This is a genomic window from Paenarthrobacter sp. GQ52 (assembly GCF_059759005.1).
In genome coordinates this window covers 1-56,415 of the sequence record NZ_JCAXEJ010000015.1, presented here as the reverse complement: position 1 = coordinate 56,415, position 56,415 = coordinate 1, and the positions used below count along the sequence as shown (strand labels likewise).

The 56,415-nt window shown below is 62.3% G+C and carries 52 protein-coding genes; 24 read left to right on the top strand and 28 right to left on the bottom strand.

The features are described from left to right. Positions 1–24: 24 nt before the first annotated feature. Positions 25–507, top strand: coding sequence for a glutathione peroxidase (locus AC6CH8_RS17140; RefSeq protein WP_091465210.1), 483 nt, complete (start codon positions 25–27; stop codon positions 505–507). A gap of 142 nt (positions 508–649) precedes the next feature. Further along, positions 650–1,633: a phosphodiesterase gene (locus AC6CH8_RS17135; RefSeq protein WP_091465212.1), complete on the top strand. Its 984-nt coding sequence runs from the start codon at positions 650–652 to the stop codon at positions 1,631–1,633. Here the strand turns inward: AC6CH8_RS17135 and AC6CH8_RS17130 are convergent. Both AC6CH8_RS17130 and AC6CH8_RS17125 read right to left on the bottom strand, forming a co-directional pair. Further along, positions 1,611–3,200: a stealth family protein gene (locus AC6CH8_RS17130; protein WP_476113857.1), complete on the bottom strand. Its 1,590-nt coding sequence runs from the start codon at positions 3,198–3,200 to the stop codon at positions 1,611–1,613. The two genes, AC6CH8_RS17135 and AC6CH8_RS17130, sit on opposite strands and share 23 nt — an antisense overlap. Before the next feature lie 67 nt (positions 3,201–3,267). Beyond that, a complete protein-coding gene (locus AC6CH8_RS17125) occupies positions 3,268–4,188 on the bottom strand; it encodes a Cof-type HAD-IIB family hydrolase (protein ID WP_420180074.1) in 921 nt (306 codons plus the stop codon). A 136-nt stretch (positions 4,189–4,324) separates the two neighbouring features. Between AC6CH8_RS17125 and AC6CH8_RS17120 the strand changes: the two genes are divergently transcribed. After that, on the top strand, positions 4,325–4,624 hold the full coding sequence (locus AC6CH8_RS17120; RefSeq protein ID WP_011773432.1) for a type II toxin-antitoxin system VapB family antitoxin: 300 nt from the start codon (positions 4,325–4,327) through the stop codon (positions 4,622–4,624). Between the two features lie 22 nt (positions 4,625–4,646). Further along, a complete protein-coding gene (locus tag AC6CH8_RS17115) occupies positions 4,647–5,294 on the top strand; it encodes a LytR C-terminal domain-containing protein (RefSeq protein ID WP_498191607.1) in 648 nt (215 codons plus the stop codon). On the opposite strand, the gene AC6CH8_RS17110 is transcribed toward AC6CH8_RS17115, so the two are convergent. Together AC6CH8_RS17110 and AC6CH8_RS17105 are read right to left on the bottom strand one after the other, a co-directional pair. Next, the gene (locus AC6CH8_RS17110; protein WP_420180077.1) at positions 5,295–5,981 is read right to left on the bottom strand and encodes a TetR/AcrR family transcriptional regulator; all 687 of its coding nucleotides are present in this window, start codon (positions 5,979–5,981) and stop codon (positions 5,295–5,297) included. Between the two features lie 48 nt (positions 5,982–6,029). Continuing rightward, entirely contained in the window at positions 6,030–7,028 is a 999-nt protein-coding gene (locus tag AC6CH8_RS17105; RefSeq protein ID WP_498191606.1) for a LacI family DNA-binding transcriptional regulator, read from the bottom strand. A 107-nt stretch (positions 7,029–7,135) separates the two neighbouring features. Between AC6CH8_RS17105 and AC6CH8_RS17100 the strand changes: the two genes are divergently transcribed. The 7 genes from AC6CH8_RS17100 to arfA all read left to right on the top strand — a co-directional run bounded on the left by AC6CH8_RS17100 (position 7,136) and on the right by arfA (position 15,156). Beyond that, a complete protein-coding gene (locus tag AC6CH8_RS17100; protein ID WP_498191605.1) occupies positions 7,136–8,257 on the top strand; it encodes a Gfo/Idh/MocA family oxidoreductase in 1,122 nt (373 codons plus the stop codon). Further along, positions 8,254–9,045: a TIM barrel protein gene (locus AC6CH8_RS17095; protein WP_498191604.1), complete on the top strand. Its 792-nt coding sequence runs from the start codon at positions 8,254–8,256 to the stop codon at positions 9,043–9,045. Before AC6CH8_RS17100 ends, AC6CH8_RS17095 begins: the two co-directional genes overlap by 4 nt. Before the next feature lie 121 nt (positions 9,046–9,166). After that, complete coding sequence (locus tag AC6CH8_RS17090) at positions 9,167–10,168, top strand: LacI family DNA-binding transcriptional regulator (RefSeq protein WP_498191603.1); 1,002 nt, start codon at positions 9,167–9,169, stop codon at positions 10,166–10,168. 202 nt (positions 10,169–10,370) lie between these two features. Continuing rightward, on the top strand, positions 10,371–11,705 hold the full coding sequence (locus tag AC6CH8_RS17085) for an extracellular solute-binding protein (protein ID WP_498191602.1): 1,335 nt from the start codon (positions 10,371–10,373) through the stop codon (positions 11,703–11,705). A gap of 36 nt (positions 11,706–11,741) precedes the next feature. Beyond that, complete coding sequence (locus AC6CH8_RS17080) at positions 11,742–12,662, top strand: carbohydrate ABC transporter permease (protein ID WP_091465228.1); 921 nt, start codon at positions 11,742–11,744, stop codon at positions 12,660–12,662. 2 nt (positions 12,663–12,664) lie between these two features. Continuing rightward, complete coding sequence (locus AC6CH8_RS17075; protein ID WP_179018836.1) at positions 12,665–13,567, top strand: carbohydrate ABC transporter permease; 903 nt, start codon at positions 12,665–12,667, stop codon at positions 13,565–13,567. 50 nt (positions 13,568–13,617) lie between these two features. Beyond that, positions 13,618–15,156, top strand: a complete 1,539-nt coding sequence (arfA, locus tag AC6CH8_RS17070) for an arabinosylfuranosidase ArfA (RefSeq protein ID WP_498191601.1) — start codon at positions 13,618–13,620, stop codon at positions 15,154–15,156. Positions 15,157–15,253: 97 nt separating this feature from the next. On the opposite strand, the gene AC6CH8_RS17065 is transcribed toward arfA, so the two are convergent. Continuing rightward, the gene (locus AC6CH8_RS17065) at positions 15,254–15,952 is read right to left on the bottom strand and encodes a DsbA family oxidoreductase (RefSeq protein ID WP_091465233.1); all 699 of its coding nucleotides are present in this window, start codon (positions 15,950–15,952) and stop codon (positions 15,254–15,256) included. Between the two features lie 159 nt (positions 15,953–16,111). On the opposite strand from AC6CH8_RS17065, the gene AC6CH8_RS17060 reads away from it, so the two are divergent. Continuing rightward, on the top strand, positions 16,112–17,164 hold the full coding sequence (locus AC6CH8_RS17060) for a glycosyltransferase family 4 protein (protein WP_498191600.1): 1,053 nt from the start codon (positions 16,112–16,114) through the stop codon (positions 17,162–17,164). Further along, on the top strand, positions 17,161–19,296 hold the full coding sequence (locus tag AC6CH8_RS17055; protein ID WP_498191599.1) for an amylo-alpha-1,6-glucosidase: 2,136 nt from the start codon (positions 17,161–17,163) through the stop codon (positions 19,294–19,296). Before AC6CH8_RS17060 ends, AC6CH8_RS17055 begins: the two co-directional genes overlap by 4 nt. Before the next feature lie 5 nt (positions 19,297–19,301). On the opposite strand, the gene AC6CH8_RS17050 is transcribed toward AC6CH8_RS17055, so the two are convergent. The 8 genes from AC6CH8_RS17050 to AC6CH8_RS17015 all read right to left on the bottom strand — a co-directional run bounded on the left by AC6CH8_RS17050 (position 19,302) and on the right by AC6CH8_RS17015 (position 28,136). Next, positions 19,302–19,832 (bottom strand): GNAT family N-acetyltransferase, encoded by a 531-nt coding sequence (locus tag AC6CH8_RS17050; protein ID WP_498191598.1) that lies wholly within the window; start codon positions 19,830–19,832, stop codon positions 19,302–19,304. Positions 19,833–19,837: 5 nt separating this feature from the next. After that, positions 19,838–21,364 carry a glycoside hydrolase family 32 protein gene (locus AC6CH8_RS17045; RefSeq protein ID WP_498191597.1) on the bottom strand — a complete coding sequence of 509 codons (1,527 nt, stop codon included), beginning with the start codon at positions 21,362–21,364 and terminating at the stop codon, positions 19,838–19,840. Then, on the bottom strand, positions 21,357–22,304 hold the full coding sequence (locus tag AC6CH8_RS17040) for a carbohydrate kinase family protein (protein WP_498191596.1): 948 nt from the start codon (positions 22,302–22,304) through the stop codon (positions 21,357–21,359). Before AC6CH8_RS17040 ends, AC6CH8_RS17045 begins: the two co-directional genes overlap by 8 nt. A 69-nt stretch (positions 22,305–22,373) precedes the next feature. Further along, positions 22,374–23,441, bottom strand: coding sequence for a LacI family DNA-binding transcriptional regulator (locus AC6CH8_RS17035; protein ID WP_178993298.1), 1,068 nt, complete (start codon positions 23,439–23,441; stop codon positions 22,374–22,376). 69 nt (positions 23,442–23,510) lie between these two features. After that, positions 23,511–24,905, bottom strand: coding sequence for a NosD domain-containing protein (locus tag AC6CH8_RS17030; protein ID WP_498191595.1), 1,395 nt, complete (start codon positions 24,903–24,905; stop codon positions 23,511–23,513). A 28-nt stretch (positions 24,906–24,933) separates the two neighbouring features. Then, positions 24,934–25,899: a carbohydrate ABC transporter permease gene (locus AC6CH8_RS17025; RefSeq protein ID WP_498191594.1), complete on the bottom strand. Its 966-nt coding sequence runs from the start codon at positions 25,897–25,899 to the stop codon at positions 24,934–24,936. Beyond that, positions 25,899–26,786 carry a carbohydrate ABC transporter permease gene (locus AC6CH8_RS17020; RefSeq protein WP_091465247.1) on the bottom strand — a complete coding sequence of 296 codons (888 nt, stop codon included), beginning with the start codon at positions 26,784–26,786 and terminating at the stop codon, positions 25,899–25,901. The genes AC6CH8_RS17025 and AC6CH8_RS17020 overlap by 1 nt, the downstream gene beginning before the upstream one ends. A 72-nt stretch (positions 26,787–26,858) precedes the next feature. Continuing rightward, positions 26,859–28,136, bottom strand: coding sequence for an ABC transporter substrate-binding protein (locus tag AC6CH8_RS17015; protein WP_498191593.1), 1,278 nt, complete (start codon positions 28,134–28,136; stop codon positions 26,859–26,861). 408 nt (positions 28,137–28,544) lie between these two features. On the opposite strand from AC6CH8_RS17015, the gene AC6CH8_RS17010 reads away from it, so the two are divergent. From AC6CH8_RS17010 to AC6CH8_RS17000, 3 genes are read left to right on the top strand one after another with little or no spacing between them, the layout of a single operon-like run. Continuing rightward, positions 28,545–28,727, top strand: coding sequence for a hypothetical protein (locus tag AC6CH8_RS17010; protein WP_498191592.1), 183 nt, complete (start codon positions 28,545–28,547; stop codon positions 28,725–28,727). A 59-nt stretch (positions 28,728–28,786) separates the two neighbouring features. Beyond that, positions 28,787–29,992, top strand: coding sequence for a NosD domain-containing protein (locus tag AC6CH8_RS17005; protein WP_498191591.1), 1,206 nt, complete (start codon positions 28,787–28,789; stop codon positions 29,990–29,992). A 38-nt stretch (positions 29,993–30,030) separates the two neighbouring features. Next, positions 30,031–32,622, top strand: coding sequence for a glycoside hydrolase family 32 protein (locus AC6CH8_RS17000; protein WP_498191590.1), 2,592 nt, complete (start codon positions 30,031–30,033; stop codon positions 32,620–32,622). A gap of 64 nt (positions 32,623–32,686) precedes the next feature. Here the strand turns inward: AC6CH8_RS17000 and AC6CH8_RS16995 are convergent, their stop codons facing one another. Genes AC6CH8_RS16995 through AC6CH8_RS16980 form a run of 4 tightly spaced genes read right to left on the bottom strand, consistent with a single transcriptional unit; the run spans position 32,687 to position 36,166 of the window. Next, positions 32,687–33,079 carry a universal stress protein gene (locus AC6CH8_RS16995; protein WP_091465250.1) on the bottom strand — a complete coding sequence of 131 codons (393 nt, stop codon included), beginning with the start codon at positions 33,077–33,079 and terminating at the stop codon, positions 32,687–32,689. Then, positions 33,076–34,662, bottom strand: a complete 1,587-nt coding sequence (locus AC6CH8_RS16990; RefSeq protein WP_498191589.1) for a tripartite tricarboxylate transporter permease — start codon at positions 34,660–34,662, stop codon at positions 33,076–33,078. Before AC6CH8_RS16990 ends, AC6CH8_RS16995 begins: the two co-directional genes overlap by 4 nt. Beyond that, on the bottom strand, positions 34,662–35,165 hold the full coding sequence (locus AC6CH8_RS16985; RefSeq protein ID WP_091465253.1) for a tripartite tricarboxylate transporter TctB family protein: 504 nt from the start codon (positions 35,163–35,165) through the stop codon (positions 34,662–34,664). The genes AC6CH8_RS16990 and AC6CH8_RS16985 overlap by 1 nt, the downstream gene beginning before the upstream one ends. Next, positions 35,162–36,166, bottom strand: a complete 1,005-nt coding sequence (locus tag AC6CH8_RS16980; RefSeq protein ID WP_498191588.1) for a Bug family tripartite tricarboxylate transporter substrate binding protein — start codon at positions 36,164–36,166, stop codon at positions 35,162–35,164. The genes AC6CH8_RS16985 and AC6CH8_RS16980 overlap by 4 nt, the downstream gene beginning before the upstream one ends. Before the next feature lie 300 nt (positions 36,167–36,466). On the opposite strand from AC6CH8_RS16980, the gene AC6CH8_RS16975 reads away from it, so the two are divergent. The 5 genes from AC6CH8_RS16975 (at position 36,467) to AC6CH8_RS16955 (ending at position 40,438) form a co-directional block, all read left to right on the top strand. Then, positions 36,467–38,101 (top strand): sensor histidine kinase, encoded by a 1,635-nt coding sequence (locus AC6CH8_RS16975; protein WP_498191645.1) that lies wholly within the window; start codon positions 36,467–36,469, stop codon positions 38,099–38,101. Then, entirely contained in the window at positions 38,098–38,766 is a 669-nt protein-coding gene (locus tag AC6CH8_RS16970) for a response regulator (RefSeq protein ID WP_498191587.1), read from the top strand. Before AC6CH8_RS16975 ends, AC6CH8_RS16970 begins: the two co-directional genes overlap by 4 nt. Positions 38,767–38,869: 103 nt before the next feature. Then, positions 38,870–39,154 (top strand): helix-turn-helix transcriptional regulator, encoded by a 285-nt coding sequence (locus tag AC6CH8_RS16965; protein ID WP_498191586.1) that lies wholly within the window; start codon positions 38,870–38,872, stop codon positions 39,152–39,154. Continuing rightward, on the top strand, positions 39,154–39,672 hold the full coding sequence (locus AC6CH8_RS16960; RefSeq protein WP_498191585.1) for a HipA N-terminal domain-containing protein: 519 nt from the start codon (positions 39,154–39,156) through the stop codon (positions 39,670–39,672). Before AC6CH8_RS16965 ends, AC6CH8_RS16960 begins: the two co-directional genes overlap by 1 nt. 16 nt (positions 39,673–39,688) lie before the next feature. Then, positions 39,689–40,438: a type II toxin-antitoxin system HipA family toxin gene (locus AC6CH8_RS16955; RefSeq protein ID WP_498191584.1), complete on the top strand. Its 750-nt coding sequence runs from the start codon at positions 39,689–39,691 to the stop codon at positions 40,436–40,438. Positions 40,439–40,448: 10 nt separating this feature from the next. Here the strand turns inward: AC6CH8_RS16955 and AC6CH8_RS16950 are convergent, their stop codons facing one another. The 9 genes from AC6CH8_RS16950 to AC6CH8_RS16910 all read right to left on the bottom strand — a co-directional run bounded on the left by AC6CH8_RS16950 (position 40,449) and on the right by AC6CH8_RS16910 (position 48,610). Further along, positions 40,449–41,480 carry an LLM class flavin-dependent oxidoreductase gene (locus AC6CH8_RS16950; RefSeq protein ID WP_498191583.1) on the bottom strand — a complete coding sequence of 344 codons (1,032 nt, stop codon included), beginning with the start codon at positions 41,478–41,480 and terminating at the stop codon, positions 40,449–40,451. A gap of 133 nt (positions 41,481–41,613) precedes the next feature. Further along, positions 41,614–42,318 (bottom strand): RES domain-containing protein, encoded by a 705-nt coding sequence (locus tag AC6CH8_RS16945; protein WP_498191582.1) that lies wholly within the window; start codon positions 42,316–42,318, stop codon positions 41,614–41,616. Positions 42,319–42,321: 3 nt separating this feature from the next. Continuing rightward, a complete protein-coding gene (locus tag AC6CH8_RS16940; protein ID WP_091465264.1) occupies positions 42,322–42,714 on the bottom strand; it encodes a hypothetical protein in 393 nt (130 codons plus the stop codon). Between the two features lie 86 nt (positions 42,715–42,800). Then, positions 42,801–43,271 carry a heme-degrading domain-containing protein gene (locus AC6CH8_RS16935; RefSeq protein ID WP_498191581.1) on the bottom strand — a complete coding sequence of 157 codons (471 nt, stop codon included), beginning with the start codon at positions 43,269–43,271 and terminating at the stop codon, positions 42,801–42,803. Beyond that, the gene (locus tag AC6CH8_RS16930) at positions 43,268–44,296 is read right to left on the bottom strand and encodes a Gfo/Idh/MocA family protein (protein ID WP_498191580.1); all 1,029 of its coding nucleotides are present in this window, start codon (positions 44,294–44,296) and stop codon (positions 43,268–43,270) included. The genes AC6CH8_RS16935 and AC6CH8_RS16930 overlap by 4 nt, the downstream gene beginning before the upstream one ends. Positions 44,297–44,527: 231 nt before the next feature. After that, on the bottom strand, positions 44,528–45,529 hold the full coding sequence (locus AC6CH8_RS16925; RefSeq protein ID WP_498191579.1) for a sugar phosphate isomerase/epimerase family protein: 1,002 nt from the start codon (positions 45,527–45,529) through the stop codon (positions 44,528–44,530). 1 nt (position 45,530) lies between these two features. Next, complete coding sequence (locus tag AC6CH8_RS16920) at positions 45,531–46,706, bottom strand: Gfo/Idh/MocA family protein (protein ID WP_498191578.1); 1,176 nt, start codon at positions 46,704–46,706, stop codon at positions 45,531–45,533. Between the two features lie 18 nt (positions 46,707–46,724). Beyond that, positions 46,725–47,846, bottom strand: a complete 1,122-nt coding sequence (locus tag AC6CH8_RS16915) for a Gfo/Idh/MocA family protein (protein WP_498191577.1) — start codon at positions 47,844–47,846, stop codon at positions 46,725–46,727. Continuing rightward, positions 47,843–48,610: a sugar phosphate isomerase/epimerase family protein gene (locus AC6CH8_RS16910; protein ID WP_498191576.1), complete on the bottom strand. Its 768-nt coding sequence runs from the start codon at positions 48,608–48,610 to the stop codon at positions 47,843–47,845. Before AC6CH8_RS16910 ends, AC6CH8_RS16915 begins: the two co-directional genes overlap by 4 nt. A gap of 139 nt (positions 48,611–48,749) precedes the next feature. Between AC6CH8_RS16910 and AC6CH8_RS16905 the strand changes: the two genes are divergently transcribed. Together AC6CH8_RS16905 and AC6CH8_RS16900 are read left to right on the top strand one after the other, a co-directional pair. Continuing rightward, the gene (locus AC6CH8_RS16905) at positions 48,750–49,967 is read left to right on the top strand and encodes an ROK family transcriptional regulator (protein WP_498191575.1); all 1,218 of its coding nucleotides are present in this window, start codon (positions 48,750–48,752) and stop codon (positions 49,965–49,967) included. A gap of 82 nt (positions 49,968–50,049) precedes the next feature. Beyond that, positions 50,050–51,243, top strand: coding sequence for an MFS transporter (locus AC6CH8_RS16900; RefSeq protein WP_498191574.1), 1,194 nt, complete (start codon positions 50,050–50,052; stop codon positions 51,241–51,243). Positions 51,244–51,513: 270 nt separating this feature from the next. On the opposite strand, the gene aceB is transcribed toward AC6CH8_RS16900, so the two are convergent. Further along, complete coding sequence (gene aceB, locus AC6CH8_RS16895) at positions 51,514–53,166, bottom strand: malate synthase A (protein ID WP_498191573.1); 1,653 nt, start codon at positions 53,164–53,166, stop codon at positions 51,514–51,516. 205 nt (positions 53,167–53,371) lie between these two features. Next, complete coding sequence (gene aceA, locus AC6CH8_RS16890; protein ID WP_091465279.1) at positions 53,372–54,700, bottom strand: isocitrate lyase; 1,329 nt, start codon at positions 54,698–54,700, stop codon at positions 53,372–53,374. 145 nt (positions 54,701–54,845) lie between these two features. Here aceA and AC6CH8_RS16885 point away from each other — a divergent pair, with 145 nt between their 5' ends. Continuing rightward, positions 54,846–56,360, top strand: coding sequence for an XRE family transcriptional regulator (locus tag AC6CH8_RS16885; protein ID WP_091465280.1), 1,515 nt, complete (start codon positions 54,846–54,848; stop codon positions 56,358–56,360). Positions 56,361–56,415 lie beyond the last annotated feature (55 nt).

Sequence of the window (56,415 nt, the reverse complement as noted above, 5' to 3'; positions counted from 1 at the left end):
CGACGTCGTCAGGAAGCGAATCCCATGTCCAGCCTTTACAGCATTCCCCTCACCTTCAACGATGGCACCGAAGCGGACTTCGGCCGGTTCGAGGGCAAAGCGGTGGTGGTGGTGAACGTCGCTTCTGAGTGTGGCTACACACGCCAGTACGCGGGCCTGGAAGAGCTGTACGGCAAGTACCGGAGCCAGGGCCTGGAGATCCTCGGAGTGCCCTGCAACCAGTTCGGCGGGCAGGAGCCTGGCGCAGACCACGAAATCGCAGAATTCTGCGAGCGCAACTTCGGAGTGTCCTTCCCGCTGACCAGCAAAGCCAACGTCCTTGGCAAGCAGCAGCATCCCCTGTTCGCGGAGCTGGCCCGGGACGAGGACGGGCAGCCGGCCAAGGTGAAATGGAACTTCGAGAAGTTCGTCATAAACCGCGGTGGCGAACTCGTGGCAAGGTTCCCATCCGCAGTGGAGCCTGACTCCGAAGACCTTGTGAAAGCAGTGGAAGAAGCGCTGGCGTAGAGCCACCAGTCCTGAAAGGAGGAAAGTAATTTTCCAACATTCCGCCGGAAATTAGCCAGTTGTTGGCTTGTTGTCTGGTTGGATTGGCCCTACTGGATTGATACGGGAGAAGCCGTCTCCCACCAAACGCTAAGGCGAAGCTATGGAGCTCATCGAGGCCGAATACCCCAAACCAGGTCATGTGCTTTTGCACCTGAGCGATCTTCACCTGGTGGGGGGTCCGGGCACGCTCCACGGCTCGGTGGACAGCGCAGCCAGGCTCCAGGAGATCTGCGAGCAAATCATCGCCTCCAGGATCAGGCCCGAGGCCATCATTTTCACGGGAGACCTCGCCGACAAAGGTGAGCTGGAAGCCTACAAGCAACTCCGCGAGATGATTGAACCTCTGTGCGCGTCACTGGGAGCCAAAGCCATCTGGGCCATGGGCAACCATGACAACCGGGCAAACTTCCGTTCCGCGTTCGCCGATGCCTCTGCGGCCAGCAAGCCGCAGGATCCCGTGGACCGCAGCTACTTTGTCAACGGACTCCGCATCATCACCCTGGACACCACGGTTCCCGGCCACCACTACGGCGAACTGTCAGAATCCCAGCTGGAGTGGCTGGCCTCTGAGCTGGCCACGCCAGCCCCGGACGGCACCATTCTTGCCCTGCATCACCCGCCCGTCCCATGCGTGCAGGACCTCGCCGTGATGGTGGAGCTGCGCGGCCAAGCCGCACTGGCCGCCGTCGTCCGTAACACAGACGTCCGCACCATCCTGGGCGGCCACCTGCACTACTCCACGACGGCGAGCTTCGCAGGCATCCCGGTATCGGTCGCCTCAGCTACCTGTTACACGCAGGACCTGGCGGTTCGCGCCGGCGGACAGCGCGGACGTGACGGGGCGCAGTCCTACAACATGATCCATGTCTACGAGCACACGATCGTGCACTCCGTGGTTCCGATGTCCGGTGGCGTCACCGTTGGCGAGCCCTTGGATGCAGCCGAGGTTCAGCGGCGCCTGGCGGCAGCCGGCATTCGGATTCCGCACGAGTCCCGGGTGGGAGCCCACACTTCGCCGGGCACGCACACCTCGTCGCTCCCGCTTGTTTCTCCCGGTGGCTTTACTTCTCCCAAGGCGCCTTGACGGGGAAGTACTTCTCCAGGAAGTCGGTCACCAGGTCGGCCCGTTCATTTGCCTCGACCTCGGGGAAGCTGCCGTCGTTCAGGCAGAAGAAGTCCATGTGGCGCTTGGCCAGGAGCTTAGGCAGGTAGTGCAGTCCGGCCCACATGGTGGAGTCCACATACCTGACTTTGGCACTGGTCTGCGTGACCGCGCGACCGGTAAGCAGGGCGTAGTAGTGGTAGAACGAGTTGGTCACCGAGATGTTGTCCGCGGCACGGAACCGACTTCCGGCGGTCTTTGCGAACTCGGCCGGGAATTCCTTCTCCATTTGGGCCACCACGCTGCGGCGTAGCGGCGCGGCCGTGTGCTCAAGGTGCCGGGTGGTGATCCGGCCGAAGCGCTCCCACAGCAGCTTGCGGTTCACGCGGGCTGCGTTCTCAAAGCCGCTGCGTTCGGCGTCATTCTCGCCCAGCCCAATGCGGGTGTCAGCTTCGATGAACTTGGTGATGCCACCGGGCGTGAAGAACATGTCAGGGCCCACGGGGCGGCCAAAGAACATGTCGTCATTGGAGTACAGGAAGTGCTCTGAGAGGCCCTTGATGTGGTGGAGCTGGCACTCCACGGCCTGCGAATTGTGGGTGGGCAGCACGGAGGGGTCTGCGAAGAACTCCTCGCTGCGCACAATGGTCACCGACGGGTGGTCGGCCAGCCATTCCGGTGCGGGGGAGTCGGTGGCGATGAAGATCCGCCGGATCCAGGGCGCGAACATGTGCACGGAGCGCAGTGCGTACTTCAGCTCGTTGATCTGCCGGAAGCGTGCCTCATGATCGTCGCCCTCGCCGAGGACAGCCTCGGACTGCTGGGCACGCCTCCTGGCGATGTATTCCGGGTCGCTGCCATCCACCCACGAGAAGACGATGTCGACATCAAAGTCGATGTCGCTGGCATGGTCAGCGAACATGTTCTCGATGGTGGGCCAGGACAGGCCGTGCCGTTGTACTGTGCCGCGCACCGCGTCCTGGCGAAGCATGGTGCGGCGGGTGAGGGAATTCTCCACGGGGAGTTCCAAGTGATCGCCCTCAAACCGCCACAGCTCAAGTTGCACGCCCAAGGCCGGGCCGTACCAGAGCCCGCCGCCGATCTCGACGCGCGGCCGGTACAAGCGGAAGATGCGGGCTTTTCTGTTAGCCGAGAGATCGCCGTCCGCCACCAACATGGAGGTCTTCTTTTTGGCGTCCACGGTCATGGAATAGAAGGGCTCATTCCGGAACGCCGTGACCAGCGCCTCCCGAACGTCCTTGCGTGACTCCCAGTCAACGGCGATAACGGGCCGCTCATCATTACCGCGCACCAGGATGAAATCGATACCAGCAGCGTCCAAGGCGGCCCTGACCGCCAGAAGATCGGACACCATGGCCTGTTGCGGAGTCAGGTCGCCGTTGACCAGGGCGTACCGCCCACGGTGACGGACGACGTCGGACCTGTGCCTAAGATGCGCGACGACGGCAGGCGAGATCGCCTCAGCAATCGTGTCCTCTTCGATGGACGGGCTGCCGTGGTAAATCGGATCGACCTGTGCTTGTGTGATGGCTGTATCTCCGGGATCGTTGCGGTGCAGGTTGCTCTAAGACGTTAAAACTATGGTGCGCTGGAACTTAGATCGAAAGGGCTTCGCGCCAGCTGCGGAGGAAAGCGCCGCCGGCGTCGTCGTGGATCACGTCATCCGCCAGTTCAAGGTCGGCTGCCGTCAATATGGTGTAGGGCTTCACCGGTACGCCGTCTGCGGGCCGGACGTCCACGTGCTTCACATCGTGATCGTTGTGGTGAAGCCAGTCTGCCATGGCGTAGTCCGTGCGGGAATCACCTACCGTGCGCCAGGAGAGCGGAGTAATGCCCTGGGCTGCCAGGAGTTCAACCGCGCGGCTGGCTCCGAGGTCCTTGCCCAGTCGGACCGATTCGATGTCCGTGGAGATGATGGTGGGGTCCAAACGGTAGTCCGCGGCGTCATCGGACTCAGGTGCGTGGTGGTCCAGGATGGCCGCGTTGAGGCCGTGGCGTCCCATGATGTCCAGGGCATCGGCGTCGAAGAGTTTCTGCTCGGCCAGGTAGTCAGCGCTGGCCACGTCCAGGTGCTGCTCCACCGAAACCATGGCGCGCTTGGTCTCGTCGAAGAACATGTGTGCTGAATAGTCTTCAGCAACGAGCCTGCGGATATCGTCGCCGTAGGCCTTGGGAACTGCGAGTTCGCGGTCCACATGGATGGGGCCGGGGCCTTCGGCTGTGTAGCTGAACCACACGGCGCCCTTCTCGCAAATAGCGTGAATGACAGTGTCCGCCGGCATGCCTGCGGCAATCATGGGTTCCATGACTTGCTCGCTGATGAACGCGTCAGAGCGGCCCGTGTTGAAGATGACGGGAATCCCGGCCGAAGCCAGGGCCACCATGTCCGCGATGATGTCATGCTTGACGTCCCGCGTTACAGGACTGGCGATAGGGCCGTCGACATCCAGCAGCAGCGCCAAAGCGGGCGTGGCGCGGGCAGCGGTCCGGTCAGTACCTTGCAGCGGTTGAGTCATGACCCCATTCTGTCAGTCCCGGCGGTTCCCATCACAGCTATGACGCGCGACGTCGGATAGTCACCTTTTGGCCACAAGGTGCCTGTGCTGCGGGTCACAAGTTCCGTTAGCGCGGCTTCTTCCATAGGCTTGCAGAGTGATCTTCAAAGCTGTGGGCGAGGGACGCCCGTACCCTGACCATGGATACTCTGCGCCGCGGGACTGGGCTGCCCTGCCCCCGCGTCCTATCCGCCTCGATGAACTCGTTACTACCAAACGGACCCTGGACTTGGAGGCACTGTTGGCTGAGGACTCAACCTTCTTCGGTGATTTGTTCCCGCACGTCGTCCAGTATCAAGGCGTTATGTACCTCGAGGACGGGCTTCACAGGGCGGTCCGCACGGCGCTCCATCAGCGGACGGCCATTCACGCACGCGTATTGGTGATCGATGGCTAGCAAGCGCAGGCGTCCCAAAGATGTGACGCAGCTCCACGGCCACCATGTAGTGACGGGCCCGGAGCTTCGGGCAACCTTTGTCGAGGACGCCCAGGCGCACAAAGGCCGCTTCCGGCGGCGGCTGTTCCATGGAATCGTCCTGGTGCTGCTGGTTGGCGTCATAGCGGCCGGAGCCGTTGGTGCGTGGGCGATCATGAACGGCGTGGTCAAGGTTCCCAGCTCAATCGCCAGCAAAGCGCCCACCAGCCTCTGTCCCACCACCACGTTTGACTACGTCCCCAACGAGACCGTGGCCCTCAACGTTTTCAATGCCACGTCCCGCGCCGGGCTGGCCAGCACAGTTGCTGACCAGTTCACGGCGCGTGGCTACAAGGTGGCCTCCGTCGACAACAGCGATACCGCTTACTCAGGCGTTGGAGTGGTGGTCTCCGGGGTCAAGGGCCAGGCAGCGGCGTTCAACGTCCAGCGGAATCTTGCCGGAACGGACTACTTCGAAGACAACCGTGAGGACGAGTCCGTGGATGTCATCCTGACGCCTGGTTTCGAAGGTTTGGTGGAGCCCCAATTGGTGGACCAGACTCCCGGCATGCTGCAGTGCCCGCGTGAGGACCTGCGCATTGCGGACAACTCCAAGTGGCCCATCATTCCCACGCTGCCCGCGGATCAGTAGCTAGCTGGCGAGGGCGTCGTGGGCCGGCGATTCCAAGCGCACTGGCTTGCCGGCCTCGTCGAAGCGGGCTCCCGCGCCCAACTGGATGAACCGCACTGTTTGTGCCGTGTGAAGCTCGACGCCGGAGGCTGGCGGCGGCGGGGGAGTCCCGCCGTCGGGCGTTCGGTTGCGTCGTGCGGCGCTGGCGGAAAGCGTTCCATGAATGAGCCGCGCCAACTGGGCGACGTCGGTGTCCGGAAGGTAGCCCTGCTCCACGCCGTCCTGGAGGATGTCCTGAAGCAGGACGTTCAGGTCGCCCACATGGTCTGCGAGCTTCGCGAAGGAACCGGGGGAGAGGACGGCGGCCATAGCGGGTCCTGGCGGCAAGTGGCGGCGGCTGAGATCCTCCACCTGGGCCCGGACATAGAGGGCGAGCCTGTCAACGGGGTTCTCCAGCGCAGCCAGTGAATCGCGGAGGTCCACGATGAAACGCTCGGTCTCGTCCAAGGCGTACGCAATGAGCAGTTGCTCCATATCCGCGTAATAGTTGTAGACCGCGGTGCGTCCCACGCCGGCGTGCCGGGCGACATCCGTCATGGTGAGTCCCGGGAGGCCGTGGGTGAAGAGGAGCTCTCCAAAAGCGGTCAGAATCCGACGTTGGGTCTCGGCGCGTTGGGCAGCATTCGTGGCGGCCGTGATCCTTGGCATATAGACACTTTACAGCGATCTGTCACTAAGAGCTGTGAGGCCTCAGCATCAGCTTGCTGCTGGTGCCCGGGCGGTGGTTTTGCGGAGGACCAGGTGCGGCGTTCGGACCACGCTGCCCGGTGACTTTGCCCCCTCGATCCGGTCCACGGCGCGGCCAACGGCGGCGGCGGCAAGGAGCGGAGCGTCCTGGCTGATGGAAGATAACTGGACGTAACTGAGCTTGGCGAAATGGCTGTCGTCATAGCCGAGTACCGATACATCTGCGGGAATGCTGATTCCGGCGGCCCTGAAGCTCTCCATGATGCCGAGGGCCGACCTGTCGTTGAAGGCGATGACAGCCGTGGGCAGATGAGCCTGAAGGATCTGCCCAGCTCCCATGCCATCCTCTTCTCCAGGGCCACCAGGGACAACCACGGGTCGGAGCCCGCGCCGGATCATTTCCGTGCGGTATGTCTCCCGGCGTCTGTCCGAAGAGACGGCAGCGCCGCCGTCGACGTGGACGATCCGGCTATGACCGAGACCAACCAGATGGTCAACGGCTATCGCGATGCCTGCGTGATCGTCACTGCTGACCGAATCCACGAGGTCGCCCACGTTGTCGCGAAGGAGGCTCACCACCGGCACTTGGCGGGCGTGTAGTGCGAGGTCCTCCACGTTGAGGGTGGGCGCGATGATGATCAATGCCTCGGCGCCGACATCCAGCAAGGTTTCAATGGCGCGCGCCTCGGGCCTGCCGCTGGCCACCGCGCTCAGGGCTATTTCATAGCCCCTGGCGGAGGCTTCAGCGTAGGCGGCATCCACAATTTCCGCGTGAAAGGGCTGTGAGCTGGAAAAGATGAGGCCCAGGAGCTTGGTCCTGCTGCTCCGCAGCAGCCTCGCCCGGGAGTCTGCCCGATATCCGAGTTGGCGGGCCGCCTCCAATACTCTTTGCCGCGTCGATTCCGCCGCGCCTGGTGCACCCCGCATCACGATGGAAACCAAGGCACGGGAGACGCCGGCAGCCTCGGCTACGTCCATCAAAGTAGGGCGGCGCTGCAATTCCGACATATTTCCTCCTGGGTGCAAACAGTCTATAGAACGATCTAGACGTCGGGCGAATGACATGTCAGTATGGTGCGACTAGAACGATCTAGAAGACTATTTCAGGAGCTACCATGGGTTACCTTCAGCATCCGGTCACCGAGGACCGGCCCGTTCGTATCGGACTGATCGGAGCGGGATGGATCGGAACCTTCCACGCTGAGTCCGTTGCGCACCGCATCCCCAATGCCCGGCTTGAAGCAATCGCGGATCCTGCCCTTCCGGCCCTCGAGGAACTCGCCGGCCGCCTGGGCGTTGCCAAGATCAGTAGTGACCCGGCAGATGTGCTGAACGATCCTGATGTGGACGCTGTTCTTATCGCTGCGCCGGCGCGCTTTCATGCCGGGTTGATCGCCGCGGCTGCGCGGGCGGGTAAGCACGCATTCTGCGAAAAGCCCGGCGGCCGTACCGTGGAAGAACTCGATGACGCACTGGACGCAGCAGAGGCTGCGGGTGTGATGGTCCAGTTCGGTTTCAACCGCCGCTACTCAAGCGACTTCGCCGCCGCCCGCAGGCTCATTGATGACGGTGCCATAGGAACCCCGCAGTTGCTGCGGTCCTTGACCCGCGATCCCGGCAACCCGGACGGGATTGCCGACCCGGAGCGGATTCCGCCGGGCACCATCTTCCTGGAGACTCTTATTCACGACTTCGACACCTTGAACTGGCTGAACCCGGGGGCTGTCCCTGTTCGCGTTCATGCCGTGGCTGACGCGCTGGTAGCGCCTGAAGCAAAAGAGGGTGGCCTGTTGGATACCGCTGTAGTCACTGTGACCTACAGCAACGGAGCCATTGCTGTAGCTGAGGCCAACTTCAACGCACTCTACGGCTATGACGTGCGGGGAGAAGTTTTTGGCTCTGCCGGGATGGTGACAGCGGGAGGCCCGCAGGCCAGCACGGCCATGAGTTACACCGCTGCCGGCATCAATGCGTCCACCGTCCGCCTGAACGTGGACCTCTTTCACGATGCGTATACGGCTGAACTCGTCCACTTTGTGGACTCCGTGAAAGCTGACCGTGACGGTGTCCAAGCTCCCGCCGCCCAAGCTGCCGGTGGAACCGACGCACGGAACGCCTTGGCCGTGGCCCTGGCCGCCTCCCGTTCAGCCCAAACCGGGCTGCCGGTTGACGTGGCAACAATTGCCGAATTGCGTCCAGCGGAACCCGCACTGCACACCGTAGGTGATGAAGCATGAGCTTCCGCTTGGCTGCCTGCGCTGAAATGCTCTACGGCGAATTGCCTTTGACGGAGCGCGTAAAGAGGATTCATGAGCAAGGCTTTGAGGTGGAGTTGTGGGACACCCGGGGCCGGGACATCGCGGCCCTGGCAGCAACTGGTGCCCGGTTCTCGTCTATGAGCGGTTATTTTGGCGGTAGCCTCACTGATCCCGCCAGCGCCAACGAGGTGCTGGCATCGGCGGAGAAACTGATTCCTGTCGCGCTTGAACTTGGTATCGAGCGTATGGTGGTCCACCCTGCAGAGCTCGGGGAAGGCGGCCGGGCCGTCCGCCCCGTTCACCGATCTACCGGCGAGATGTGGCTGACCGGTGCGCGCACGCTCGAACGCCTGGCGGCTTTGGGCGAGAAGCACGGAGTGGTCTTCGCGTTGGAGAACTTGAACACTGTGCTGGACCACCCCGGCATCCCCTTGGCACGCGCAAAAGACACGCTGGCGCTGGTCTCGGGGGTTAACCACCCCAACGTCAGGATGATGCTGGACCTCTATCACGCCCAAATTGGTGAGGGCAACCTGATCGAACTCATCCGTGCCGCGTTGCCCTGGATAGGAGAAATACAAGTGGCCGACGTCCCCGGCCGGTGCGAACCTGGCACGGGGGAAATCAACTATCACGTCATCGCCAGTGCTCTTGGAACGGCCGGATACGACGGGGTTGTCGGTCTCGAAGCGCAGGCCGCCGGAGGAGCCGGCCTGGAAGCAGGAGACACCGCACTGGCGGCTTTCCGTGCGGCCTTTGAAAGCTAGCCAAGAGCGGTCGGCGCGCTTGCCATGGGCGATAGTGCACTGCGTCAAAGGGCAAAATCTCGCGTAGCATCAAGGAAAACCGGTCAACAGCAGCGCCGGCCAACAGCAGCTAGGGGGCGTCTTGCGCGCAACGGTCAAGGACGTAGCGCGCCGTGCAGGGGTCTCGCCTAAAACGGTCTCGAACGTGATGAACGGGATCGTGCCCGTGAGCGGCCCCACGCGGCTCAGGGTTGAGCAGGCGATGGCGGAACTGGATTATGTCCCCAATCTCTCGGCGCGCGGACTGCGCAATGGCCGTTCGGGTGTTATTGGACTGGCGCTGCCGGATCTGGCGACTCCCTTTTCTGCGGAGATTGCCCAAAGCATTGTAGAAGTTGCCCACGAGCAAGGTTTCAGCGTGCAGATCGAGGAAACCGGCTCCGACCCGCACCGTGAGCATGAGTTGATGACGCGGGCGCGGGCTAACCTCATCGACGGGCTGATTCTCAACCCCGTGGTGCTCAAGGAGAGTGCCGTGCAGGTAGGCGTCGCACTGCCACCGGTTGTTCTCCTGGGCGAAGTGACACAGCAGCTGGCCGACCGCGTCTTTGTGGACAGCTTCGCTGCGGCGCGGGACATGACCCTCGCTTTGGCCAGGCCCGGACGCCGGCGCATCGCAGTTCTGGGTGTGAATCGCGGAAGGCAATCCGCTACGGCGATCCAGCGGGCGGGCGGCTATGAGGCTGCACTCCAGATGCTGGGAATTGCCAAGGATGAGTCGTTGCTGATTTCCTGCGACAGCTGGACGCCTGCTTCAGCGGCTGAAGCGCTGGCTGAGTATCTGGACACAAATCCCTTGCCCGAGGCGCTGTTCTGTTTTACGGACTCCATGGCAATCGGTGCCCTGAATACCTTGTGGAAGAGGGGGTTACACGTTCCGGATGACATCGCGGTAGCCGGTTTCGACGACGTGATCGACGGACGATTTGCGGTACCTTCCCTGACTACCGTGTCCTTCGACAAACGGGCAATTGCCACGGAGGCCTTGCGCCTGTTGACCGAACGTATGTCCGACAGGTCCCACGGGCAACGCTTGGTTGAAATCGACTACGCCATCGTGGAGCGGGACAGCAGCAGAGGCTGAAAGCAGCACTGGGGACTCAATCGAGAGCTTGGAAATATAATTGTGCGCGCTAACAATTTCTCTTGCCCTCCCTATTACAACGATGTAATGTGAGACACGCGTCACCCCAGGGCCAACCTTTACCCAAGCGTGGAGATGCACCGGAACCGGACTTTGCAGTAAAGCAGTGACCTTTCAGCGGACCCATCCAAAGGAGTGACGGGTGAAGCAGTTTGAATCTTTGACCGGGAAACAGTTGTCCCGGAGACAGTTATTGACAGGATCGGCCCTTCTTGGCGGAGGCCTGCTGGCCACCGGCCTCACGGGCTGCGGAGGTGCGGCCCAGGCCGCTGCAGTCCAGGACATCGGGTTCTGGCACCTGCTTTCCGGCGGTGATGGCATCAAGATGCAGGCCATGATCAATAGCGCCAACCAAGCCAATCCCGGTTTCAAGGTGCACCCCACAGTGCTTGCCTGGGGTCCGCCGTATTACACCAAACTGGCCATGGCCTCGGCCGGAGGCCGCCCTCCCGAGGTGGCCATCATGCATGCCAGCCGGGTTCCCGGATATGCACCGGGCGGACTCATTGAGCCGTGGGACCTGGACCTGCTTGCGGAGAACGGTGTCAGCGCCTCCGATTTCGCCCCCAGGATCTGGGAGAAAAGCCAACACAACGGCAAGGTTTTCTCCATCGCCCTGGATTCGCACCCGTTCGTCATGTTTTACAACACGGATATCGCAGGCAAGGCCGGAGTGCTGGGCAGCAACGGCCAGCTACAGGAAGTGACCTCGCCCCAGGAATTCAAGGCGATGGCCCTGGAAATGCAGAAGGTCACCAAGGCCCACGGCCTGTCCTTCGGCTATCTCGGCAGTGGTTCGCAAATGTGGCGCCTGTTCTACACCCTCTACAAGCAACACGGCGCGGACATGGAACTGACACCAGGGCATCCCATGAAGGTGGACCGGGACGCGGCCATCGAATCGCTGGAGTTCATGGCATCCCTCTTTGACGACACCATCGCAGCCCAAGCCGGAGACATCAGCACGGGCATCGCGGAATTTGCCCGCGGGGGCTCAGGGATGCTGTTCAGCGGCGTGTGGGAACTGCCCACCATGAAGAAGGCCGGAATACCCGTAGATGCGGCCACTATTCCTACGCTGTACGGAACACCGGCCTCTTACGCAGACTCGCACTCGTTCGTCCTCCCACGGCAACTGAAGTTGAATGAGGACAAGCGCCGGGACGTCTACAAGTTCGTCACCGATGTCCTCAAGGGATCCCTGTCCTGGGCAGAAGCCGGACATATTCCTGGCTTCCAGCCCGTGGTCCAATCACAGGCCTACCGCGAACTCACGCCCCAGATTCACTACGCCAACGCGGCGGACATCATTGCCTACGATCCCGAGTCCTGGTTCAGCGGTTCCGGCTCGGACTGGCAGACCTACTTCGCGGAGACCGTGCAGAACGTCCTTTTGGGAAGGGACAAGGCATCCGCGGGATGGGCTGCCTTCGAGCAACGCACCAACACTCTCCTCTCCCGTCCCAACCCCGTCTAACCGGCCCACCCACCGAGCGACCAAAGGAGTTCTTGAATGAGTACCTCTACGCTGTCCCGGCCGAGGCCGGAGAGTCTGCGCAAACCCGGGAGCCGCACCCGAAGCAACCTGAGCGGCTGGGGATTTGCCACCCCGTTCCTTGTCTTCTTCCTCGTTTTCCTCGTCTGGCCCATTCTCTACGGCTTCTACATGAGCCTTACGGGCAAGTCCCTTACCGGCGCCAATGACGATCTGATTGGCTTCGCGAACTATGCCGAAGCCTTGGCCGACGCCGATATGTGGCGATCCTTGGGCAACACCCTCTACTTCACGGTGATCAGCACCGTCCCGTTGGTCCTCGTTGCCTTGGTCATGGCCGCCCTGCTCAACATCGGGCTTCCAGCCCAGTGGCTGTGGCGGCTCTCCTACTTTGCGCCCTACCTGCTGGCCTCCACAGTGGTTTCGCTGTTCTTCACCTGGATGTACAACCCGCAGCTTGGCCTCATCAACGAGTTCCTGACAGGCATCGGCCTCCCACGCGTTGCCTGGCTTAATGACCCCAACGTGGCCATGTGGGCCATTGTCATCGCCACTCTCTGGTGGACCGTGGGCTTCAACTTCCTGCTCTATCTGGCCGCGATGCAGAACATACCCGCGCAGCATTATGAGGCAGCTTCGCTGGACGGTGCGGGGGCGTGGCGCCAGTTCTTCTCCATCACGCTTCCGCAGCTGACACCCACCACTGTGATGATCGTGCTGCTCCAGATCCTGGCATCGCTGAAGATCTTCGATCAGGTGTACCAGATGACCGCCGGCGGACCCGGAGGATCCACCCGGCCCGTGGTGCAGTACATCTTCGAAACCGGCTTCACCGGATACCGGCTGGGTTACTCGGCAGCCATCTCCTACATCTTCTTCGGACTGATCGTGGTCATCTCGATCATGCAGTTCGTCATCACCCGCCGCAGGAGTGCATAACCATGGCAACCCCTACCCTGACCCGTCCAGCACCCAGTACCACCACCGGCAATAGCCTCAAACTTCGCCAGCCCCGCAAGAAGCTGACCGTTGGCAGGATCGCGGCCATCGTCGTCGCTGCCTTCATCGCGGTGCTGTGGCTGATCCCGTTCGCGTGGGCCACGGCCACCGCTTTCAAGACCGAGACGGATGCCGCAGCTCCGGACGTGACATGGCTGCCGCCGTCGGGCTTCACTCCCGAAGCGTTCGTCAAGGTCTTCCAGGACGGCAACATCCCGCTGTGGACCTGGAACTCGCTCTACACCTCGGCGGCCATCACGGCCATCACCCTGGTGATCTCGGCGTTGGTCGCCTATGCGCTTTCGAGGATCGATTTCAAGGGCAAGAAGGTGCTGATGACGGTGATCATCGCCTCCATCATCATCCCGCCGCCGGTGTTGATCATCCCGCTCTTCTACCAAATGCTGGCGCTGAACCTCATCGATACCTCGTGGGCCATCATCCTGCCGCAGGTCATCCACCCCGCCATGGTGTTCGTGCTGAAGAAGTTTTTTGACCAGATCCCGCGTGAACTCGAGGAAGCGGCCGTGATGGACGGCGCCAGCCGCTTGCGGATCTTCACCCAAATCATCCTGCCGTTGTCCCGACCCATCCTGGCCGCCGTCGCGATCTTCGTGTTCATCGGAGCGTGGAACAACTTCCTCTGGCCGTTCATCGCCACCAATGACGGCAACCTGCTCACCCTCCCGGTCGGCCTGCAGACCATCAAGAGTGCCTATGGCATTCAATACGCGCAGAACATGGCGTCCGCATTGCTCGCCGCGCTGCCGCTGATTGTCGTCTTCCTCTTCTTCCAGCGCCAAATTATCAAGGGCGTTGCGACGACGGGACTCGCCGGAACCTGACCGGCAGCCTCTCACTAACCACCAGATTTTGAACACAACCAAGGAGATACATGTCCCGCGCACGCATCACCCTCGACCGCGACTTCACCATTGGCGAGGTACCCCGACGACTCTTCGGCTCCTTCGTGGAGCACATGGGCCGTTGTGTCTACACCGGCATCTATGAGCCCGGGCACCCCGAGGCTGACGGGAACGGCTTCCGCCAGGATGTCCTCAAGCTCGTCAAAGAACTCGGCGCCACCGTCATCCGATACCCCGGCGGCAACTTCGTTTCCGGATACAACTGGGAAGACGGAATCGGCCCGCGCGAAAACAGGCCACGTCGGCTGGACGGAGCCTGGCACACCGTGGAGACCAACGCCTTTGGCCTGCACGAGTTTGTGGACTGGTCCAAGCAGGCCGGCACGGAAATCATGGAAGCCATCAACCTGGGCACCAGGGGAGTGGACGCTGCACGCGAGATCGTGGAGTACGCCAACCACCCCGGAGGAACCTACCTGTCCGATCTCCGCGCCAAGAACGGCCACAAGGACCCGTTCAACATCAAGCTCTGGTGCTTGGGCAACGAGATGGACGGGCCCTGGCAGATCGGCCACAAGACCGCCGACGAGTACGGACGCCTGGCGCAGGAGGCAGCCAAGGCCATGCGATTCGTGGACCCCTCGCTTGAATTGGTGGCTTGCGGCAGCTCCAACTCCGGAATGCCGACGTTCGGTGCCTGGGAGCAGACAGTCCTCACGCACACTTACGACGAAGTGGACTACGTGTCGCTCCACGCCTACTACTACGAGCACGAAGGCGACGTGGGCAGCTTCCTGGCCTCCGCCGTGGATACCGACTATTTCATCGAATCAGTGATCGCCACGGCGGACGCCGTTCGTGCCAAGGGCAAGCACAAGAAGCACATCAACCTGTCCTTCGATGAGTGGAATGTCTGGTACCAACGCGGCCTGGACACCGAGGACCAGCCACACAACGTCATTAAGGCCGGATGGCGCGAGCACCCGCGCGTCATTGAAGACAAGTACAACGTCACCGATGCTGTGGTGGTGGGGACGCTGCTCAACTCCCTGCTCCGCCACGGTGACCGCGTGAAGATCGCCAACCAGGCCCAGCTGGTCAACGTGATTGCGCCGATCCTCTCGGAAGAGAACGGACCGGCCTGGAAGCAGACCATCTTCCACCCGTTCGCGCGGATGGCCGAGCTCGCTAAGGGCCAGATCCTGCGGCTCTCGGTGGATTCGGACAAGTACTCGAACAACCGCTTCGGGGACACGGACCTGGTGGACGTCAGCGCTACGTGGAACGAGGAAACGGGACGGATCGCACTCTTCTTCGCGAACCGCGGACTGGAAGAAGCTGCCGACGTCGAGGTTGCCCTGCGCGGTTTCGACGCCCGCCAGGTGCTCCGCGCGGAAGTACTTGAAATCCCCGAGGACGGAGACCGCTTCACCATCAATTCCCAGGACCAGCCGGGCCGTGTTGGCCTGACGGCGCTGGAAGGTGTGAAGGCGACCGGTTCCGAACTCCGCCTGACACTGCCCGCCCTGTCCTGGGCCGTCGTCGAGCTTGATGTGGTGAAAGCCTAGCGACGCACCCAACTGAGTCGCAGCAGAGCGCGTTATGGACGTCCATAACGCGCTCTGCTGCGACTTACATGGGTTAAGGCACGACGGCGGGGGCTACTTAGACTGCGCAGCCGTCCGGGCCGCAGGCCTCGGCGTCGGAGGCGCCCACGGGGATCAGCGGGTTGGCTTCCTGCCATGCCTGGTTCAGTGCTTCGCTGAAAAGATCAACCGGCTGGGCACCGGAGATGCCGTACTTGCGGTCGATGACGAAGAACGGGACCCCGGTGACGCCAATGGCGCGGGCCTCGTTGATGTCCTGCGTGACCTCGTCCGCGTACTTGTCGGAGGTGAAGAGCTCGGCAACCTCGTCGGTGGGCAACTCAAGTGCTGCGCCGAGTTCCGTGAGGTACTCGTGGTTGCCGATGTCCTTGCCGTGCTCGAAGTGATCGCTGAGCAGGCGTTCCTTGGCGGTGTCCTGGCGTCCGTGGGCGGCGGCAAGGTGGATGAGGCGGTGGGCGGTGAAACTGTTGGCCACAACAACTTTGTCGAAGTGGTAATCCAGTCCTTCGCCCTTGGCGGTCTCGGTGACGTGCGCGAACATTTGCTTGACCTGCTCCGGAGCCATGCCTTTGCGCTTGCTCAGGTAGTCCAACTCGGTGCCGTCGTAGTGTTCCGGGACCGAGGGATCCAGCTGGTAGCTCTTCCACTCCACGTCAACCGAATCGCGGTGCGGGAACTGTGCCAGGGCGCTCTCAAAACGGCGCTTGCCGATGTAGCACCACGGACACGCGACGTCTGACCAGATCTCAATCTTCATGTTGGCTGCAACGCCCTGACATGGCCGGACATTCCGGGAGTGTGCTGTTAGTTTCCTCACCCACCCCAAAGGTGTTGCCCGGGTGGCTGCCCGAGAATATGTTTAGAAGAGGTTGTGCAGTCAGCCTGTGGGTTGGGGGTTTACACAGAGAAGACCCTTGTGCGAATCGGACTCATAGTTGGACCTTGGTTTACCGTACCGCCCGAAAAATACGGCGGAACAGAGCGTGTAGTGGATGCGTTGGCGCGGGCCTTGTCCGACGCCGGCCACGAAGTCCTGCTGGCAACGGCAGCGGACAGTACTTGCCCCGTGCCCCAAATCCCGGGCTTTGGCCCAGCCGTTCCGGAGGACCTGGGGCAGAGCTTCAGCGAGTTGGGGCAAGTCATCAAGTCCTACGCGGAGTTGCGGGACGTGGACATCATCCATGACCACACCTTGGCCGGCCCGCTCTATGCGCACAGACCACCGGGCATCCCGGTAGTCACCACTATTCACGGACCTTTGTCGCCCAGCTACGCGCCGCTGTACCGGGACATGGCACAGGACACCGCCATCATCGCCATCTCCCATGATCAATGCAGCCGGGTGGAGGACCTTGAGATCTCCGCAGTCATCCACCACGGGATCGACCTCTCGGCAGTGAGCGTCGGCCGCGGTGCCGGGGGATACGCCTGTTTTGTGGGCCGTATGTGCCCGGACAAAGGGCTGATGGAGGCGGTCGCCATCGCCCGGGAAGCAGGAGTGCCCCTACGGATCGCCGCAAAGATGCACGCTCCGGATGAGCAGGGCTACTTCCACGACGTGGTGCAGCCTTCTTTGGGATCCAACGAAGAGTTCGTGGGCGAACTGTCCGATCCCGAGAAGTACGATTTGATGGGCAATGCGATGGCGCTGTTCAACCCGATTCAATGGCACGAACCGTTTGGGCTGGTGATGATCGAAGCCCTTGCCACGGGAACACCTGTGCTGGCGACGCCCATAGGTGCGGCCCCGGAAATCGTCAGGCATGGCGTCACAGGTTTTGTAGGAGCTGCCAAGGAGTTGGCCGACTCCGTTGCCTGCATCCCGGACCTGAGCCGCGAGGCGTGCAGACGCTCAGTGGAGGAATCGTTCAGCGCGCAACGGATGGCAGCCGATCACCTGGACCTCTATGCCAAAGTGATCGAACGATTCCAAGCAAAACCTCTTCCCGAGGAGGCCTTCCGGCCATGACCGCTTGGAACGAAGACACGGAAGCGGGGGCGTCCGAACTGGGTGCCGTGACCGTAGTCGAAGGTTCATCCTTTTGCATTTCCTCGCACTCCGGCGACGTCCACGGCGGCGGCTCCCAAGGTACCTACTATCAGGACACGCGGATCGTGTCGCGATGGATCCTGAGGATCAATGGCGCACTCCGGGAACCACTGGTGGCACGGAACCCCACTGCTTTCCAAGCCGAGTATGTGGGCAGGGCATGCTCAGCGGACGGGAGGTTCGACAGCCCCCTGGTAGTTCAGCATCAACGCCACGTCGGTGCTGGGCTCCGGGACGACATCACCATCAGGAACTACTCCGGGCAGGACGCGCCCTGCGAGATTGAACTGCTGATCGACGCCGACCTGGCAGACCTCTTCGACGTCAAGGGCGGCCGGACCAACAAAGCCGGAGCGCCCACGAGGAAAGCACATAAGAAAGAACTGCATATCGACTCCCTCCACTCCAGCGGTCAACGCCGGGGCGTGTCTTTCCGGGCCTCCGGGGCCAAGGTGTCCGACGACGGCTTACGGTTCCACATCACTATCCCGGCACGCAGCCAGTGGTCCACCAGCATCATCGCCCTCCCGTTGGTCAACGGAAAAGGGCCCAACGATCCCTTCACCGAAACAACGCCGCTCCACCACACCCCGGGCGTTCGCCGCCACGTTGCCTGGGAAGAGCACGTTCCCAGGATCGCCGTGACGGACCGCAATGTGGAGGAGGTCCTGGAGCGGAGCCAACGCGATTTGGGCTCGCTGCGCATCTTTGATCCCGAGCATCCGGACCGTGTGGCGGTGGCGGCCGGAGCGCCCTGGTTCATGGCACTGTTCGGACGCGACTCCCTCCTTGCGTCCTACATGTCACTCATGGTGGACCCGCGCCTGGCGGCCGGAACGCTGCAGACCCTGGCCGCGCTCCAAGGCAGCAAAGTGGACGTAGATTCCGAGGAAGAACCCGGGCGCATCCCCCACGAGGTCAGACTCGGGGTCACGGCCGGACTCTCGCTGGGCGGGACCGCCTATTACGGAACAGCCGACGCGACACCCTTGTTCGTCTCGACACTCGGCGAGCTCAGTCGGTGGGGCCTTGGTGCGGACATCATCGAGTCCCTGCTCCCGCACGCGGACCGGGCCATCGAATGGCTGGAAAACTACGGGGACCGCGATGGAGACGGCTTCATCGAATACCAGAGGCCCAACGAGCATGGACTCGTGAACCAGGGCTGGAAAGACTCCTGGGACGGCATCAACTTCGCCGATGGCCGGATGGCGGAAACGCCCATAGCCCTGTGCGAGGTGCAGGCCTACACCTACGCGGCCTACGTGGGACGCTCCCTGCTGGCCCGCGCGGCGGGAGACGCCGCCGTCGAACGCCGTTGCGCGGACCGCGCCGAAGCGCTCAAGGCCGCCTTCAACGAGGCTTTTTGGCTCCCGGATCAGGGCTATTACGCGCTGGCGCTGGACAAGGACAAGAAGCCCGTGGACTCGTGCACGTCCAACATGGGGCACTGCCTCTGGGTGGGCATCGTGGATGAGGACAAAGCGCCACTTGTGGCGGAGCGGCTGATGTCGCCGGAGATGTTCACCGGGTGGGGCCTCCGGACTTTGGGATCCGACATGGGCGCGTACAACCCCGTCAGCTACCACAACGGTTCCGTCTGGCCTCACGACACCGCACTCGCCGCGACAGGACTCATGCGGTACGGCTTCGTAAAGGAGGCCAGCCGGGTTGCGAGCGGACTGTTCGACGCCGCCGAACACTTTGGCGGTCAGCTTCCGGAACTTTTTTGCGGCTTCGATCGCGGAGATTTTGCCGAGCCGGTTCCCTATCCGACGGCGTGTTCCCCGCAAGCGTGGGCAGCTGCGGCACCCGTCCAACTCGCCCGGATTCTGCTGCGGTTCGATCCCGATTTCACCCGGAACGTGCTGCACCTGGCGCCCATCCTGCCCGACTCCTTGGGCACCTTCAAAGCCGACAACGTGCTGCTGGGGCGCTCGAGGATCACCATCGAGGCCTCTGGTTCGTCAGGGACAGTGACCGGGCTGCCGGCTGGGCTGGAACTGCGTTCGGATCCCCGGCCGCCGCTAACGGGGGATTTATTCGGCTAGCTCTCTTACAGATCGTGCTCCATGACGAAGTCGTGCTCCACGGTGTCGCCCAGCTTGAACGACTTGGTGCCCACCCGCTGGAACCCGCTTTTCTCATAAAAGCGGATGGCCTTCGCGTTCTCGCTGTTGACGCCGAGCCACACCCCTGCTGCGCCCTTGTCCGCGGCATCGGCCAACGATGCCTGGATGAGCCGGGATGCGGCGCCCTTGCCGTGGTGGTCGGGGTGGACGTAGCACTTGCTCAGTTCCGTGGACGGGAGCGCTGAGAGCACCGAGGCGACGTCAGGGTCGCTGGCCGGCTTGGCAATCAGCATCGTGTATCCGTTGAGCTGTCCGTCGTCGTCGAGCACCAGAACTGTGATGTTGGCGTCGGCGAGGTAATCCTCGAAGTTGGCCTCACTCAACGTTTTCTCAAGGTGTGCCTGGATGTCCGCCGGCGAGGAGCCGGGCGGGCATGCCAGCGGGAAAGTGACGGCGGCAAGCTCAGCCAGCTTCCCGGCGTCGTGCGTTGTTGCGGTGCGGATGGTTTCAGTCACGTGAGTCAGGATACGGCCGAGACCGTGAGTTTACGTACTATAGCCGTGCCACCCTCCACGCTGAGTTGGGTGCGCAGATTCCCGGATGCGGGGAACACCAGATCGGTCAAGACAACCTTGCCACCTTGCGCGAAGACCTCCACGGAGCCGTGGTCGACGATCACACGGAGCCTGAGCACGCCATCCTCAAGGGTCACGGGGGCAGACTCTGCCGATGCGAACTTTTCGTGGAAGGCGGTGTTGCCGGAGTTGCGGCGGTCCAGGGTGAGTTGACTCGTGGCAGCCTCGAAGCTGAGAAGCGTTGCGGCGTCCCCGCCCGGTGCGCCGAGAAGGCTCAGCGTGATTGTTCCGGCACTTCCGGGCAGGATCTCGGCGTCAATCACGTGGACTGAAGCAGGATCTGTGTGCGGCAATGCCACCGTGGAATCGTGAATCTCCTGGTCCTCCATGGTGTAGATGCTTGGCCCGAGCTCGGCCGGCAGCACGGGGCGCTGGACCAAGCGGGGCCGGCCGCCGATGGTAGCCAGCTCAACCTCGCGGGCCAGCGACATGCTGGATCGCCAAGGGGACGTGGGCAGGGAATTGGCGTAGTCCCAGTTATTCATCCAGCCAATCATGATGCGGTGGTTGCCCGGAACATTGCTGAAGGAGACTGCTGCGTAGTAGTCGCGCCCCCAATCGAGCCATAGGCACTGCTTCAGGTTGGTATTTCCGTCCTCAACCAAGGAATCGCTGTCTGCGGTGAACTGAACCCCGTCGAAATGTCCCACGAAGTACTGTCCGCCCGATCCTCCTGCCACGGCACCGGGGTTGATGTTGACTACCAGGACCCACTTGACGTGGTCCGGGCTTCCGTCGACGGGAAGAGGGAAGAGATCAGGACATTCCCACTCGCCGCCCGTGGCATTGGCTGGCCCGAACGTGCTCAGGTACTCCCATTCCTTGAGGTCGGCCGAGCGGTACAGGACAACTTGCTGGTGCTGTGCCTCCACCGCCACCATCACCCAGAATGAAGCAGACGCATCCTCGTACCGGAACACCTTGGGGTCGCGGAAATGTGCCGAACCCCGATTGAGGACCGGGTTCCCCGCGTACTTCTGCCACGTCATTCCCGCGTCCGTGGAGAAAGCGAGAGATTGGGCCTGGGTCCCTTCGAGTCCCGAACCTTCCTTGAACGCACTGGTGTAGATGGCCACCAGGGCCGGGTTTCCCGGGGTGCCAAAGCCGGTCGTATTGCCCTCATCCACCACGATGCTTCCGGAAAACACGTCCTCCCGATCATCACAGGCGATGGCTACGGGATGCTCGTTCCAGTGAAGCAGGTCCTCCGAGGTTGCATGGCCCCAGGACATGTTGCCCCAGACGTTGTCGAAGGGGTTGTTCTGGTAGAAGAGGTGGTAAACGCCTTGGTAAAACACGAGTCCATTGGGATCGTTCAGCCACGTGCTGTTGGCCGTGTAGTGAAGTACCGGCCGGCTCATGAAATCCGAGTGTTCTGCTGGAGCGGCAGCGTGAGTCGTTGTATCAGTCATTGGAGTTCTTTCTGGAAGTGTGCGCCAGTTCCAGCGATTCGGCCAGTTCGGCTCGTGTTGGAGGGTTGGCTCCGTGCCGTCCCACGGTGATGGCCGCAGCGAGGGAGGCGGCCGTGCCCAAGCGGGTGAGCTTGGCGGCGTCGAAATCTCCTTGGGGGTCCTCCACCAGTCCTGCGATCAGGGCGGACATGTAGGAATCGCCGGCCCCGACGGTATCTTTGACCATCACAGCGCGCGCCTCCACGTGGACGTTGGCGGTCTTGGACCACAAGTAGGAGCCGGAACCGCCATCAGTGATGATCGCCGCTTCCGGCCCAAGGCCAAGAAGGTGGTGCCCGACGGCGGTGGGGGACCACCGGGGGTAAAGCCACTGCGCGTCTTCTGAACTGAGTTTCACCACGGTGGACAAGGCTGTTGATTCTTCGAACGTTCGGAGAGCCGCACCGTGGTCGAGGAGGAGCGTCGGACGAATGTTGGGGTCGTACGTGATCATGCCGGAGAACGACTCCAACAAGGCACGGACCTGCGTTGCTCCCGGCTCCAAAAAGGTAGCCAGCGAGCCCGTATGCAGCACCTTTGGGCGGATCGGGAGACTCAGAGGCGGGAGCTCCCAATGGATGTCGAAGTCATATTCCGCCGAGCCGCTGCTGTCCAAGAGTGCCGTGGCGGTGGAAGTCCTCGGGAGATGCCCGGCTCCCGGCAGCATGGAAGCTCCGGCGCTCGCCAGATGCTCTTGGATTCGCGTGCCACGCTCGTCCTTGCCCAGTGCGGTAAGAAATGAGGTGCTGACACCCAACCTGCCGAGTCCAAACGCAACGTTGAGACCTGAACCACCGGGGAACTCGACGGCTCCCGCTGCGGTGTCAATAATGTCGATGAGGGCCTCACCGACTACCAGGACATCCGTTTCAGGGCAGGAGAGGTCAGGGCGGCTGTGCATTGATGGTCCTTTGTGGGTTTGGGGCGTCCGGGTCTGGACGCAGATGAAGTCAGGTGTTGGTGCCTGCGGTCAGTTCTGCGCTACTGTCGCCTGTCCCGGACTTGGGGAGGCCACGGAATGACGCAGGACCAAAGGGCAGGGAAGAACGGTGGGGTGGGCAGTGAACAGTTGCAGGTCCGTTTTTCCCTCAATTGCGTCGATCAGGTTCTTTGTAGCCCACGCCCCCATTTCATAGTGCGGAAGGGCGACAGTGGTCAGCGATGGGTAGAGGTTTTCGGCAATGAGCTGCTGGTTATCGAACCCCACGAGTGAGAGGTCCCCGGGTATTCGCAGCCCAAGTTCGCCGGCCGCCCTGTAGGCGCCCATGGCCATGCGGTCGTTGTAGCAGAAGATGGCCGTGGGCCGGTTGGGGGACTCCAGGACCCGCATTGCCGCTTGATAGCCGCCCGGCACCTCGGATAGTTCCGAGTGGACCAGCTCTTCATGAAACGCTAGCCCGGCATCGGCCAGCGTGTCCTTGAACGCCTTCAGCCGGGAATGGGTTGCCGGGACGTCGTCGGTGTTGTTGATCATGCCGATCCGCGTGTGACCGGCGTCGATCAAGGTTTGCACCGCGAGCCGTGCGCCGCCGGCCTCATCGGGGATGACTGAGGAGACGGAGTGGTTGATGTCCTGGGAGTCCACCAGAACCGCCGGAACTCCGGCCAGGTTCTTGGGAACGGACAGTTTCCGGTGATACATGGTGGCGTACAGGATGCCATCCACCTGCCGATCCAGCAGGTCAGCGACGTCGCTTTCGCGTGAATCCTGGGAGCCGGTGCTGGTGGAGTTGATGATCATGATGTTGTACCCACGGGCCCGTGCCGTTTCCTCGGCCCCGAGGATGATCCTGCCTGCGTGCGGAGTGGTGGCAATCTCTTCGCTGATGAAACCGATCATGCCTGAACGTTGGGTGCGAAGGGCCTGGGCCAGGCGATTGGGTCCGTAACCCAGACGCTGGGCCGCTTCATGGACCCGTTCCCTGGTTTCGGTACCTACGCGGGCGTAAGCAACGTCGTTGAGGACATGGGAGACGGTGGTGACAGAGACACCGGCCGCGGCGGCCACGTCTTTGATACCGACAGATCTTTTGGTCATTGCTTCCCACGTCCTCATGGTGTTGATGTTTGTTGCTGATCCTACGTTCGGCTTACTCGTCCCAGTAGGCTATCGATGAATACCCGCTGCCCGGCTCGTTTGGGCGGTCTCTGCCGCGAAACCAATGGTCGGCGTGACCCTCACAGCGTTGACGCTCCTGTCTGCGACCACCTGGGCGTCAGTTCCGGAATCAAGGATGGTATTCCGAGCCGAGGCTGAATCAACCAGGACCGCCGTCACTGCAAGGCCCTCCGAAGCCCCGGTGGTCAACAGCGCATCCACTTGGGCCGAGAAGCAAGAGTCACTGGACGCGGCGCGAACGTCCATGGCCACCACGTGATTGTTGGAGACGAAGTTGCCTGCGCCCTCTGCCAGATGGATGATCACGGGTGTGGCCCCCGGTGGTCGAATGCTCTCTGCGTCCACTATTTCGGAGAAGTGGTTGCCGATCACCGAGTTGTTGTTGCCACTGATGCTCAGCAACCCGTAGAGGTCATCTCGCCCATTATCGACGCCCAGGAAGGGAGTCCAGGGTTCGTGGTCCCTAAGGAAGTGGTTGGTGGCCACGAGGTTCTCGGAGCTGTTCTCTGCGAGAACCACCATTCCGGGATAAAACGAGTGCAGGCGGTTGTTGGACACACTTGAACGGGTGACGCCGTCGAAATGGATGCTGCTGGCACCGCGGGGGAAGATGTTGTTCGCAGTGATCAGGAGCCCGCCATGGTTCTGGGCGTAGATCGAGTGACCCTTGAATCCGGCCCCCATCAAATTGTCGGTGATCTTGGACGCCTGGCCCCAGCCACGGAGTTCGATGCAGCTTCCGCATTCGGCAATGAAGTTGTCGTGAAGGGAAAGGGCGTCCGCCTTATAGATGGTGAGCGCATTCTCGAGGTAGACGAATCCCATCGCGTTTACCCGGAAGGAGTCATTGGCACTTGCCACATAGATGCCGGTCTTGCCGTTGACATAGCTGTTCTCTGCAGGCAGCCCTGAACCATCCGGGGTGAAGTGCAACCCATCGATGCAGAAGTTGGAGAATTCCACTGAGCTGATTCGGGGGCTCCCGCTCCGTTCAATGTAAAAGGCGGCGCCCTTGGATTCGTCCTTGCCGGGCGAGTCGTCGCTGAGAGGAATGTCGACGATGACGCGGCTTCCGCCTGGCCACAACTCATGGAGGTCCGGCCATTCTTCCTCGGGAACGTTGAACCGGATGCTCGAGGACGTAAAGCCGTGCCCCGAGCCTTGGATCTTGAGGAAGCTGACATCGATGACCACCTGGGTGCGGAGGTGATAGTCCCCGGGCGGAAGGTAAATCACCGCTCCCGGCTTGCCGCCGTCGTTCGCATCCGTGACCGTCTGGCGGGCCTTGATGTCCGCGATGATGCTGTTGATGACCTCACCAACGTCCTCGGACGCGTTACCGATTGGCCACGTGGTGACGTCGTAGTAGTTGTTGTTGGACATGGAGTCCTCTCTTAGCTTGAAGATTTCCTTAGCCCTTAACAGCGCCGAGCGTCATGCCTGCAACGATTTTGCGCTGCAGGAGGAGGGTCAGGAGGATGACGGGAATCGAGTAGACGGCTGCGAGTGCGGTCATGGATCCCCAGTCCAGCCCGAACTGGGTCTGGAAGTTCGCGATGACCACCGGGGTTGTCTGGGATCGGATCGCCGTCATGAGGAGGGCGAACAGGAATTCGTTCCACGAGGCCAGGAAGGCGAAGATCGCGGTGACTGCGATGCCTCCGGAGACCACAGGGATGACCACCCGCCAGAGCGCTCCGAGCCTGCTGCAGCCATCAACCGTTGCCGCTTCCTCCAAGTCCCGGGGCACGGCCTCGAAGAAGCTGGACATGAGCCAGATGGACAGTGGCAACGAGATGGTGGTGTGGGCAATGGACAACGCGATGGGCGTGTCCGCGAGCCCTACGGAGGACATCATTGATGCCAGCGGGATGCCGATGGCCACCGGAGGGACCATGCGTGTCACCAATGCAGCCATGATGAACACGCGGCCGCTGGGAGTCTTGTAGCGCGTGATGCCGTAGGCAGCCGGGATAGCCAGGACCAGTGACAACAGGGTGCTGATGATGGCTGTCTGCACGCTGTTGATGAACGAGGCCAGTACTCCACTCCGCCCCAGCGCGTTGGTGTAATTCTCCAGCGTCCATTCCCTGGGGAGAATAGTGGGCGGAACGGCGATGGTGTCGATCGGCGTCTTGAACGAGGTAAACAGCAGGTACAGGAACGGGAAGCCGTACAGCACCATGGCCACTGCCAACAGGATCCACAGGATGGTCCGGGTGCTGCGGCGTCCGGCTTCCAGCCCTTCGCGGTTGACGCCGCGACGCTTGCGCAGGCTCCGGGATGCGGTGACTTTCGACGTCGGCTGTGCGGCTTGGCTGGTCACGTCGCCCTCAGTTGCGGCTCGGTTCCGTGAAATCGCGGTCCGGGAGCTCATCAGTTGTCCTTTCCTGGCCGCCAGATGGTGGCCACCGCGAAGAATGCGACGGCGAGCATCGCCAGCAGGTAGATAGTGCCCATGGCGCTGGCCAGGCCGGGATCGCCGAAGCGGATCATGGTGCGGTAGATCAGCAGGCTCATGGTTTCGGAGGCGGACTGGGGGCCGCCGTTGGTTTGAATCAGGATGGTGTCGAAGGCGCGGGCGGCGTCGATTCCCCGGACAACCAGCGCCACTGCGATCACCGGGCGGAGGAGCGGGAGGATGATCTGGAACAGGAGGGCAGGTGCCCTGGCGCCATCCAAGCGCGCAGCTTCAATGAGGTCACCGGGGATGTTCTGGAGGCCGGCGAACAGCACGAGGCACATGAAGGAGGTGGTGAGCCAGATGTCCGGGATAGCCACCGAGAACAGCACAATGTTCGGATCTGACAACCACCCGATCTGGTTGGGGTTGGAGAGGATACCGGCCTGGTGCAAGAGGGTTCCGATGAGGCCGAAGTTGTCGATCATCAGGAACTTCCACAGCAGGCCGGCAACAATCGGGGCGATCATCAGCGGATACAGGAAGACAGTCCGCCAAACCTGCGAGCTGCGCCCGAGCGTGGTGAACAGGAGCGCCATTCCCAGGCCGAGGGCGAACTCGAGGGTGACTACCACCAAGGTGTAGGCCAGTGTTCGCCACCCTGCCCCCATGAAGGCTTCGGAAGCGAATGCGGTGACGTAGTTCTGGAATCCCACGAAGTCACGCGGGCCGCCGGCGATGGGCGAGATCTTGAAGAAGCTGTCTGCAATGAGGCGGAACAGCGGGTAGGCCACGAAGACGGCCAGGAACAACGCCGCCGGGGTCATCAGGTATAGGGCGAAGCGGCGATCGGAGATGCGCACGATTTTCTCTTCTGCTGGTTGGGGCCGCGGCCGACACGGGGTTTATGGTTCCGGGTGCCGGCCGCGGAGTCTTTACTTGAGGAGGTCCTGGATCTGCTTCTTGGCTTCGGCCAGGAGGGTTGCGGAGTCGCCGCCGGCCACTGCCTTCTGCAGGAGCGGGACCAGCACGGTGTCAACGATCTGCTGCCACTTGGCCGTTGCCGGGCGAGTAGCTGTAGCTTTGCCGTTGAGGGTTTCGATCAGTGGTTTGAAGCTCTCGTATCCGGGCTGGTCCTGGTACTTCTCGAACGCGGAGATGCGGGAGGCCAGGCCAAGGCTGGATTCAATGCCCAGACTGTTATGGTCGTAGGCGCACTTGATGAATTTCTTTGCGGAGTCTGCGTTCTTGGTGGCCTTCGGGACGGACAGGTACCAAGGTCCCGGAACACCTGCGACGCCGGCGCTGCCGCCAATCATTGCTGCGGCTCCCACTTTGCCTGCCACCGGTGAATCCTTGGGGATCTGACGGTAAGCGTGCGCCCAGAAGCGGGTCATGGCGGTCTTGCCCTGGTTGAACAAGTTCTGCGCTGCGGCCCAGTCAACCTGTGCAGCACCCGGAGGCGCCGACTTTGTCAGGCTTACGTAGAAGTCGAGGGCTTCTTTATGGGCTGCGTTATCGATTACTACGTTGTCGCCGTCGAGGACCATGGGGGAGCCGGCCTGCAGGACGTGGGCAAGCCATTCAGTTTCCACGGCGCCCTTCACGTCCGTGCCGTACATGCCGTCCTTGGTGAAGAACTCCGAGATGTCCTGGTACTGCTTCCACGTGGTGGGTGCGGCGAGTTCGTAGCCGTACTTTGCCTGGAAGTCGGCCTTGTTTTTGGCGTCTTCAAAGAGGTCTTGGCGGTAGAGGATGATCTCGGCATTGGTCCACGCCGGCAGGCCGATGAAGTGGCCGTCCACGTTCGCTTCCTTGACCAGCGCGGGGAAAATGTCTTTCTTGGCCTCATCAGTGAAGATTTCGTCGATGGGCTGGACGGCGTCTTTGAAGCTCGGAAGCCACACGGAGTCGAGCGCGGCGACGTCGAAGGAAACGTTGCCGGAAGAGAATTCACTGGAGAGTCGGTTGAACATGCCGTCGTAAGGCAGTTCCACAAAGTTGACGTCGATTCCGGTGTCCTTCTTGCACTGTTCGGCAACGCCGGTGAGTTCGGCGTGACCGCCGGCTTCCACCAAGACGTTGACGGTGCTTGCGGCGCTACCCGACGTTGGTGCCGGGCCCCCTGCGCCGCATCCGGTAGCCGCGAGTGCGACGGCGGTGCAGACGCCGCCAAGGGTGACGAGCCTGGAGATGGTGTTTCGAGTGGACATCGCTGTCGACTCACTTTCTCTCGAACGGGATGGCAAGACTGTTTGGGGTGAAGAATCGTTTTGCCAAAACGACTTGGCAACACTGTAGGGCTGTTTCTTGAAGAGTGTCAAGCGTCACTTTGCCCGGGCGCTGTTGCCAAAAAAACCGCCAGGATTTTGTCGTTGACACTCTTCTTCAAGGCCGTTTACTGTTTTCCCAGACCCGCGATAAATCGTTTTGGCAATTTTGGCAACTTCCAGACTTGGAACTCGCGCCCTTTCCCGCCACACGCTCCAGTCCTCGTGGGTGCATTTGGCGGCAAAGGGTGCGCTCCCTTCCACTCGCGGGCGCATTCGGCGGGAAGGGTGGCGGCTCTGCAAGCGTTGCCGGGCCAGTTGGACACCAAGGAAACGCTTCAAAGGAGAACTGTGAAACCACCAACCACCACCCTCAGCCGAAGGAGCATCCTCCGGATCTTCCCGGTGGCGGCAGTCGCGGCCGCCGTCGCACTCTCTTCCAAGCCCGAGGTGGCGCAGGCGCGCGCTCCGCAGCAAACCCCTGCTCCGCTGCCAGGCACGTCCGGCCACAAGGCAATTATTGGAGTTCTCTAGGCCGATCTGCGGTGCAGCACACCGTTCAAGCAGTACCCCAACGATGAGGAGAAGCAGCTTTGACCACTGTCTATGACGTCACCACCTGGAGCGTTCCAGGGAACCCAAGCGCAACCCCATATAACGACATCGGGCTCATCATGAACAGCATCATCGCTGACATCAAGAGCCAGCAGACCAACCAGGCATCCAAGCCTGGCGCCGTGATCTACATTCCGCCGGGAGACTACTCGCTTAAAACCCGAGTGAACGTGGACGTCAGTTACCTGACTATCCGCGGTTCCGGGCACGGGTTCACCTCGCTGAGTATCCGCTACAACGCTGGCAACACCTCAGCCTGGAATGAAATTAATCCTGGTGGCAGCCGAATCCGGGTGGAAAACACTGATGGGAACAGCGACGCCTTCCGCGTATACCGGACGGGCGATCCACGGCTTAGTTCCGTGGTGTTCCAAAACTTCTGCCTGGACGGAGTCTCTTTCGGAGCCAACGAGAACGATTACACCAATGGCAAGACAGGTATCCGCTTCGATTCTGCCAACGATTCCTGCAGGGTTGAAGGGATGGGCATGGTGTACCTGGAGCACGGCCTGGTGGTGCGGGACACGGATGCCCTCAGCGTCAGCGGCAATTTCCTCGCTGAATGTGGCTCTTGCATTGAACTTACGGGCTCAGGCCAGGCTTCGAAAGTCACGGACAACCTCATCGGCGCGGGCTTCGTGGGGTTCTCCATCTTTGCCGAGGGGCACTGGGGCCTCTTGGTGACAGGTAACAATGTGTTCCCCCGCGGGAAGAGCAGCGTGCACTTCAAGGACTGTGCCCGATCTTCCATTACGTCCAACCGATTCCATGCTTTCTATCCCGGGATGGTGAATTTTGAGGGGAGTTGTACGGAGAACCTTGTAGGGGCCAATCACTTTCTCCGTCAGATGGAACCATTCGACCCGCTCAAACCGTACAACAACGGCCTGGATGACCTTTTCGGCCTGGTGCACATTGCCGGCAGCAACAACACCGTGACGGGAAACCATTTCAGCTTCGACGTCCCGTCCGGGTCCGTAAAACCATTGGGGCAGACGCCCACCATCATCCTGGTGGCATCGGGGAACAATAACTTCATCGCCACCAACAACACGGTGTCAGCAATCGCCGTGCACACCGTCACCCTTGACTCGTCCACAACTGGAACCAAAGTCCTGGACAGCGGAACCCAAGCTCAGTTCCAGCCGTTCCAGAGCAGCCACTCCTTCAGGGCGACGCCGTAACCACCCCTAGGCAAGCACTCTTGAAAGGTCTGTCAAAGATGACCAGACGCACCAAAGCTTTGCTGTCACTCGGGACGGTGGTGGCCCTCACCGCTGCTTCGTTCACCATCGCCACGAATGCTGCACGGGCCACCGACCCCGATCCGTCTACGCAGCAGTATCGGCCCTATCTGCACTACACACCCCAAGCCAACTGGATGAACGATCCCAACGGGCTCGTCTACCACAACGGCAAGTACCACATGTACTACCAGTACAACCCTGAGGGAACGGGGTGGGGGAACATGAGCTGGGGTCATGCCTCCTCAACAGACCTGATCCACTGGGAGGAACAGCCGCTCGCCATCCCGCGCGGCCGCGACGGAAACAATAACGTCATCGAGGAGATTTTCTCCGGATCAGTGGTGGTGGACACCCAGAACAGCAGCGGGTTTGGGACCTTGCAAAACCCGCCTTTAGTGGCTGTGTACACGAGCAACTACACGGGGGCCCATCCGAGTCTGGCCGGCAAACAGGCCCAATCACTGGCCTATAGCCTCGACGACGGGCACAGCTGGACCAAATACGGCAGCAATCCCGTCCTCAACCGGAATACCTCCAGCTTCCGGGACCCCAAGGTTTTCTGGTACGACAACCCGGCCGGAGCAGACAATTGGGTGATGGCGGCGGTGGAAGCCGATGAGCGCCGGGTCCTTTTGTATAAGAGCACCAACCTGAAGGACTGGAACTACCTGTCGGATTTCGGCCCGGCAAATGCCGTTGGTGGGCAGTGGGAGTGTCCTGACCTGTTCCCCCTACCCATTGATGGCAACCCCAACAACATCAAGTGGGTGCTGGCCGTAAACATCAACCCCGGCGCGGTCGGCGGCGGCAGCGGCGGACAATACTTCGTTGGGGACTTCAACGGGACAACATTCACCGCCGACAACATCGACCCTGCCGGCCAGCTTCCACCCGGCGACGTCCTGGCCGGTTTCAACAGCGGCAACTTCGCCGGCTGGAACATCCAGAACGATCCATCCAACAGTTCCGGTCCGTGGGCAAGTGCACCAGCCTCAGGGGCCCTCCCGGGGCAACAGCAAGTCACCGGACACATTGGCGCCGGGTTGGTGAACAGCTTTAACGGCGGAGACAGCCCCGTTGGCACCATGGAATCCGCACCCTTCACGGTGGACAAGGACTACCTTAACTTCCTGGTCGGGGGTGGAAACCATCCTCAGGAATACGGGAAGCAATCGGGAAACCAAGCCCCTCCGGGATACCTGCTGTTTGACGGTTTCGACTACTCCGGAACGCTCACTCAAGCCGGCTGGCAACAAGCCGGCGACTTCCAAGCGGCACTGAACCCGTCGACGTCGGGCGGCGAATTCGCTATCGGGAAACGGATCAATACCTTCGCAGGCGGGCCTTACCAAGACGAAAACGTCGGCGCCATCACGTCTCCTGAGTTCTACCTGACCAACACCAATATCGCTTTCCTCCTCGGCGGCGGCAGCCGCACCGACGGACAACTGCAGGTGGAGCTGCTGGTGGGCGGGGTGCCAGTCCGCACTGCGACCGGCGCTAATTCGGGGGACCTGAATTGGCAAAACTGGGATGTTTCCCCCTGGCACGGCCAGATCGCGCGCGTCAGAATCGTGGACAGCGCAACGGGCCCTTGGGGTCATCTGACGCTGGACAACATGGTCCTTGGCTCCGAGCCAGCCAAGGTCCGCAGCAGCGAAACAACAGTGAACCTGGTGGTCAACGGTCAGACGGTCCGGTCCGCGACCGGCGCCGACTCCGAGCACTTGAAATGGAACGCTTGGGACGTCAGCGCGTATAAGGGCAGTCAGGCCACCATCAGGATCGTGGACAACAACCGAAGCGGATGGGGGCATATCCTTGCGGACGAATTCGTTTCCTCGGACGCATCCCACCTGGAACAGCACGATTGGCTGGACTGGGGCCGGGATTACTATGCCGCGGTTTCCTTCAATAACGCCCCCGGTGGTAAGCGCATCATGCTGGGCTGGATGAACAACTGGGATTACGGCCAAAACACGCCCACCTCAACCTGGCGCGGAACCATGGCACTGCCGCGCGAGGTGGTGTTGACCCAGACATCCGCGGGACCAAGGTTGAGGCAGCAAGTGGTGTCACAGGTGGACGCCCTAAAGAACGCGGGAGCAAGCTACACCGCATCCTCCCAGGACATCCAAGCTGGAACCACCACGCTTCCAATCACAGGCGACGTGGTGCAGATAGACGCTGAGTTCTCACCCGGAACTGCGTCCGCTTTTGGCCTGAAAGTCCTCGGGAACGCCAACGAATCCACCCGGATCGGCTACACCACTGCCACTCAACGGCTCTCCGTCGACAGGACCAACTCCGGCAACGAGGGCTTCCATCCCGCCTTTAGTTCAGTCGAGGACGCGAAGGTGGAGTTGCTCAATGGCCGGCTGCGGCTGCGCCTTTATTTGGACAGGGCATCCGTGGAACTCTTCGCGCAGGACGGCCTGACAACCATCACGGACCAGGTCTTCCCAACCGCCGATGCCAACGCCATCTCGGTTTTTTCCGAAGGAGGGACCGCTCGTCTTGAAAGCATGACCGTGACGCCGCTCAATCCAGCGATGTGGGGCGGCTAAACCGGCCAAACGCACGACGGCGGCTGGTCACCTGGGTGACCAGCCGCCGTCGTGATTTCTGAAGTTAGTCCGCTTTGACCGCCAGGACCGGGCAGTCTGCCTCCAGCAGGATCCGCTGGGAGACGCTGCCCATGATGAGCTTGCCTACCGGGCTGCGGCGGCGAAGGCCGATGACAATCAGATCGGCATCGTTCTCGTCGGCTGCGTCCAGGACTTCGGCAGCCGCGTCATGGCCGCGGACCGGTTGCTTGATGATGTGCTGGATGCCCTGATCAGCGAGCCGGTCCTCGATGCTCTGGATGTCCGGTTCCTGGGCGTACCGGTTGTCCACCAGGGCGTCGCCCTTTGAGGAGTTGATAACCAGCAGGGTGGCATTGCTCTTCTTGGCCTCGGCGATGGCCTGCGTCAACGCAGCTTCGCCTTCTGGTGTGGGGACGTATCCCACCACGATGGTCATGGTTTCTCCTGTGTGTGCTTGGTGGGGGTGGGCTCATGATGGGCTGAATCGGACTCTTCGCTACCGCCAGGAGCGGAAGGTCCGGAAAGCGCCGCAACGGGACGGTTGCGGCGGACGAGCTTGAAGATCAGCGGCCAGGCCAGGATGAGCGCCACGATGATGTAAACGACGATCGCGATTGGCTCGCTGAACAAGCCTGCGGGATCGCCGGCGCTCAGCTGTAGTGTCTTGCGGAGCTGGCCCTCAATGCGCGGGCCCAGGATGACGCCGAGGATCAGCGGCAGGACCGGAAGCCCGAAGCGCCGCATCATGAATCCGAGGGCACCGAGCACCAGCAGGAGCACAAGATCGAAAGCCTGCAGGTTGACCGAGTACGCACCCAGCGTCGCGAAGAACAGGATGCCCGCGTAAAGGTACGGGCGGGGAAGTTGCAGCAGCTTGGCCCATACAGGCGCCAGGGGCAGGTTGATGAGCAGGAGCAGGAAGTTGCCGATGAAGAGGCTCGCAATGAGCGCCCAGACCAGCGGGCCCTGGCTGGAAAACAACTGCGGGCCGGGTTGAATGCCGTAGGAGGTGAAGGCTGCGAGCATGACGGCGGCTGTTGCGTTGGTGGGCAGGCCGAGGGCGAGCATCGGAGTCAGGGTACCGGCAGCGGCAGCGTTGTTGGCAGCCTCGGGTCCTGCGACACCTTCAATGGCACCCTTGCCGAATTCTTCAGGGTGCTTACTAAGCCGCTTCTCGGTGACGTAGGAGAGAAACGTGGGGATCTCGGCGCCACCGGCAGGCAGGGCGCCGAACGGGAAGCCGAAAGCTGTGCCGCGAAGCCAAGGCTTCCAGGAACGGCCCCAGTCCTTTTTGCCCATCCAGGGCCGACCCACGGGGATGACATGAAGCGGCGTGCGACGCAGGTGGGCGGCAACCCAGAGGGCTTCACCCACGGCGAAGATCGCGACGGCGACCACCACGATGTCTAGGCCGTCCACCAGCAACGGCTGGCCGAAGGTCAGGCGGCGTTGGCCGGTCACGGAGTCGATGCCCACCAGCCCGATGGCCAAACCAAGGGCCAGCGACGCAAAGCCGCGGAGCCTGGACGAGCCAAGGACGGCGGTCACCGCCAGCAATGCGAGGACCATGATGGCAAAGTAGCTGGGAGCACCCAGGCTGACGGCGAACTGCACCACGATGGGTGCGAAGACCGCCAGTAGCGCGGTGCCAATGGTTCCGGCGATGAACGAGCCGATGGCCGCTGTGGCAAGCGCCTGTGCGGCCCTGCCGGCTTTGGCCATCTTGTTGCCTTCGATAGCAGTCACCACCGACGACGATTCACCAGGTGTATTGAGGAGGATGGAAGTGGTGGAACCGCCGAACATGCCGCCGTAGTAAATGCCGGCGAACATGATGAAGGCGCTGGTGGGCTCCAGGGCGGCGGTGACCGGAAGCAGCAACGCCACAGTCATGGCCGGGCCCAGCCCGGGAAGGACACCGACGGCGGTGCCCAAGAGTACGCCGATCACGGCGAACAAGAGGTTCATGGGGGTCAGGGCGGTCGCGAAACCGTCCATCAGGGAGGACCAGACGTCCATTAGAGGATTCCTTCCAGGAGCCCGGCCGGCAACGCGATGCCCAGGCCGAGGTAGAAGCCGTAGAAGGTGAGCAAGGACAAGGCAACGGAAATAAGACCGTCACGGATGTAGCGTCGGCTGCCGAGTGCCAGCACGCTGCCCCAGAAGAGGACCGTTCCGGAAATGACCCAGCCTGCCCAGTCGATGAGCAGGATATTCAGGATGAACGCTCCGGCCAGCGGAAGGACAGTCTTCCAGTCGGCGGGGTGTGCCAGGTCAACGTCTTCGCCGCCCTCGGCCTCACCTTTGCCGCCGCGGAGGACATTGATGGCAAGCAGAACGGCACAGATGATCAGCAGACCGGAAACAATGAACGGGACGGTCTTCGGACCCACCGGGTCCGACTGCGAGTAAGGGGTGACCAGGCCGTTCGCGTCCAGGAAGACCAGGACGCCGACCACGCCGAGCAGGAGGGCTACCCCCAGCTCGGCGCGGCCTTTCAGGCCTGTGGCTAAGGAGCTCACGCCAACCCGAGCTTGGTCAGGACGTCAGCCACCCGCTTGTCCTGGTCTGTCAGGAACGTCTGGAATTCATCGCCGGTAACGAAAGCGTCGGTCCAGCTGTGGGTTTTGAGTGCTTCCTTCCAGCCGGCGGAGGCGTGCATCTTCTCAAGGGCGGCGATCAGGGACTTCTTGTCGTCCTCGCTGATGCCCGGAGGGGCTACGATGCCACGCCAGTTGGTGAAGACGAGGTCGATGTTGGATTCCTTCAGCGTCGGAGCGTCAACGCCTTCCAGCCGGTTCTCACCACTGGTGGCCAGGACGCGGACTTCACCGGACTTGATCTGCTGCAGGTACTCGCCGGCGCCGGAAGCGGCGAAGCCCAGCTTGTTACCGAGGATGGCGGGCAAAAGGTCGCCACCGCCGTCGTAAGAGACGAAGTTGACCTTGGTGGCGTCGATGCCCACCGCGCCGGCCAACTGCATGGGCAGGAGGTGGTCCGGGCCGCCGGGCGAAGAGCCGCCACCAACTGCGATGGAAGCGGGGTTGGCCTTCCACGCCGTCACCAGGTCATCGATGGTCTTGTGCGGGGAGTCCTTGCTGACCATGATGGCGCCGGGTTCCTCGATGAGTTTTGCCAGCGGGGTGGTCTCAGTCAGCTTCGACTCGGACTTGTTGGTGTAGCTTGCTCCAACAACGCCCAGGCCCATGAGCATGGTGAGGTCGCCGTTGCCCTTTTCGTTGACGATGCGGGCAAGACCAACCGTTCCGCCGGCGCCGGCAAGGTTGAACACCTCGGTGTTGGTGGAGATCTTCTCGTCGTCCAGTACCTTGGCTGCTGCCCGTGCGGTGGTGTCGTAGCCACCTCCGGGAGTGTTTGGAACCATGATCTGGAGTCCGGTGATGGGTCCTGCTGCGCCGGTGCTGTCAGAACCGGTGGACTTACCTGTGGCACCGCAGCCGGTGGCCATCAGGGCGATGCCGGCGGCGACGGCGGCGACTCGCAATGCGCGGATCTGGCGCATGGTGTTCCTCTTCTCATCATCGAAAATTCGGTGTAGGGCGAACAGCGTTGTGCCCCGTTGATTTGATGCTAGGCGCGTAAGTGACAGGGATCACTCTTGTGTTCGCAGTGATCTTTAAGTTCATTGCGTTCACGGGCTTCTGCGGTCTGAACTGGTCTTTCGTGCCGCTGGGGTCTTCTGTGCTGCTGGGGTATAGTTCCGATACGCCACGGGGAAGCTGTTGTCAGCCCCTCCCCTCCCAGGCGCCACCGAAGGAACCCGGCAGTGACTCGACTCACTCGACTGTCTCGAAGAAGAGGCATGTCCCTGGCAGGGCAGTACCTTGTGCTGCAGTTGCTGATCGTCCTGGCAGTTCTTGTTGCCGTTGTTGCCATTTCACTGGCCCAATCCGCCGCCACCTTCGAGCGGAATGAAGGGCGTCGTGCACTGCTGGCTGCTGAAGCCTTGGGCAGCAACCCCACTGTCCGCGCGCTGCTGCCGGAGGCCGAACCGCGCGTGGGTTCAGCCCTCCCGGCCGTGGCCGAATCCGTGCGAACCGTTTCGGGATCATCGCATGTGGCACTCGCCAAACTTAACGGCACCATGGTGGCATCATCGGATCCCAGCCTGTTGGGACAACCCCTGCCGTTAGGTGAGAGCCAAGTGATGGAAGGGCGCGCCTGGACAGGTGTCCTGCCAGGCAGCAGCGGAGCAGTGCTGTCCGCCCACGTCCCCGTCCTGGACGATTCCGGAAACGTCATCGGCGTTGCGTCCATCAGCAGGAATTACCCATCCACCATTGAGCGACTAGGCGACGCCGTTCCCAACTTGCTCACCTATCTGGGTGTCGCCAGCGTCCTGGGCGTCGCCGGATCCCTCCTGTTGTCCCGCCGCGTCAAACGGCAAACCCTCGGTATGGAACCTCGGGAAATCACCGGTCTCGTGGAGAACCGTGAAGCGATGCTGCAGGGCCTGAAGGAAGGCGTGGTCGCTCTGGATCCCCACGAGCGCATCACGGTGGCCAACGAGAGCGCCAGGCAGCTCCTTGGCCTGCCGCCGGACTGTGTGGGTAAGAAGTTGCGATCCCTCCACGTAGACCCTGCGCTGAAAATAGTCCTCACCCGCGAACAGTCAGACGCGGATCAATTGGTCCTCGTGGGGGAGAGGCTGGTGGTCATGAACCGCGTTGCCCTGCGTTCCCACGGACGCGACATCGGTTCCGTCACCACGTTGAGGGACCGGACGGAGCTGTCCTCCCTGGAGAGTGAACTCGGCGCTACCAAGACCGTGACCGACACTTTGCGGGCCCAAGCCCACGAGTTCGCCAATCAACTCCACGTCATCTCCGGCCTGATCCAGATAGGCGAATACGATTCCGTGGTGCAGTTCGTCAACGGAGCCACCGTGGACCGGACGCGGCTCAACGACGACGTCACCAGCCGCATCGAGGACCCTGCGCTCGCAGCCCTGCTGATTGCCAAGGCCAGCCTGGCAACGGAGCGCGGAGTGGAGCTGAAGCTGGATCCGAAGTCCGCCCTGCCGCGCGTCAATGAGGAACTGTCGCGCGACCTCACCACCGTGGTGGGAAACCTGGTGGATAACGCGTTCGACGCCGTTACTGGATTTCCCGGGGCCTCGGTCCAAGTGCTGGTGGTTAACTCGGGTGACGCCGCCACGGTCACCGTCAGGGACAACGGCCCCGGCGTTCCTTCCGGCTCCGCAGAGGATATTTTCCGACAAGGCTTCTCCACGAAAGAGCCTGGACCGGGCGATGCGCGGGGCTTTGGGTTGGCGTTGTCACGGGTCATCTGCCGGCGCTCCGGAGGTGACCTGACGGTGTCCAATGATGACGGGGCAGTGTTCACTGCACGCTTCAACAAAAAGACCTCTAACTCGGACCAACCCGGCTCCGACTCCAACAAACTAGACTCCACGAAGGGGACAATGCAGCCGTGATCAAGGTACTGATCGTCGACGACGACTTCATGGTGGCCAAGGTCCACGCCGGGTTCATCCAACGGACGCCGGGCTTCGGGGTGGTGGGCGTAGCACATACGGGTGCTCAGGCCCTGGTGGAAACGCAAAGGCTCCAGCCCGACCTCGTGTTGCTGGACATCCATCTCCCGGACATCAACGGGTTGGAACTCATGCACCAGCTGCGCGATGTTGCACCGGACCTTGATGTACTGGTCATCAGCGCTGCCCGCGAGGTGGAAACCGTCCGAAAGGCCTTGCGCGGCGGGATCGTCCACTACCTCATCAAACCCTTCTCCCAGGCCGATCTGCAGGAGAGGCTGGAGCATTACCTCAGTGCTTACCAAGGCTTGGACGCCTCCAAGGTGGAGGCCGAGCAGTCCGACGTGAACCGCGTCTTCGGCTTGGGCGTTTCCGAGCGGACCCTGCCTAAAGGCTGCAGCGTGGAGACGCTCGAACTTGTTGAATCAGCACTGAAAACAGCGCCGGGTGACCTCTCTGCCGCCGAGCTCGCCGAGCAGGTGGGTACCTCCCGCGTGAGCGCCAGGCGTTACCTTGAGTACCTCCACGACGAGGGGGCGCTGGAGGTCAGACTCAAATACGGCGTCGGACGCCCTGAAAGGCGATACGTGCTGAAGGGGCGGTGATCCGCTGGGCGCCTCATGCGGGCGCTGCCTCACGGCCGTCAGCGGGACTATCTAAGGTAGCTATTTTGTTGCATTAACTCAAATAATGTCACAAGATAGCTACATGAACAGTAGTGAGGGAATGCGCCGTCTGGGTGAGAACCTGCGGAGTCGGCGCATCATTCTGGGCTTGTCTCAGGAGCTTGTCGCTGAACGTGCTGATGTATCGCGTCCTACGATCATGCGCCTGGAAACAGGTGAGGGGGGAAAGATCGAGCACCTGATGAAGATTGCCGCTGTGTTGGGCATTGCTGAAGACCTCATTAGTGCTGTCGATCCCCTGAATACTGATCTTGGCAGGGCGCGGGCACACCTGCTCGGCAGGCAGCGCGCCCCTAGGAGGAAATAGTGGCTGCCCGAACGATCAGGCGCGTAGAGGTGCTCGTTAACGACACCCTGGCCGGCGTGATGGACATTGAAACGGATGGGCTTTCCTCTCGGGAGCACCTCTCCGTCACCTACGCTGACAGCTGGATGTCCTCTGCAGAAGCATTCGAAGTCTCCCCGGAGCTACCCTTGCGACGCGGCCCCCAGAGCCCAACACAGGGCCGCGAGCTGTTCGGGGCGTTCCAGGATGCCTCCCCGGAAGACTGGGGCAAGAAGCTTTTGTTCGAGGAACTGCGCCAACAGGCCATCGCCAAGGGGACCGGCCGCATTCCGCCTACAGGGGAAGCCGGCTACCTGCTGTTGGTCAATGATGCGACCAGACAGGGCGCACTTCGCTTCAGGGAGAAAGGCCAGTTCCTGTCTTCATGGGGCCGGGGTGCAGGAATTCGCGACCTCAGGGTGCTCGCGCAAGAAGCCAGGCTCTTCGCTGAAACGGGAGAGGTCAAGGCGGAGAACTCCTTAGACATCGGACGTCGGTAACGTGCAACTATGGGAAATGGTTGCCATCCGACTCCAGCGGCGGGCAGGCATAAGGGTCGCAGAGTCGCGGCTCATGCAGCTTTCGGAGTTCTCCCACATCTTCCTCACCCGGCGGTTTGACCGCGACGGTGAGCGGAGTATCCCGTACATGAGTGTGCGCACGGCCCTCCAGCTGGACACGTACCCGCACCCTGATTATGTGAAAATCGCCTCCGAAGTTGCACATATCTCAGCGGAACCCGCTCAGGATGCCAATGAGATGTTCAGCCGCGCCGCTTTCATTGCCATGGTCAACAACACCGATGACCACATGAGAAACCACGGGCTTCTGCGAACCAATAAAGGCTGGCGCCTGTCACCGTCGTTCGACGTGAACCCGGTGCCGAAAGGTACATCAGAAACGCCGCTCACCCCAAATGGCGGACTCTTCGACAGGGACGTTCGGGACCTGCTGGAGTACGCAGATGCTTTTCGACTGACAAGGAACGCAGCCATTGGACGGCTGCAGCAGGTCGCCAACGCGGTATCCCACTGGCGGGAGGAGGCCCTCAACCTCGGAGCTGAACCTGACTCTCTTGACTACATGACCAAGGCTTTCGAAGGTGAGAATGCCAAGCGAATGGCATCCCTGGCTCCCGCCCCTGCTGTGATAGACATGGGCCGACCGGCTACGCCGGTACCCCCGAAATCGCACGGTGATGTATGGGTGCCCGAGCATATGCGTGCGGGGAAACTTGTTCGGGGGCACTTTCGCCGAAGGAACTGAGCGACTCGTCTCATGCGGTCGGTTTCCATCCCAAAGCCGGGCCTAACTTCTCCGCGATGTCGGTGAGGATCTGCACGTAGTCATCGTGGTCGAAGCTGAAGGGTAGCGCGAAAGCCACCTCGTCCACTTCCTGGAAACCCTCATGGGCGTACAGTTGCTCGGCGATTTCGTCGCTGGTGCCGATCAGATCCCGGGCGAACAGCATGCCCTTGGGCCCCTGCGGAGAACTCGTGCGCGGGGAGCGTTCGTCGACGTACCGCTGGTACTTCTCCCGCTGCGCATTCGAGGCGGAATCGGTAGGGATCACCACTAAGCCCTGCGACGCCCTGGCAGTATTTCCGGACGCGTGGGCGGCCTCGCGATAGGCCCGAATCTGCGCTTGCTGTACCTTGGCGAAGTCCGGATCTTGATCCTTGTCGGGGAAAATGACGCTGCTGGAGAGCAGGTTGAAGCCGTTTGCCCCCGCCCACACGGCAGACTTCATGCTTCCCGCCCCGTACCAAAGGCGGCTGCGTAGTCCGGGAGAGTGCGGCTCCACCCGGTTGGAGAATTCCTCCACAACGCCCTGCTTGCCGGAGAAGTCCCGGACTTTTTCGCCGGCGACCAGGCGGGCAAACCGCTCTACGCGGGCGTATGAGAAGTCCTCTGTGTCTGAAGATTCCGGATAGAGCTCATGTTTCACGGTGTCGTAGTGCATCGGTTCGCCCACGCTCAGGCCCGGATTGATCCGTCCCCCAGCAAGCAGATCCACCGTGGCCAGGTCCTCCGCCAGCCGCAAGGGATTCTCCCAACCCAGCGGGGTCACTGCGGTGCCGAGCTCAATCCTGGACGTGCGCTGGCTGGCGGCGGCCATCACCGCGACAGGGGAGGAGATGCCGAACTGCAGGTGACGGTGGCGTAACCAGGCGCTGTCGAATCCCAAGTGCTCGCCGAGCTCGATGATCTCCAACGTCGACCGGTGGCCGGCAGCTGGATCAGCGGGGTCGAATAGCCCGATGGTCAGGAATCCGAGCTTGCGGAGGGGACTTTCAGGGCTAGGCATGGCATTCCTTCGCGTTTGGCGGGGCGGCTACTGCCCAGAATAAGTGCCGGTACCAACGACGACGGCGGGAGGTTACCTTTTGTGATGGGCGCGGCTGCGTGCCAAGGTGGGGCTGAAGATGCCGAGAAATGCACTATTCATAGCGCCACGTGAGCTTGAGGGTTACGAATGCTTCCTTAATGGCCTCAGCATCATGGTCGAGATCAACCATCTGCGTTTGACCAAGTTTCGGGCTGACCGCGGGGTCTTCCGGCCGCTCAAACACCGCCCACAAGCGAAGGTCGTCGCCATGCCTGGAGGCAAACGTGACCCCGTCGACTGTTGTTCGCTCGTAGAGCCAGGCCGCGATGGCCTGAGTCAGTTTCCGGGGCTTGGCATCCTTCAACGCTGCGGCATCAAAGTCAGCCAGTCCGAGGCTCAAGGCCACGGCGATAAATTGCGGGTACAGGGCTGCCACGGTTTGGGATGCGGTGACGGCGCAGTAGTGCCCGGAGAGCTCGGCACGGGTCGCGGCGCGAGCCTCCAGCCATTCCCGGGGGACTTCCCCTGGAGGAACGCTCGGATACAGCACTTGGTCCTCGTCGTCTTCTACAATCGCGTCCAGTTCCGAAGCGAGCCGAGGGTCGGGCCGGAAACCGGCGAGGACCTCTAGAAGGCACGCCTTTAGGCTTGACCCTGCATAGACGGTACGGAAGTTGCCGTGTACATCATCCCCGCGGCCGGGGAAGCGCCCATCGGCGGCCCATTCCCATCCGCTCCATGCCCAGGGTTCGGGGAGGAATCCGATGCGCCACACCGTTTCAGACGCTGGGATGATGGCCAGTTCGTTCTCCGCCATCCGTTAGCTGACGGCCGCGAAGGCCCGGGCAGCGGCAAGGACCGATTGTGCTGCCTCATCAACATGCCCTTCGCGCAGCAGCCTGGCTGGTGGGACGTCGTCCAATTGCGGGTTCATACCCTGAAACCAGGCCTGGACTACAGCCCTGGAGTCGCGCTCGGCCAACAGGGCGGCGACGTGGTAGGCGTGCCGGAGACGGGTCATGACCTCCGCGGAGGGTTTTCGCTCGCCGTCGGCCCATTGTCGTACCGCGCGGGTTTCCTTCACCGAGCCGATGTAGGCGACAAGCTTTGCGCCCAGAATGTCCCTGAGGTCACGGACCAGCTCAGCCTCGGGCAACCTGATGGAATCCTGGTGGGCCTTGAGCCCTCCGCGGGCCCCTGCAACTGCTGTCATTACCCCATACTGACACGGCTGACACGTCGTTTCAACGGTTGAAACACAATCTTGATCACACCCTAAATACCAAGGTGCGTAGCGCCCTAAACCCCCACAGTCTTCAGATAGTTGCGGATTCCGTCCACCACCATCTGGTGGTCCTCGTCAGACGACAAGCCGGACACCGTGATCGCGCCGATCACGCCGGCGCCGCGGACCCGGATGGGGAATGAACCGCCGTCGAGCGTGTAGTCCTCCGGAGCCAGCCACCCGCCGCCAAGCGGGTTACGTTCGGCAAACTGCTCACCCAACAGCGCCGTGCTGTGCTCGAACCGCAGCACGGCTGCCGACTTGCGGCGGATCCACTCTTCCTGGTCGGCGGTGGAACCGGGCAGGACGCAGCGGAAGAGGACAACGTTGTGCCGCCGGATATCTATAGCCACGCCGAACTCCGATGCAATGGCGTGGTTGGCGATCAGCGAGCCGAGCCGCCAGGCATCGTGGTTGTCGAAACTTGAAAAGACCAGTTCTTCTTCCTGCTGACGGAGTTCGGCAAGGCGCGGTGAATCACTCATTCTTGGGTTCCTTCCAGGACAGTGTCAGATTCGTAGCGAAGGCCGATTTGCTTCCGAATCTCATCCATAGCCGCCATGATGGCCACGGTCTCGGCCGTCGGCAGGATGATCCCCACAGTTTCGCCGGCGCGGATCAGGCGTTCGAGTTCTGCTGCCTGGTACTGCATGCCCCGGCTGTTCACGGGCTGGTCGTAGCGCTCCACAATAGTGCCATCCACGGCGTGAACCGTGAACGGAACCGGGTTGTACCAGGTGTGTTCGATGTCGATCCACCCTTCGGTCCCGATGACCATGGCACGGTTGGCGCTGGCGGCGTCGAGCTCGCAATCCACAATTGCCTGGGCGCCGCTGGCGTATTCGAAGATTGCCGCCGTTTGCCGGTCCACGCCGGTAGCCGACATGGAGGCGCTGGCCTTGATCGACGCAGGCGTACCTAAAATGTCGAAAGAAAAGGAGATCGGGTAAATGCCCAAGTCGAGCAGCGCTCCGCCACCGAGTGCGGGATCGTTGAGCCGGTGGGCAGGATCCTTGGGAAGGCTCTGGTTATGTGTGGCCACCACCTTCCGGACCTCGCCAATAGCACCGGCGGCAACAAGCTCCCGGAGACGGATCATGTGCGGCAGGAACCGCGTCCACATGGCCTCCAAGGCCACAAGTCCCTTGGACTCTGCCAGGTCAACGATGTCCTGTGCCTCGCGGGCGTTCATGGTGAACGCTTTCTCCACCAGCACGTGCTTGCCCGCGTTCAACGCCAGCAGCGCGTTGGCGTGATGGAAGGGGTGGGGCGTGGCGATGTAGACCACGTCAACCAAAGGGTCGGCCACCAAATCCTCATAGCTGCCATGCGCCGTGGCAACGCCGTACTGTTCTGCGAACGCCTTGCTCGATTCCAAGGAGCGGGAGCCGACGGCCTGCACTGCGAAGCCGTTCTCCTTTAGGTCCTGCGCTTGGAGCCCGGCGATAAATCCTGTGCCGAGGATTCCCCAGCGGATCGTTCCGTCAGAGGTGCCATTGCTGAGGGTCACGTGCTTAGTCCTTTGCGGAATCTGGAAACGAGTCAGTGAGCGGGTACGCCACAAACGCAAAACGCTCGGAATCCGGCGACCAACTGTTGACGTTGAGGGTACCTTGGCCGCCGAAAAGTGGCCATGTATGGAGGGGAACGGTCCAGTCCTCGGTCAAAACACGCATGCGGTAGCGCCGCCGTCGGACGCTATGGTCATTGTTCAGGTCGGGCGGACCACGCCGGTCCTTTCCTAGTCCTTGCTGCTGAAGGCCGCGTCGAAGGAGGTCTGCGACGCCGGGAAGTCGAACTTCTTCAGCGCGGCGAGGGCTTCGGGGGCGCCGTGGAGGCGGTCCATTCCGGCGTCTTCCCATTCCACGGAGATCGGTCCGTCGTAACCGATGGCGGTGAGGGCGCGGAAGGACGATTCCCAGGGCACGTCGCCGCGTCCTGCGGAGACAAAGTCCCAGCCGCGGCGCGGGTCACCCCAGGGCAAGTGGGAGCCCATGACCGTGTTCCGGCCGGTGGGGCGCAGCTTGGTGTCCTTGCAGTCCACGTGGTAGATCCGGTCCTTGAAGTCCCAGATGAAGGACACGGGGTCGATTCCCTGCCACATGAAGTGGGAGGGGTCCCAGTTCAGGCCGAACGCGGGCCGGTGACCGATCGCTTCGAGGGTCCGGACGGTGGTCCAGTAGTCGTAGGCGATCTCGGAGGGGTGGACTTCGTGGGCGAAACGGACGCCTTGTTCGTCGAAGACGTCCAGGATGGGGTTCCAGCGGTCGGCGAAGTCCTGGTAGCCGGCCTCGATGACTTTTTCCGGGACGGGCGGGAACATGGCGACGTACTGCCAGATGGAGGAGCCGGTGAACCCGACCACGGTATCCACGCCCAGTGCCTTTGCGAGGCGGGCGGTGTGCTTCATTTCCTCGGCTGCGCGTTGGCGGACGCCTTCTGGTTCCCCATCACCCCAGACGCGCGAGCCGACAATGGCTTCGTGGCGGAAGTCGATGGGGTCATCACAGACGGCCTGGCCCTTGAGGTGGTTGGAGATGGCCCAGACCTTCAGGTTGTACTTCTCCAAGACAGCGAGCTTGGACTCGACGTAGCCGGGTTCGTCCCAGCGCCAGGCGTCCAGGTGGTCCCCGGAGACGGCGATCTCCAGACCGTCATAGCCCCAACCGGAGGCAAGGCGCGCGACTTCCTCAAAGGGGAGGTCGGCCCACTGGCCGGTGAACAAGGTGTACGGGCGGGGCATGTCAGGCTCCTTCAGTAACGGATGCGTTGAGCTGGATGAGTGAACCCTTGGCTGCCGCGGATTCTTCCACGGCCGCCAGGATGTGCTGGACGTTCAGGCCCTCTTCGAACGACGGCGACGGTGCCTCACTGGCCGCGATTGCGGTCAGGAAGTCCCGGATCTGGTGGGTGAAAGTGTGCTCCCAGCCAATGATGTGACCCTGCGGCCACCACGCTCCGAGGTACGGGTGCTCGGGTTCGTTGACCAGGATCCTCCGGAATCCCTGTTCACGAACTGGCACTGTGGTGTCCATGAAATTGAGTTCGTTGAGGTTCTCCAGGTCGAACGTCAGCGAACCGAGTGAACCGTAGATCTCGAGCCTGAGGGAGTTCTTCTGGCCCGTAGCCACGCGGGAGGCTTCCACCGAGGCGATTGCTCCGGAGGCGAGCGACAGGTTAACCCAGGCGGCGTCGTCGACCGTGACATCCTCCAGCCCGCCAGCGGGACCATTTGCGCCGGGGCGCTGATCGACGAAGGTCTGAAGTCGGCCGGAAACCTCCGTGACGGCATCGTCCAGGAGGTACAGGATCTGGTCGATGGCGTGCGAGGCGATGTCGCCCAGTGCGCCCGAGCCGGCCGTCTCCTTACGGAGGCGCCAGGTCATGGGGGACTCGGCGTCGGTCAACCAGTCCTGCAAGTACGCGGCGCGGATGTGCCGGACGGTGCCGAGGCGGCCTTCAGCGATGAGTTCGCGTGCCAGTGCCAATGCGGGGACCCTGCGGTAGTTGAAGCCGATCATCGACTGCACGCCGCGGCTCCGGGCTGAAGCGGCTGCGGCGACCATGGACTCAGCCTCGCCGAGAGTGTTGGCGAGCGGCTTCTCCACCAGGACGTGCTTGCCCGCTTCCAGGGCGGCAGTCGCGATTTCGGCGTGCATCCAGCCCGGTGCGCAGATGTCCACGACGTGAATGTCGTCCCGTTCGATGACGGAACGCCAGTCAGTGGCGGACTCGGCCCAGCCGTACCTGGCAGCAGCTTCGGCCACCTGGGTGGCGTCCCGGCCGACGAGCACTTTCTGCTCGAAGGCCGGAACGTCGAAAAAGCTGGCTACGTTCCGCCACGCGTTTGAGTGTGCCTTGCCCATGAAGGCGTAGCCGATGACCGCAACGCCCAGCGGGGAGGGGGTAGGGATAGTCATGATGTTCGTCGCCCGTTCTTAAAGGGTTGCTGTTTCGGGTGCCCAGTCTTCGGGGAGGGCAGCGGAGACGGGGGCGTTGCTGGTGACGTCCACGAAGGTGCCGGACTCGACGGATTCGGTGATGGAGACCATGGTGTCCAGGACGTGGTAGGCGAGTTCACCGGTGGCGCGGTGCGGGGCGCCGGTTCGGATGGCGCGGGCCATGTCCAAGGCTCCCATGCCACGGCCGTTCGCCGGACCCGTGGCGGAGATGATTTCGGGTTCGTCGGCACCGGGCCGCCAAAGCTTCAGGTCGCCGTCGAAGTAGTTCGGGTCCGGGAGGGACAGGGTGGCTTCGGAACCGGTGATTTCCACGAATCCCATCCGCTGGCGCGGGGACTCGAAGGAGAAGACGCTGTGGGAGGACTGGCCGCCTTCGAACTGTGCCATCGCGGAGACGTGGGTGGGGACCTCGACGGCGAATTCCTCGCCCGCCTTGGGTCCGGAACCGATGATGCGGGTGGCTTTGGCGGAGGAGCCGACGGCGGCCACCTTGCGGACCGAGCCGAAGGTTTGGATCAGGGCGGTGAGGTAGTACGGGCCCATGTCGAACAGGGGACCGGCTCCTTGCTGGAACAGGAAGGCCGGGTTGGGGTGCCAGGATTCGGGGCCGGGGGTTTGGAAGGTGGTCATGCCGGTCAGCGGGGTGCCGATGTCGCCGCGTTCGATGATCCGGCGGGCGGTCTGCAGGCCCGCTCCGAGGAAAGTGTCCGGGGCCGTGCCAAGGCGGATACCGGCGGCGTCGGCTGCTTTGAGCAGGCCGAGCCCGGATTCGCGGTCCAGGGAGAAAGGCTTCTCGGTCCAGACGTGCTTCCCGGCGTTGACTGCAGCGGTGGCGACTTCGACGTGCGCGGCCGGGATGGTGAGGTTGATGATGAGTTCGACGTCGGGATGGTTCAGTGCCAGCTCGGGCGTGCCGAATTCGGCGATCCCGTATTCCTTGGCCCGTGCTTCCGCGGTTTCGACGAAGAGGTCCGCGATGACCAGGACTTTCAGATCCGGAAAGACCGTGAGGTTGTCCAGGTACTGCTTGCTGATGTTGCCGGCACCGATGACGGCGACGCCCACGGGGCCTTTGCGGGTGGAAGGGGCGAAACTCATGCCTGCACTCCTTCTGCGCTTGCTGCGTTGGCGCTGGCTGCCGCGGTCAGGTAGGCCAGGCTCTGGGTGATGCCTTCGAAGATGTCACCTGAATAGTCATCGAATTCAACCACGCCAACTTCCAAGGACTTGGCTGCGGCAATGACGTCCAGGACTGGGATGGTGCCTTGGCCGGCGGGCTGTTGGGCCTTGGTGTCAGTGTTGCCCGGGCCGTCCTTGATGTGAATGAGCTTCACCCTGTCACCCAGGCGGGCCAGAAGTTCCACCGGATCCTGGCCCCCGACGGCAACCCAGTACGTGTCTACTTCCAGGACCAGTTCCGGATCCAGCAAACCCTCGAGGTATTCCAGTGCGGTCTTGCCCTCGATGGTGGACTCCAGCTCCCAAGCGTGGTTGTGGTACCCCACACGGATGCCGTAGTCAGCACCTTTCTTGGCTGCTGCGTTGAGCTTGGCGGCCGTGGCCTGGATGGTTTCGGCGTCCTGCCAGTGCTCCGCGGGAAGGAAGGGATCGATCACCGTGGTGATGCCCAATTCCTTGGCTGCGGCGAAGATCTCGTCCTGGTCCTGGGACAACAACGGGGCATGCCCGGACGGAGCGGTCAGGCCGTTCTCCTTCAACGCCGCGCCCAGTTCCTTGGCCGTGGCCACGAAGTTGTACGGCTCCACCTGCGTAAAGCCGATCTCTGCAACCTTCCTTATGGTGCCCGGCAGATCCTCCCGGAGAGCGTCCCGCAAGGTATACAGCTGGATCGAATAAGACATTGGATTCCTTTTCCGGGAGGGGCGTTCTGGACTCCTTTCAGCCTAGATTGACTTTTGCCGAGCGTCTAGCAAAAGTCGGGATTTTTCAGATTAACTTCCGCTGGATGACATGCATAAGCAATCATGCTTCACTAAATGGATGACAACAGCTGCCGGAACTGACGCCGGATACACCTCCGCGCCAGAGGTCGGCAATCTTTCACGCGCCGGGAACCTCTTCCAGCTTCTCCGCGACGGCAAAGCCCGCACCCGTGCTGAGCTCGCCGAAACCACCGGGTTGGCCCGTTCCACGGTGGCCTCACGCATTGACGCGCTCATTAGCTCGGGGCTCGTCGGGCCCGCCGGTGAAGCGACCTCCACAGGCGGCAGGCCGCCGTCGCGCTTTGCTTTCAATCCGGCAGCGCGGGTGGTCCTTGCCGTCGACGTCGGAGCTACTCACGTGATTGTTGCCGTCACCGACCTCGGCGGCAACGTCTTGGCGGAGCGACGATTGGGGCAGGAAGTCGCCGATGGTCCGGACGTCGTCCTGGGCCGCGTCGTAACTGCGGGCCGGGAGCTTTTGGCAGAATCCGGACGGGAGTTGGGCGACCTGGCCGGCATGGGTATGGGGCTACCCGGCCCCGTTGAACACGATTCGGGTCGCCCGGTGAAACCGCCCATTATGCCTGGCTGGGACGGATTCGACGTCGTCACGTACGTTCAGCGCTCCCTGCCGGTTCCCGTTCTGGTTGATAACGACGTCAACATCATGGCCCTCGGCGAACGCATGGCGTATTGGCCGGACCACGAGAACTTCCTGTTCGTCAAAGTAGCCACGGGCATCGGCGGCGGCATCATTAGCAGCGGCCAATTGCAGCGCGGCGCCAATGGCACCGCCGGCGATCTCGGCCACGTCCGTGTCCCGCGCGGCGACGACGTCCTCTGCCGTTGCGGCAATCACGGGTGCCTCGAGGCGCTTGCTTCAGGTCCCGCCGTCGCGCGCCAGCTACAGTCACAGGGGCTGGAAGCTACCAACGGCGCGGACGTCCTGCGGCTTGTTGGTGAGGGCAACCTGCAGGCAATTCAGGCACTTCGGCAGGCCGGGCGTGACGTCGGAGATGTGCTGGCCACCGTGGTCAACCTGCTTAACCCGTCCATCATTATCATCGGCGGCAGCGTGGGGGAGGCCGGCGAGCATCTGGTGGCCGGGATCCGCGAAGTGGTCTACCGGCGCTCCCTGCCCCTGGCCACCACGCACCTGCGCATCGGCATTTCCATGGCCGGGCAGCGCGCCGCGATCCTGGGCGCCAGCCACATGGTCACCCAGCACGTCCTGTCTCCATCAGTGATTGAGGCCACCCTCCAAGCAGCGGGATGAGCGTTTCCGGATGCCGGTTGCCGGGTAGCGCCGTGATAGCAATGAAACTGATGTCTAATTTCCTTGCTTCTTCATGCGTCCAATGAGCCAATTCCTCGCCAAAGTTCCCCGTGGCTGGCTGATCCTTGCCTGCATCGGGCTGATCGCCCTCAACATGCGGGGCCCTTTCGTGGCCGTGGCGCCCGTGGTGGACTCCCTTCAGCAGGACCTCGGTTTTTCACCGGTTGAGCTTGGACTGCTGACCGGCATCCCCGTGCTCTGTTTCTCCCTGGCTTCGCCCCTGGCCTCATTGGCGGGCCGCCGTCTTGGGGCAGAAGTCGCCGTGATGCTCACGCTTCTTGGTGTGCTGGCCGGCGTAGTGGTCCGTTCCAGCGGCGGTGGCGTTTCGGTGATGGTGGGCACCGTCATCATTGGTGTGGCCATCACTATCGGCAACATCGCAGTGCCGCTCATCATCCGGCGCGACTTCGCGCCCCGGCGCCAGGCAACGGCCATGGGCGTCTACACCGCTGCGCTGAACGTCGGCTCGTTCCTCACTTCCGTGGCTACGGCACCCCTTGCAGAGCTGATGGGGTGGCGGCTTGCCTTGGCTGCGAGCGCATTGTTGGCCTTGGCGGCCATCCTGTTCTGGGTGCCCACTGTTGGGGCTCGGAAGGCCTTTGTTCCGTTGGCGGTTCCTGCTCCTCCGGCTTCCTCGTCCGGTCGTGTTGCGGGTGTTCGGTGGCTGACGGTCGGTCTCACACTTGGCTTCGCCGGCCAGGCGTTCTCCTACTACGGAGTTACCGCCTGGCTGCCGAGCTTCCTGTCCGATGAACTCGCCATGGGCACCGCCGAAGCCGGTGCAGGCTCGTCGCTCTTCCAGATCTTCGCCATTGTGGGCGGCCTGGGCGTACCGCTTCTGGCCCGTTTCGCCAGTACGACGGCGGTCGCGGTCACCTTGAGCGCGCTGTGGCTTACCGTTCCCGTGGGTCTGTTGCTGGCGCCTGCGTGGTGGTGGATGTGGTCCTCGCTGGGCGGTGTTGCACAGGGTGGAGGCATCACAGTGATCTTCATTGCCATCATCAAGTTCGCACAATCGCAGGCCGCCGCCGGAAAGATGTCCGCCGTGGTGCAAGGCGTTGGCTACTGCTTCGCTGCGTTGGCTCCCACTGCCATCGGGTTCGTGCACAGTGTTACCGGGGGTTGGACGGTGCCGCTGTTTGTGATCCTTGGTTCGGTGCTCGCGTTCTGCGTGTGCACCACGTTGTCCGTGCGCTGGGTGGCCCGGCAGCGCTAGGTGGGCTTGAGCCGGCCCGGCCCTGCCCGTGGTCAACCCTGCCCCCGATCCAGCACTGGCCCCGATCCGGCCCTGCCCGTTTCGGGGGTTCCCTGCTGAACGTGCCGTGCGCACGGCATGCTGCGCAGCTAGGCAGCGAAGCGGAGTGATGTGCCTGCGCGCACAGGTAAGCCCCGTTGCTGGGCTGCCTCCCCGACGGTCGGGGTCACTTGTTGCGAAGAGTGCAGGCAGCCCAGCGTCGGGGCTTGATGGTGTCGCTACCCAGTAGATCTAGGCGGCGACGAGTTCCTCTTCCGTAGCCTCTTCACGGGCCTCGGTGAGGAAACGGGCGTACGCAGGGATGGTCAGGAAGGTGGGGAATTCCTCGGCCAGGGTGACTTCTTCGAAAATGGCGCGGGCGTCAGCGAAGCGGTCTCCATCGAAGCGTTCCAGGCGGGCGTATTCCTCGTCCAGCATATCTTCCACCCATTCGCGGGTGATGATGTCGCCGTTGTCGGTGATGGCGTGGGAGTGGATCCACTGCCAGAGCTGGGACCGGGAGATCTCGGCTGTGGCGGCGTCTTCCATGAGGTTGTGGATGGCCACAGCTCCGTTGCCGCGCAGCCAGGACTCGATGTAGCGGATGCCTACCTCGATGTTCAGGCGAACGCCGCCCTCGGTAATGGTGCCCTCGGTGCTGGCGATGTCGATCAGTGCCCGGTCATCGGGGGTTACGTCCTCGCGGGAGCGGTCCAACTGGTTGGGGCGGTCTCCGAGAACTGAGTCAAAGACTTCCCGGCAAATAGGCACCAGGTCCGGGTGGGCCACCCAGGAGCCGTCGAAACCATCGTTGGCTTCACGGGTCTTGTCCGCCCGGACCTTCTCGAACGAGGCCTGGTTTGCTGCTTCGTCCTTGCGGTTGGGAACAGCGGCAGCCATGCCACCGATCGCCATGGCACCGCGACGGTGGCAAGCCCGGACCAACTGCTCCGTGTAAGCACGCATGAACGGCTGGGTCATGGTCACCTGGCCACGGTCAGGGAGCACGAAACGCGGTCCGCGGGTACGGAAGTTCTTGATCAGCGAGAAGATGTAGTCCCAACGCCCGGCGTTCAAACCCGAGGCGTGGTCGCGCAGTTCGTACAGGATCTCCTCCATCTCGAACGCGGCCGTGATGGTTTCAATCAGCACCGTGGCGCGGATGGTGCCCTGCGGGATGCCGAGCAGATCCTGGGCCAGGACGAAGATGTCGTTCCACAGGCGGGCTTCGAGGTGGTTCTCGATCTTCGGCAGGTAGAAGTACGGTCCCTTGCCCTGGGCGAGCAGGCGGCGCGCGTTGTGGAAGAAGAACAAACCAAAGTCCACGATGCCGCCGGCGATCGGCTTGCCGTCGATCAGCATGTGCTTCTCCGGCAGGTGCCAGCCACGGGGACGGACCACGATGGTGGGCAGATCCTCGGCAGCTTTGAGCTTGTATTCCTTGCCCTCGGGGGAGGTGAAATCGATGCGCCGCTCCAAAGCATCGGTCAGGTTCAGCTGGCCTTGGATGACGTTGCGCCACGTCGGTGTGGAGGAGTCTTCCATGTCAGCGAGCCAGACCTTCGCACCCGAGTTCAGGGCGTTGATGGTCATCTTCTTATCCACCGGGCCCGTGATCTCCACGCGGCGATCCTCCAAACCAGGAGCCGGGGGAGCCACTCGCCACGACGGGTCGTTCCGGATGCCCTCAGTTTCCGGGCGGAACCGCGGGTCCTGGCCGGCCGCGATTTGCCCACGGCGGGCGTGCCGAGCCTGCATCAGCTCCTGACGACGATCAGCAGTAGCCCTGTGCAACTTGCCGATGAACTCCAAGGCGTCCGGTGTGAGGACCTCGTTCTGCCGGCAAATGGGCTGCGCGGTGATGGTGATGCCATTGATAGTGAAGTTGTCAGTGAAGCTGTTCATTCTAATACTCCTAAGAAAGGTTCGACGGCGGCACTCGCCTGAGGGGCGCGCAAGGTCAAGGAGCCGGCGCCGCGGGAGCCTGCGTAAAAGGGGCCCTGCGTCCCGGTCCGTCCTCGCTCAGCGAGGTCGAAGCCGGGACGCGGGGAATAGCAGGCAGAGCGGTGCCGGTCCGCAGGCCGGAGGTGAGTTCCGCCGTCGGAAGTGGTTAGTGGAACTGGCCCTCTTCGGTCGATCCGACCAGTGCGAGGGTGGATGCGTTCGGGTTGAGCGCGGTTGCGATGTCGTCGAAGTAGCCGGTGCCGACTTCGCGCTGGTGCTTGGTGGCGGTGTAGCCGCGGGACTCGGAGGCGAATTCCTTTTCCTGAAGCTCGACGTAGGCACTCATACCTTCACGGGCGTAGCCGTGGGCGAGGTCGAACATCGAGTAATTCAGGGCGTGGAAGCCGGCCAGGGTGATGAACTGGAACGTGAAGCCCATGGCACCAAGTTCGCGCTGGAACTTGGCGATGGTGGTGTCGTCCAGGTGCTTGCGCCAGTTGAAGGAGGGGGAGCAGTTGTAGGAGAGCATCTGGTCCGGGAACTCGGCCTTGACCGATTCGGCGAACTTGCGGGCCAGTTCCAGGTCCGGGGTGCCGGTCTCCATCCAGATGAGGTCGGAGTACGGCGCGTAGGCCTTGGCGCGGGCGATGCAGGGTTCGATCCCGTTGCGGACCTTGTAGAAGCCCTCCGCAGTGCGCTCGCCAGTGATGAATTCCTGGTCGCGCTCGTCAACGTCGGAGGTGATCAGCGTTGCGGCTTCGGCGTCGGTGCGGGCGATGACCACGGTGGGGGTGCCGGCGACGTCGGCTGCCAGGCGGGCTGCGTTCAGGGTCCGGATGTGTTGCTGGGTGGGAATCAGGACCTTGCCGCCGAGGTGTCCGCACTTCTTTTCGGAAGCGAGCTGGTCTTCCCAGTGAACGCCCGACGCGCCTGCGGTGATCATGGACTTCATGAGTTCGTAGGCGTTGAGCGGGCCACCGAAGCCGGCCTCGGCGTCAGCGACGATCGGAACCAACCAGTCCTCAACAGTCTTGACTCCCTCGGCATATTCGATCTGGTCAGCGCGGAGCAGGGCGTTGTTGATGCGGCGGACAACCTGGGGGACCGAGTTGGCCGGGTACAGGGACTGGTCCGGGTAGGTCTGGCCGGAAAGGTTGGCGTCTGCGGCTACCTGCCAGCCGGAGAGGTAGATTGCGCGGAGGCCTGCCTTGACCTGCTGCACGGCCTGGTTGCCGGTCAGGGCACCGAGGGCGTTGGTGTAACCGCCCGTGGGAGCTTCCTCGGTGAGCTGCTTCCACAGCTTCTCCGAGCCGCGGCGGGCCAGGGTGTGCTCTTCGGAGACGCGACCGCGGAGGCGGACGACATCAGTAGCCGAGTAATCGCGGGTGACGCCTTCCCAACGCGGGTTGGCGGACCATTCAAGTTCCAGCGCTGCGGCCTGCTCGCCTGCTGTGTCCTGAGCGGACGACTCTGCTGGTTCAAATGAAGCGGTCATCTTTGATCTCCTATGTGGTGCCCGGGCCGGCCTCCGCTGCGCCTTTGCTGCATCGGCCGGCTTGCCCGGGGTCTGTATTTCTTTTTCGTAAGACCTACTTTTCTGCACTTCCAAGAGGGTTACTAGAGGAAAACTATGGAAAGAAATGCACTTCTTCGCGTATTCTCAAGAAATGTCGCCTGTGAGCTGGAATCGCGAAGTCGCATCGCCGTCGTTGTCCGCTGCGTCCCCTGAACTGGACGTCATCAGCCTTGGCCGCCGCGTGCGCCATCTGCGCAAGCAGGCCGGGCTGACCCTTGACGACTTGAGTGCCGCCGTCGGGACCGCACCGAGCCAGCTGAGCCTTATAGAAAACGGCAAACGCGAACCCAAGTTGGGGCTCCTTCAGCAGCTCGCTGCCTCACTTAACGTGACCATCGATCAGCTGCTCGGAGCCGAGCCGCCGAGCCGCCGTGCGGCCTTGGAAATTGAGCTCGAACGGTACCAGCGGGGACCCCTGTATGAGTCCCTCAACCTGCCCAAAATCCGCATCAGCTCGCGGCTTCCGCTGGATGTACTGGAGTCGCAGGTGGGGCTGCTTCAGGAGCTCGAACGCAAACTTAACGAGCAAGTGGCGACGCCGGAAGAAGCCCGCCGCGCGAACGGCGAGTTGCGTGCCATGATGCGCGAGCGCGGCAACTATTTCCCCGAGTACGAGGCCGAGGCGCAAAAGGTCCTCAAGGGGGTGGGTTACACCACCGGTCCGCTGAGCCAGCACGTCATCGCGGACATCGCCGAGAACCTCGGTTTCACCCTGCACCACGTGGGTGATCTCCCCCATTCCACGCGGTCCGTGACCGATTTGAAGAACCGCAGAATTTATCTGACGCAGAACCAACGCCAGGATCACGACCCCCGTTCAGTGCTCCTGCAAGCGCTTGGACACTATGTCCTGGGGCATGAAACTCCGCGGAATTATGGGGATTTCCTGGCGCAGCGAGTGGCCACCAACTACTTCGCGGCCGCTTTGCTGCTTCCGGAGCAGGCAACGGTGGAGTTCCTGCAAAAAGCCAAGGCCGCAAAGGAAATCGCCGTGGAAGACATCCGGGATGCCTTCGCGGTGTCCTACGAAACTGCCGCACACCGCTTCACCAACCTGGCCACCAAGCACCTGGGTATCACCACGCACTTCCAGAAGACACACCAGTCCGGCATCATCTACAAGGCATACGAGAACGACGGCGTGACCTTCCCGCAAGATCACACCGGAGCGATTGAAGGGCAGCCGTCGTGCAAAGCGTGGACGTCGCGTGCGGTGTTTGACGTGCCGGACAAGTTCAGCGCTTACAGCCAATACACGGACACGCCCTCGGGCACTTACTGGTGCACGGCCCGCACTGAGCGGTCAGCTGCCGGTGAGTTCTCTTTGAGTATCGGAGTGCCGTACCAACACGTGAAGTGGTTCCGCGGCCGGGAGACCACCGCCCGTGCAACGTCCAACTGCCCGGACCCGAACTGCTGCAAGCGTCCGCCGGCGTCATTGGCGAACGAGTGGGCCGGCAACGCCTGGCCGTCCGCCCGGGCGCATTCGCACCTGCTCGCCGCCATGCCTCCCGGCGCCTTCCCCGGCGTGGACGAGACCGAGGTGTACTCGTTCCTGGCGGCGCACTCCGAACGCTGACGCTCTATCACTTCCCGCGGGCTTGAGCCTGACGCTCGCTCACGTTCCGGCAACA

What these genes read in the sequence shown, in the direction of transcription:
- AC6CH8_RS17140 (WP_091465210.1), top strand. Translation starts at nt 25, where the DNA reads ATGTCCAGCCTTTACAGCATTCCCCTCACCTTCAACGATGGCACCGAA.
- AC6CH8_RS17135 (WP_091465212.1), top strand. Translation starts at nt 650, where the DNA reads ATGGAGCTCATCGAGGCCGAATACCCCAAACCAGGTCATGTGCTTTTG.
- AC6CH8_RS17125 (WP_420180074.1), bottom strand. Translation starts at nt 4,188, where the DNA reads ATGACTCAACCGCTGCAAGGTACTGACCGGACCGCTGCCCGCGCCACG.
- AC6CH8_RS17110 (WP_420180077.1), bottom strand. Translation starts at nt 5,981, where the DNA reads ATGCCAAGGATCACGGCCGCCACGAATGCTGCCCAACGCGCCGAGACC.
- AC6CH8_RS17105 (WP_498191606.1), bottom strand. Translation starts at nt 7,028, where the DNA reads ATGTCGGAATTGCAGCGCCGCCCTACTTTGATGGACGTAGCCGAGGCT.
- AC6CH8_RS17100 (WP_498191605.1), top strand. Translation starts at nt 7,136, where the DNA reads ATGGGTTACCTTCAGCATCCGGTCACCGAGGACCGGCCCGTTCGTATC.
- AC6CH8_RS17095 (WP_498191604.1), top strand. Translation starts at nt 8,254, where the DNA reads ATGAGCTTCCGCTTGGCTGCCTGCGCTGAAATGCTCTACGGCGAATTG.
- AC6CH8_RS17080 (WP_091465228.1), top strand. Translation starts at nt 11,742, where the DNA reads ATGAGTACCTCTACGCTGTCCCGGCCGAGGCCGGAGAGTCTGCGCAAA.
- AC6CH8_RS17075 (WP_179018836.1), top strand. Translation starts at nt 12,665, where the DNA reads ATGGCAACCCCTACCCTGACCCGTCCAGCACCCAGTACCACCACCGGC.
- arfA (WP_498191601.1), top strand. Translation starts at nt 13,618, where the DNA reads ATGTCCCGCGCACGCATCACCCTCGACCGCGACTTCACCATTGGCGAG.
- AC6CH8_RS17065 (WP_091465233.1), bottom strand. Translation starts at nt 15,952, where the DNA reads ATGAAGATTGAGATCTGGTCAGACGTCGCGTGTCCGTGGTGCTACATC.
- AC6CH8_RS17055 (WP_498191599.1), top strand. Translation starts at nt 17,161, where the DNA reads ATGACCGCTTGGAACGAAGACACGGAAGCGGGGGCGTCCGAACTGGGT.
- AC6CH8_RS17045 (WP_498191597.1), bottom strand. Translation starts at nt 21,364, where the DNA reads ATGACTGATACAACGACTCACGCTGCCGCTCCAGCAGAACACTCGGAT.
- AC6CH8_RS17040 (WP_498191596.1), bottom strand. Translation starts at nt 22,304, where the DNA reads ATGCACAGCCGCCCTGACCTCTCCTGCCCTGAAACGGATGTCCTGGTA.
- AC6CH8_RS17035 (WP_178993298.1), bottom strand. Translation starts at nt 23,441, where the DNA reads ATGACCAAAAGATCTGTCGGTATCAAAGACGTGGCCGCCGCGGCCGGT.
- AC6CH8_RS17030 (WP_498191595.1), bottom strand. Translation starts at nt 24,905, where the DNA reads ATGTCCAACAACAACTACTACGACGTCACCACGTGGCCAATCGGTAAC.
- AC6CH8_RS17025 (WP_498191594.1), bottom strand. Translation starts at nt 25,899, where the DNA reads ATGAGCTCCCGGACCGCGATTTCACGGAACCGAGCCGCAACTGAGGGC.
- AC6CH8_RS17015 (WP_498191593.1), bottom strand. Translation starts at nt 28,136, where the DNA reads ATGTCCACTCGAAACACCATCTCCAGGCTCGTCACCCTTGGCGGCGTC.
- AC6CH8_RS17000 (WP_498191590.1), top strand. Translation starts at nt 30,031, where the DNA reads ATGACCAGACGCACCAAAGCTTTGCTGTCACTCGGGACGGTGGTGGCC.
- AC6CH8_RS16995 (WP_091465250.1), bottom strand. Translation starts at nt 33,079, where the DNA reads ATGACCATCGTGGTGGGATACGTCCCCACACCAGAAGGCGAAGCTGCG.
- AC6CH8_RS16990 (WP_498191589.1), bottom strand. Translation starts at nt 34,662, where the DNA reads ATGGACGTCTGGTCCTCCCTGATGGACGGTTTCGCGACCGCCCTGACC.
- AC6CH8_RS16980 (WP_498191588.1), bottom strand. Translation starts at nt 36,166, where the DNA reads ATGCGCCAGATCCGCGCATTGCGAGTCGCCGCCGTCGCCGCCGGCATC.
- AC6CH8_RS16975 (WP_498191645.1), top strand. Translation starts at nt 36,467, where the DNA reads ATGTCCCTGGCAGGGCAGTACCTTGTGCTGCAGTTGCTGATCGTCCTG.
- AC6CH8_RS16965 (WP_498191586.1), top strand. Translation starts at nt 38,870, where the DNA reads ATGAACAGTAGTGAGGGAATGCGCCGTCTGGGTGAGAACCTGCGGAGT.
- AC6CH8_RS16955 (WP_498191584.1), top strand. Translation starts at nt 39,689, where the DNA reads ATGGTTGCCATCCGACTCCAGCGGCGGGCAGGCATAAGGGTCGCAGAG.
- AC6CH8_RS16950 (WP_498191583.1), bottom strand. Translation starts at nt 41,480, where the DNA reads ATGCCTAGCCCTGAAAGTCCCCTCCGCAAGCTCGGATTCCTGACCATC.
- AC6CH8_RS16945 (WP_498191582.1), bottom strand. Translation starts at nt 42,318, where the DNA reads ATGGCGGAGAACGAACTGGCCATCATCCCAGCGTCTGAAACGGTGTGG.
- AC6CH8_RS16940 (WP_091465264.1), bottom strand. Translation starts at nt 42,714, where the DNA reads ATGACAGCAGTTGCAGGGGCCCGCGGAGGGCTCAAGGCCCACCAGGAT.
- AC6CH8_RS16935 (WP_498191581.1), bottom strand. Translation starts at nt 43,271, where the DNA reads ATGAGTGATTCACCGCGCCTTGCCGAACTCCGTCAGCAGGAAGAAGAA.
- AC6CH8_RS16925 (WP_498191579.1), bottom strand. Translation starts at nt 45,529, where the DNA reads ATGCCCCGCCCGTACACCTTGTTCACCGGCCAGTGGGCCGACCTCCCC.
- AC6CH8_RS16920 (WP_498191578.1), bottom strand. Translation starts at nt 46,706, where the DNA reads ATGACTATCCCTACCCCCTCCCCGCTGGGCGTTGCGGTCATCGGCTAC.
- AC6CH8_RS16915 (WP_498191577.1), bottom strand. Translation starts at nt 47,846, where the DNA reads ATGAGTTTCGCCCCTTCCACCCGCAAAGGCCCCGTGGGCGTCGCCGTC.
- AC6CH8_RS16910 (WP_498191576.1), bottom strand. Translation starts at nt 48,610, where the DNA reads ATGTCTTATTCGATCCAGCTGTATACCTTGCGGGACGCTCTCCGGGAG.
- AC6CH8_RS16905 (WP_498191575.1), top strand. Translation starts at nt 48,750, where the DNA reads ATGACAACAGCTGCCGGAACTGACGCCGGATACACCTCCGCGCCAGAG.
- AC6CH8_RS16900 (WP_498191574.1), top strand. Translation starts at nt 50,050, where the DNA reads ATGAGCCAATTCCTCGCCAAAGTTCCCCGTGGCTGGCTGATCCTTGCC.
- aceB (WP_498191573.1), bottom strand. Translation starts at nt 53,166, where the DNA reads ATGAACAGCTTCACTGACAACTTCACTATCAATGGCATCACCATCACC.
- aceA (WP_091465279.1), bottom strand. Translation starts at nt 54,700, where the DNA reads ATGACCGCTTCATTTGAACCAGCAGAGTCGTCCGCTCAGGACACAGCA.
- AC6CH8_RS16885 (WP_091465280.1), top strand. Translation starts at nt 54,846, where the DNA reads ATGCACTTCTTCGCGTATTCTCAAGAAATGTCGCCTGTGAGCTGGAAT.